Below are 56,110 nucleotides of genomic sequence, written 5' to 3'. Positions count from 1 at the left end.
GGTGGTCGGGCAGCACCATCCAGCCCAGTCGCAGCGCCGGACTCAGGCTCTTGCTCACCGAGCCCAGGTGGACCACCCGCTGCGGATCCAACCCCTGGAGCGCTCCCACCGGCCGCCGGTCGTAACGGAACTCCCCGTCGTAATCGTCCTCCAGCACCAGGGCGTCCCGGGTCCGCGCCCACTCGATCACCGCCGCCCGCCGCTCGGCGGCCAGCGCTCCGCCGAGTGGGAACTGGTGCGCCGGGGTCAGCAGCACCGTTCGCACCTCCCGGCCGACCGGCGGGCCACCCGGGGCGCCCGTCAGGACCTCGACCCGGGCGCCGTCGGCGTCCACCGGCAGGGGAACCGGTCGCAGCCCGGCCTTCTCCAGGACGCGGTACTGGAAGACCGGTCCGTACTCCTCCACCCCGACGGCGCCCTCGCGCAACGCGCCGATCAGCCGCAGCGCGTGGGAGACCCCGGCGCAGACCACCAACCGCTCGGGGTCCACCAGCACGCCGCGGGCCCGGGCCAGATGAACGGCCAACTCCCGGCGCAGAAAGGGGTGTCCGCGTGGATCCCCGGGGCCGAAGGCGTCGTCCGGCGCGGACATCAGGGCCCGTCGGGTGGAGGCCGACCACGCGCCGCGCGGAAAGGAGCCGGCGGCCGGCGAGCCCTGCCGCAGGTCGTGCCGAAAGGGCCGGTGGGGTCGGTGGGGTCCAGGGGATGGGGGGGACGGGGAGAGGGAACCCGCCCGCCGCGCTCCAACTCCCGCCCCGGCTGGAACACCCCGGGACGCCACCGTGGTGCCCGACCCCCGGCGGGCCACCAACCAGCCCTCGGCGGTCAGTTCCCCGTAGGCCCGCACCACGGTGTTGCGGGCCACCCCCAGATCCGCGGCCAGGGCGCGGGAGGAGGGCAGCCGGGTGCCGGGGGGCAGCCGGCCGTCGGCGATGGCCTCCCGTAGTCCGCGCATCACCCCCTCGCCCCTCCCCTCACCCGCGACCGGTTCGAGGTGGAGTTCGGGCCCGAAGCCGGGGGAGCGTGGGAAAGTGGACCCATGGATCGTCACGGGAATGGACCATACCCGTGCGCCACTTCGCCCCTACGGTCGATGTCGTGACCGATACCCAGAGCGCCCCGGGCGCTTCGCAGACCCCGCGGACCCCGCGGACCCGACGACTGGACCTCCCCGAACTCGTCCCCGACGTGTACCGGGCGATGCTCCGCCTCCACGAGGCGGCGCGCCGGGAGTTGGACCCCGTCCTGGTGGAGCTGGTCCTGATCCGCGCCTCACAGATCAACCGCTGCGCCTTCTGCGTCGACATGCACGTCCGGGACGCCCGGCGGGCGGGTGAGCGCGAGGAGCGGATTCACCTCCTCACCGCGTGGGAGGAGGCCGGCGACCTGTACACCGCGCGGGAACGGGCCGCCCTGGCGCTCACCGAGGCGGTGACCGTCCTCACCGACGGCTTCGTGCCGGACGCGGTGTACCGGCGGGTGGCCGAACGGTTCGAGGAGGGGGAACTGGCCCGACTCGTCGCCCTGATCGCCACGATCAACACCTGGAACCGGCTCAACGTCACCGCCCGCACGCCCCCGGCCGGGGAGTGAGCGGCGCGGGGACCACCGGGGTCGCCCCACCCCCCGGCACGGCCGGGCCGCCCGGCGAACCGGGGGGCGGGGCCGGCCGGGTGGGGGCGGTACGGGGTTGGGCCGCCGTGGTCTCCGTGGCGGTGGGCATCTTCGCCCTGATGACCTCGGAGTTGCTTCCGGTGGGCCTGCTCACGCCCGTCGGCTCGGACCTCGGGGTCTCCACCGGCACGGCCGGCCTCATGGTGACGGTGCCGGGAATCGTGGCCGCCCTCTCCGCCCCGCTGATCACCGTGCTCGCGGGGCGGATCGACCGACGGATCGTGCTCTGCGGGCTCATCGGTGTGATGGGGGCGGCCAACCTGGTCTCCTCCTTCGCCGACCACTTCGCGCTCGTCCTGGCCGCCCGTTTCCTGGTCGGCGTGGCGGTGGGCGGCTTCTGGTCCATCGCCGGCGGCATCGCGCTGCGGCTGGTCCCCGAACACCACGTCGGCCGGGCGATGGCGGTGATCTTCGGCGGGGTGGAGACGGCCACCGTGCTCGGAGTCCCGGCCGGTACCCACCTCGGGGACCTCGCCGGGTGGCGGACGGCCTTCGCCGCCGTCGGAGTGCTCGGCCTGTTCGCCCTGGTCTGCATGGTCTTCCTGCTGCCGTCCCTGCCCGCGGTGCGGGTGGTGGGCCCGCTCTCGCTGCCACGCCTGCTGCGGGACGTCCCGGCGGTGCGTCGGGGGCTCGCTCTCACCCTGCTCCTGGTGACGGGCCATTTCCTGGCCTGGACCTACCTGCGGCCGATCCTGGAGGAGCGCACCGGCGCGGACGGTGGGACGGTCGGCGGGCTGCTCCTGGCGTTCGGTGTCGCCGGGCTGGTCGGCAACGTCGTGGCCGGCGTCGGGGCGGTTCGGCACGTGCGGGGCGTGGTGGTCGCCATCGGCACGACGACGGCTCTCGCGGTCTGTCTGCTCCCGGCCGTCGGTACCCCGGCGGGAGCGCTACCGGTGGTCCTGCTGTGGGGTCTGGCGTACGGTGCGGTGCCGGTGACCCTGCAGACCTGGATCCTGCGGGCCGCACCCCGGGAGACCGAGGCGGCGACCTCGCTGCACGTGTGCGCGTTCAACCTCTCGATCGCGTTGGGGGCGTGGGGTGGCGGGCTGCTCGTGGACCGACTGCCGGCCGTCGCGGTCGTGGCGCCGGCGGCGCTCCTCGCGCTGATCGCGGTGCCCGTGGCGATGGCCGGCGGGCGGTTCGTCGCGGACGGGGAGAGCACCTCGTGACGCCGCCGCCCCGCACACCCGGGTGTGCGGGGCGGCGGGCCTGTGACGGGTTGGGTCAGGATCGGGGTTCGCCGACCGGGGCGGGGGAGCGCCGGTCCGTCCCCCCGGTGGGCGCCGCGGCGGCTCCCGGCGCGTCGGGCACCGGCGGGGGAACGACCGTGATCGCGTCCCCGACGGCTGCCTCCCCCGGTTGGCCGGCACGCCCGCGGTCCATCTCCCGCCACTCGGGCCGCAGGCCGGCCAACAGGGTCGCGGCGAGGTAGATCCCCCCGGCGACCGCCAGCGCCGGCGCCCATCCGAACGCGGTGACGGCCGCCCCGGCCAGCAGGCCGCCGAAGGGGATGCCGATCCAGGCCAGGGCGTCGAGCAGGCCGCCGACCCGCCCCAGCAGGTGCGGCGGGATGCGTTCGAAGATCACCGCGGTCAGTACCGGGTTGAGGAAGCCCGACCCGAAGCCGGCCACCGCGAACACCGCCAGCGCGACCCCGAAGTGGGCGTCCAGGGCGAGCACCAGGAAGCGCGGCGCCCCCACCGTCAGCAGGCCGGCGAAGAAGACCAACCGACGGCCCAGCCGGTGGCCCACGGCCGTGATGACCAGGCTGCCGACGATCGCCCCGGCCCCCATGACGGCCACCAGCAGTCCCAGGGCGGCGGGACCGTTGCCGCTCTCCCGCGCCCAGACCGGCATCAGGACGGCGGCCATGGCGCTGTCCAGGAGGTTGATCACCGCGATCAACGCCGCGATCACCAGCAGCAGGGGGTCCCGGCGCAGGAAGGCGTACCCCTCGGCCAACCGGCGCCGGTACCCGCCACCGGCCGTCGGTGGGTCGGTCGCCGGGTCCTTCCCCGTCCCGTCACCGGGCTCGCGCGGCGGGCCGGAGCCCGCCCCGGCCCCGGGGTCGGCGGCGGGGGCGCCCATGTCCCGGGGAACCACGACGGTGACCACCAGCCAGCCCAGGGCGAAGCAGGCGGCGTTGAGGACGAGGGCCGGCAGCGGGCCGATCCACGCCACCAGGACACCGCCGGCGGCCGGGCCGATGGTCAGGGCCAGCCGCTCGGTCACCCCGGCCAGGCCGGTGGCCCGTTCCAGCGGCAGCCGGCTGCGTCGGGCGGCCTCCGGGATCATCACCCGCTTGGCCAGGTCGCCGGGGCCGCGGGTCAGACCGATCAGCGCCACCAGGACGAGCAGCCCCCACAGCGGGAGGGCGTCGAGCACGTGCAGCAGGGGGACCAGTGCGACGGTGACGGCGCTGAGCACGTCGCCGATCCGGGAGACCCGCCGGGGGCCGAACCGGTCCACCAGGGGACCGCTGAACGCCTTGGCCGCCACGTAGGGGGCCATCTCGCAGAACGCCACCACGCCGGTCCAGCCGGCGCTGCCGGTGGTGACCAGGACGTACCAGGGCAGAGCGATGGAGGAGACGAAGGTGCCGGTCAGCGCGACGGAGAGAGCCGCGAGGACCCCGGAGACCGGGCGCCAGCGGGCTATTCGGCCGAGCACGTCGTCCGGTCCGGCGGATCCGGTCGGGCCGGGGACCCCGGCGGACCTCGCGGGCCCGGTCGCGCCGGCGGGAGCGGTGTCGGCGCCGTCGGGGGAGGGGCTCACGGGTTCCCCTCCCCGTGGGCCGTCGGGTCACCCGCCGCGCCGGTCCCGGGGTCGGCCGGCGGGGCGGGCTCGTCCGGCAGGGGAAGCACGTGCACGACGACGGAGACCGCCTCGGTGTCGTCCGGCGCCTCGACACCGGGATCGTCCAGTGGATACCGGGAGAGCACCTCCCGGATCTCCTCACCCAGCCGGCCCGCCTCGTCCGCGGTGAGCCGCAGCCGCACGTCGCCCAGGCTCAGGGCGTTCCGCCAGGGGGCGGACGCGGTGGGCAGGTGCGCGAACGCCTGTTGTGCCTGCGAGGCGTGCGCGGCGGCCACCGACTGGAGGTAGGCCAGGGCGGAGGCCGGTTCGCGCTCGATGAGTTCCCGGTCGTCGAAGCGGGTGAAACGGTGGACCGCGCGCCACCAGCGCTCGCGTCCGCCCGGTCGGGCGGGGTCCTCCTCGACGAAGCCGGCGGCGGCCAGTTGACGCAGGTGGTAGCTGGTGGCCCCGGAGTTGAGGCCGAGGCGGTCGGCGAGCCGGGTGGCGGTGGAGGGGCCGGCGGTGCGCAGCAGGCCGAGCAGTCGCACCCGCACGGGGTGGGTCAGGGCGCGCAGTCCCGGGGCGTCGAGGACGACGGTGTCGGGATCCGGCGTGCCGGGCCCCGCCGGGGGCGGGGACTCGTCGGAGGTCATGCCGCCACCCTAGACCGCAAAGAACTCTTTGCAAAGATTCCTTTGTGGTCGTGGTTCCGGCGCCCACCACCGGTCGGACCGGGCCGGCCCCCCATCCTCCCCCGACCCGCCGCCCGCTCCGTCGTCGGGTCGGCCGTTCGGCGGGGCGGCCCCGGGACCCCACCGGCCCCACCGTCGCCGTCCCCGATCGCCCGGGGGCGACGACGTTCCCCGCACTCCCGGCGGACGCCTTTCCGAATGCGGGGAACGCTTTTCGTCCGGCCCCGCCCGGGAATTCCCGATGGTGTTACCGAACCGGGAAGCCGACGGGGAAGCGGAAAAGGAAATCACCCCGGCCCCGGGGGTCGGGATCGGCGCGCCGGCCGTGCCCGGAACCGGGCTCCGCCCGCCGGGACGGCCCGGTCGTCCGGGGTGCCGGAGCCCGGTTCCGGGCCCCGCTCGCCCGGCGGATATCCGACACGACCGGCGGCCGTCGGGCGATACCCTGGTGGCGTCCTGTCGTCGCTCACCATCCGAAGCTGGGAACCTCCACCACCATGGCTGCTGCATCGTTCATCTCCACCACCATCCCGTACGTCAACGCCAGGCCCCATGTCGGTCACGCCCTGGAGTTCGTGCAGAGCGATGCGTTCGCGCGGTACGGCGCCATGTCCGGTCGGGACGTGTACTTCCTCAGCGGGTCGGACGAGAACAGCCTGAAGAATGTGCTGGCGGCGGACAAGGAGGGGATTTCCGCCCGTGAGCTGGTCGACCGCAATGTGGTCTTCTTCGAGAAAATGGTCGGCGACCTCGAGATCGACCTGACGCGCTTCATCCGCACCAGTGTCGACGCCGACCACCTCGAGGGCGCGGCCGAGATCTGGCGCCGGATCGCCGCCGCCGGCGACCTCTACACCAAGGACTACGAGGGCCTGTACTGCGTGGGCTGCGAGCAGTTCTACTCCCCGGCCGAGTTGGTGGACGGCAAGTGCCCCGAGCACCTGGTCGAGCCCGAGACGATCTCCGAGCGCAACTACTTCTTCCGGCTCTCCCGTTACCAGGAGCGGCTGCTGGAGCTGCTGGACTCCGGCGAACTGCGCGTCGTCCCCGAGACCCGCCTCAACGAGGTCACCAGCTTCGTGCGCGCCGGCCTCGCCGACATCAGCATCTCCCGCTCCATGGAGCGGGCCAGGGGCTGGGGCATCCGGGTGCCGGAGGACCCCGAGCAGGTGATGTACGTCTGGATCGACGCGCTCACCAACTACATCAACGCCCTCGGCTGGACCCGCGGTGACGAGCACTACGAGCGCTTCTGGGAGAACGCCGAGCACCGCGTCCACGTCGTGGGCAAGGGCGTCACCCGCTTCCACGCCGTCTACTGGCCCGCGATGCTGCTCTCCGCCGGACTGCCCCTGCCCACCGAGATCGTCGTCCACGGCTACATCACCGCCTCCGGCCAGAAGCTCAGCAAGTCGCTGGGCAACGTCGTGGACCCGACCGACCTGATCAACCGCTTCGGCACCGACGCCGTCCGCTGGTTCCTGCTCGCCGACGTCTCCCCGTTCGGTGACGCGGACTTCAGCGAGGAGCGCCTGGTCCAGCGGTACAACACCGACCTCGCCAACGGCCTGGGCAACCTCCTCAGCCGCGTCACCAGCATGATCGTCCGGTACCGCGACGGTGCCGTGCCCGCCCCCGGCCCGGTGGAGCGCCCCGAGGAGGAACTGGCCGCACAGCTGCTGGAGAGCGACCGCGGGATGCACGCGGCGATGGAGGGGTACGACCACCGCGAGGCGCTGGCGAAGGTGTGGGACCTGGTCCGGCGCACCAACGCCTACGTGGACGAGCGCGCCCCCTGGCACCTGGCCAAGGCGGGCGACGAGGTCTCGAACGCCGTCCTGGACACCACCCTGCACCACCTCGCGGGGTCGGTGCGGCAGATCGGCCGGCTGCTCCAGCCGTTCCTGCCCCGTCCGGCCGCCGCCGTGCTGGAGGCGCTGGGCAGCGACCCGGTCAAGGTGCCGGGCGCCGACCGCTGGTTGGACGACCTGACCGGCACCCCGGTGAGCAAGGCGAAGGCGCTCTTCCCCCGGATCGAGGTGCCCGCGGAGGACTGAGTTGCCACTCCGCCGGTATCCCCGTCCGTGACCGCCCCGGTGCCCCTCCCACGTGGGAGGGGCACCGGGGCGGTGGTGCGTCGGGGGCGGGGGCCTCAGGGGTGCATCCGGGTGCCCTTCAGCGCCCGGTCCACGGAGTTGCGTGGACCGTGGACCGCCATCCCCACCGGGTCCAACCGATCGAGCGGCACCGCTCGCACGGCGGCCCGGTTGTCCCGGTCGTTGCCGGTGGCGAAGAGGTCGGCGGTGAAGACCGCCACCGACAGTCCCCGGCCAACGGCCCGCCGATGCGCGGTGCGCAGCGTTTCCCCGTCGGCCTCCAGGACCACCACGGGCTGTCGGAACATCGGGAGGTACCGGGTGCCGTCGGCGTCCTCGTACGGTTCGCCGATGATCTCGGTGTGCGCGGCGGCCACACCGCCGGAGAGGAAGGCGGTGACGTTCAGGCGCTGCCAGACGGGCAGGTCCCCGCGCAGCACCACCGCGATGCGGGTGTCGAAGCGAACCGGCGTGCCCGCCGGTGCGGCGGGGGCGACGGCGGGGGCGGCGGTACCGGCGGAACCGGTGGACGGGGTGTTCATGACCTCGAGCCTCCCCCGCCCCCGACCACCGGGTCTTGTACGATCCTGACGTGCCGAGCAGGTCCGTCGGGGACCGTCGTTCCCGGACCCTGACCCGCGACCCCGGCCTCGCGGGTGTGCGGGAGGTTCTCCGCGCCCACCTCGTGGACCACGCCTATCCCCTCCACGTCCACGACACCTGGACGGTGTTGTTGATCGACGACGGGGTGGTCCGTTACGAACTGGATCGGCGAACCCACGCCGCGCCCACCCCGTTGGTGACCCTGCTGCCCCCGCACGTCCCGCACAACGGGGCGCCCACCGGTCCCACCGGCCTGCGCAAACGGGTTCTGTACCTGGAGGAGCCGCTCCTCGGGGCCGATCTCATCGGCCCGGCGGTGGACCGGCCGGGCATCGCGGACCCGCTCCTGCGCTCACGCCTGCACCGCCTCCACCTGGCCCTGGACCGGCCCGGCGAGGACCTGGAGGCCGAGACCCGCCTGGCCTTCGTCGTCGAGCGGTTGCGCGCCCGGTGGTTGCGGCCGTCCGCCGACCGGCTGCGGGCGCTGCTGCACGCCCGGGTCCGCGAGGGGGTGACCCTGACGGAGGCCGCCGAGCTCCTCGGTGCCCATCCCACCCATCTGGTGCGGGCTTTCACGCGCCGGGTGGGGATGCCCCCGCACGCCTATCTCGTCACGCTGCGGGTGGACCTGGCCCGACGCCTCCTGCTGGAGGGGTGCCCGCCGGCGGAGGTCGCGGTGCTCGCCGGCTTCCACGACCAACCCCATCTCACCAGGCACTTCCGTCGGATTCTCGGTCTGCCACCGGGGCGTTGGCTGCGCGGGGGCGGTTGACGGCCCGTCCGGTCCGGGGCCGGGGACCCGGTCCGCCGGCTCGATCGCGTACCCGTCGCCCCCGACCGGTGTGGCAGCATGACGGGACCGGTTCCGTCCGCGCGGCGGGCCGTCCCGTGCCCGGTGGCACCCGGCGGGCCATGACGGGGCGACGCGGAACGGCATGCGGGGCCGGGACGAGCGCGGCATCCGAGCGGAGGGGCGGGCCCTTGACGAGTGAGCGCAGCACGCCACGACCGACCCGCGAGGACATCGCCCTGCGGGCGCGGGCCCTCATCGAGGAGGAGGACCCCCGGCCGACGCGGGTGGAGCAGCACCTCGCCCCCTATCTGCCCAAGGGCTCCTCCCCGGATCAGGCGCACTGGGCCGCGGCGGTCGCCGTGGCGGCCCTGGACGCCCACCCCGAACTCGCTCGCCGGCGTCGCCGACCGCAGCGGGTCGGCAGCCGGACGGGGCGCCCCATCGGTCGGGTGGAATGGGCGATCGCGCTCGGGGTGATGATGACGATGCTGCTGATCTTCCTCGGTGTCGCCGGTGCAGCCCTGGTGTGGCTCTGGACGCTGGTGCTCTGAGACCCGGGTCCGGGCGTGCGCCCCGGGCGGGTCGGCGCCACCTCGTGGTGCCGGGGTCCGGCGCCGGGTCGGGTGGACCACCGGCCGGTGGCCCGGGCCCGGCGTGTCGGGTCACCGCCGGGTCAGTAGGGCTGCGGGATGTTGCGCGGCATGAAGAGGCCGAGCGAGATCATCCCCACGGCCAGACCGAAGTGGAGCCAGTCCACGGCGGTGTTGAGCGGCACGAAGTTGGCGGCGCTGTCGTGGTCGATGACCAGACCGTAGATCCACAGCACGGCGTAGATCAGTCCTCCGCCGATCAGGTACAGCCGGGAGAGCGCCACCGTGCGGGCCATGATCAGGCCGGCGACGCCGAAGGCGAGGTGCACCAGGTTGTGCAGGATGGACACCTGGAAGATGCCGAACAGCATCGCCTCGGATTGGTGTCCGGCGAACTCGATGTCCTCGAAGTTCGTGGTGATGCCGGGGACGAAGCCCAGGACACCGACGAGGAGGAACACCACGCCCACCAACAGGGCGGCGAGACTCACCGGTGCCCGACGGGTCTTCGTGGAGCGGTCCTGGGATGACATGTGTCGTATTCCACCTCTCGGGTCGACCGTGTACCGATCCGCCACGGGTACCCCCGCACCCTGAACGAAACATCGGCCCCTCCGCCCGGGGCGGGTTCGGCCGTGCGCCGACGGGCCCGCCGCCCTCCTTGAACGGGGGGTCGACGGGCCCGTCGGCGGGAGTGGTGGGTCAGATCCGGGCGGGCTCCCCCGGCTCGACGGCCCTGCCGGAAGCGGTGGCGGCCGGGGTCCCGTCGGACGGCTTCGTCGTCGCGTCGTGGCGGGTCAGCTTCTCGCCCTCGACGTCGACATTGGGCACGATCCGGTCCAGCCAGGCCGGCAGCCACCAGGCGGAGCGGCCGATCAGGGCCAGTACGGCGGGCACGATCGTCATCCGGACCACGAAGGCGTCCAGGAGCACCGCCACCGCGAGGCCGAAGCCGATCGTCTTGATCATGGCCTCGGAGGAACCGATGAAGCCGGCGAAGACCGAGATCATGATCACGGCGGCGGCGGCGACCACCCGCGCCCCGTAGCGGAAGCCGGTGACCACGGCCTCGCGCGGGGACTCGCCGTGGACGTAGGCCTCCCGCATCCGGGTGACCAGGAAGACCTCGTAGTCCATGGCCAGGCCGAAGACCACACCGATCAGGAAGATCGGCATCATGCTCATGATCGGGCCGGTGACCTCCACGCCGAGCAGGTCGGCGCCCCAACCCCACTGGAAGACCGCGACCACGGCTCCCAGCGCGGCCAGCACCGAGAGCAGGAAGCCCGCGGCGGCCTTCAGCGGCACCAGCAGGGAACGGAAGACCAGCACCAGCAGCAGGAACGCCAGGCCCACCACGAGTGCCAGGTACGGCACCATGGCGTCGCTCAGCTTCCGCGACATGTCTATGCCCATCGCGGTCAGACCGGTGACCAGCACGTTGTCCGCGGTCTCCGCGCGGATGGCGGTGACCAGGTCCTCGGTCTCGGCGCTGCTCGGCCGGAAGGCGGGGATGACGGTCATCATCGCGGTGTCGCCGGCCTCGTTGAACATCGGCGGCACCGCGGCCACCACGCCCTCGGTCGCCGACACCGTGGCGAACACGGCGTCCGCGTCGGCCTGCGGATCGGCGCTGTCGCCGGCGTCCACAACCACCAGCAGGGGGCCGTTGAAGCCGGGGCCGAAGCCCTCGGCCAGCAGGTCGTACGCCTTGCGCTGGGTGCTCTCCGGGGCGTGCGAGCCCTCGTCCGGCATGCCCAGTTCCAGGCTCGCGGCCGGCACCGCCAGCACGCCCAGGCCCACCACGGCGGTGATCAGGACGATCACCGGCCGGCGCAGCACCAGCCGGGCCCAGCGGGTGCCGTGGTTCGGCTTCCCGGCCGCTTCGGCGCCCGCCCCGGCGCCCGCCCCGGAGGTTCCCTCGGGGGTCCCGGCGCCGGCGCGCAGCCGGCGGGGCAGCACCCGCTCACCGACGAAGCCGAACAGCGCGGGCGCCATGGTGACGGCGATCAGCACCGCCACGACCACCGCGCCGGCGGCCGCCAGACCCATCTTGGTGAGCAGCGGGATGTTGACGACGACCAGACCGGCGAGCGCGATGACCACGGTCAGGCCGGCGAAGACCACGGCCGAACCCGCCGTGCCGACCGCCCGTCCGGCGGCTTCCTCGCGGTCGGGGGTGTCGGCCAGTTCGGCGCGGTACCGGGAGACGATGAACAGGGCGTAGTCGATGCCCACCGCCAGGCCCAGCATCACGGCCAGCACCGGGGTGGTGCTGTCGAACTCCAGCGGCGTGGCGAGGACGGCGATCACCGAGACGGCGATCCCGACCCCGATCAGGGCGGTCAGCAGCGGCAGCCCGGCGGCGATCAGCGAGCCGAGCGTGACGACCAGGACCATCGCGGCGAGCAGCACGCCGATGATCTCGGCGGTGAAGCCACCGATCTCCTGGAACAGGGCGTCACCGCCGACCTCGACGGTCAGCCCGGCCTCCCGACCCGTGTCGGCCGCGGCCAGCAGGGCGTCACGGTCGACGTCCTGCAACTCGATGCCCTTGACCGTGTAGGAGACCTGGACGTAGGCGATGTCGCCGTTGGGGCCGATCGCCCCGGTCTCGAACGGGTTGGCGACATTCGCCACCCGATCGGAACCGGCGGACAGTTCGGTGACCACATCGGTGACGGCCGCCGCGTTGCCGGGGTCGTCCATTCGTTCGCCGTCGGGCGCCTTGAGGACCACCCGTGCCGTGGCGCCGTCGGCGGCCATGCCGGGGAACCGCTCCTCCAGCAGGTCGAAGGCCTCCTGGGCCTCGGTGCCCGGCATGGTGATCGAGGAGGAGGTCGAGGAGGGGGTGAGGAACGCGCCGGTGCCGGCGGCACCCAGCAGCGCCACCCAGAACAGGGCGACCAGGCGTCGTCGCCGGAAGGCGAGCCTTCCCAGTCGGTAGAGGAGTTGAGCCACGACGGAATCCGCTTCTGTGAATCGGTTGACCTGGACGGATCCGATGAACCGGGGGTTCGGCGCACCGGGGTGTCCCCGTGAACCGGAACCGGTGGTGGGGGGACGGGGGAATGATGGAAAGGGACGGCGGGGAGGGACCCGTCGGCGGATCGCGGGGCCCGGGACGCGACATCCCGTTCCGGTGGGCGGCGACACCGGCGCCCGCCGGAGGGGGATCGGGGTTGTCGGGAAGGTGGGGGCGCCCCGAGGCGGCCGCCGGGCGCGGGGAGGGGCGGTGGGGCCTCTCCGGGCGGGGAGGTCTACGGCCGGGGCGGGCCCCCCAGCGCGGGCAGGACCATGGTGTCGGTGCAGCGGACGAGGAACTCCGCGTCGGCCTCCCGCCCCTCCAGGAGCGGGCGTCCGACGATGGCGCCGAACAGCATGTAGCTGATCTCCTCGGGGGAGGGGCCGGTGGCGGCGATCTCGCCCCGGGCGGTGCCGCGTTCGAGGATGTCCCGCAGGAGCTCGATCTCCGGGAACAGGATCACCTCCCGGAAGGTCTCCAGGAGTTCGGTGTTGCGGTGGAGTTCGCGGGCCAGGGCCTGGAGGAGTTCGGCGTTCTCCACCACGTGGTCACCGGCCCGTCGCATCAGTTCGCGCAGATCGCCGGCGACCGAACCGGTGTCGATGTCCTCGTTGCCCCCCGGCGGGGTGCCGGCCCGGCGCAGGGCGACGAGGATCAGCCTCGCCTTGCTCTCCCACTGCCGGTAGAGGGTGGCCTTGCTGGAGCGGGTTCGGGAGGCGACGAGATCCATCGTCAACGTCTCGTACCCGTGCTCGCGCAACAGGTCCAGCACGGCGCGCAGGATCTCCTCCTCGCGCTCCGTCGACAGCCGGGATCGCACCCGAGCGGTCATCGTCCCCCCCCACTCGAACGGGCTACCTTCCGCTGCGCGGAAAGGTAGCCCGTTCGAATCGAAACCGCAAAGTTTCGATGAGCCCGGGGCGGCCACCGCCTTCCGCGGTGTCCGCCGCGTTCCATCGGGATGCCCCCCCGAACGGGCCGTCCGGGGACCCGCGTTATGATCGCGCGCCGAGCCGGGCGGCCCGCTGACCACGAAGAACGGAATCCTTGGTGCTCACCATCATCCTGCTGATCCTCGCGATACCCACGGTGGCCGCACTCCTGTGGCTCGGCGGGGTGTTCGTCCGGGAGTACATCCGCGAGACGCGCTCCGGGGACGGGTCCGGTCCGGAGGGCGAGGAGGCGGAGGAGTCGCCCGGCCCGTCGCGACGGGCCGCCGACCTCGGCATGTTGCCCCCCGAACGCCAGGACACCCGGACCGCCTTCCCGCTGCCCGAGGAGGTCACCGACGCCCTCCGGGCGGCCCGGGGCGGGGTGTGGAGGCCGGCCGCCGCGCTGTTGGGAACCATCGGCGCCGACTGGGAGCGCCGGTCCCACGTGTCGTACCTGCTCGGCGAGATCGCCGCGGTGGACGACGGTTGGCTGCGGGACTGGGAGGCGGAGCTGCCCGGCTGCGCGGACGCGGCCGTCGTCAGGGCACAGGCCACCGTGGTGCTGGCCTGGAAACTGCGCGGCTCCCGCCGGGCGACCCACACCTCGGCGGAGGAGTTCGAGGACTTCCACCTGGTGCTGAAGCGCTCGCGTCTCGACATCGCGCGCGCCGCCGGGCTCAACCCCACCGACCCCACCCCCCATGTCATCGAGATCTGGACGGCCCTGGGACTCGGCTACGGCCACGAGGAGATGGAACGGCTGTGGTCCGAGATCACCGCCCGCGCCCCGCACCACTACGAGGCGCACTTCTCGGCCCTCCAGTACTGGTGCGCCAAGTGGCGGGGCTCCCACGAGAAGGCGATGGAGTTCGCCGTCCGGGCCGCCGCCTCGGCGCCCCTCGGCAGCCTGCTGACGGCCATGCCCCTCCTCGCCCACTACGAGCGGGCCGTCCACGAGGGTGACACCTCCGTGGAGCCCGACCGCACACCGGAGATGATCGCCCGGGTGGACAAGGCCCTGATGGACGTGGCGGCGGCCGACCCGAACCACCTCCGGCTGGCGGAGGTGCGTCACCTGTTGGCCTACTACCTCACCTGGCAGGACCGGCACGAGGCGGCGGTGGAACAGTTCCGGCTGGTCGACGGGCATGTCGGTGCCCTGCCGTGGCGCTACGAGGGGGACAACGCGGCGGTGGAGTTCTGCCGGGTGCGGGACATGGCCGTGGAGGCCGCCGCCGAACGCGTCTGATCGGCCACCGACCCCGGACGGCGGGCTTCCGGTGCCGTCCGAGCGGGACCGGATCACCCGGGGTCGCCGCCGACGGTGCCGGGGGAGGCCATCACGGTGATGGGCGCCCGGCTCTCGTCGTCCGGTTGGCTCGGCGAGGTGTGCGGGCCGGGGCGCTCGTACATGGTGAGATGGTGCTATGAACGGAGAGCGACGGATCCATGACGGAGTGCGTGCGCGGCGGCGGTTTCTGGCCGCGGCGATGCTGGCACCGGTAGCGGCGGGCCTGAGCGGCTGCGCCGGCCCGGCCGGGACCATCACCACCCACGGCGAAGGTCGGAACGCTCCCCCGGGCGGTGGGCACGGACACGGCGGTGAGTTGATCGAGCCGGTGCCGGCCGTCGGGGAGGACTGGAGCGCGGTGGCCGACGCGCTGGGTCGGCCGGGGGAGGTGAAGCGGGAGATGCTCTACTACACGGGTTTCCCCCGCACCGATCTGACCGTGGTCTCCGAGGGCGTCACCATCTCCCCGGCCCTCGCACTCGGCTCCCACACCGCCTTCGTCCGCTACGCCGACGGCAGCACCCTCCTGATGGGCGATCTGGTGGTCGCCGAGGACGAACTCCAGGTCGTGAGCGACGCCCTGCACACCCATGGGCTGATGCAGACCGCCATCCACAAGCATCTGCTCGCCCAACGGCCCGAGGTGTGGTGGACCCACATCCACGGCCACGGATCGGACCCGGCGGAGCTGGCCCGCGGGGTGCGGGCGGCGCTCGATCGTACGGCCACCCCGCCGCACGACCCGTCCGCGACGGAGGCCGGCGGGCCACTGGACCTGGACACCGACGGCATCGACCGGGCTTTCGGGGTGCCCGGGGCGGAGGTGGGCGGGATCTACAAGTCCCTCTTCGCCCGGGCGGAAACGGTCAACGACGGCGCACGGATCCTCCCGTCCGGCGTGGGCGCCATCTCGGCCTTCAACTTCCAGCCGCTGGGGAAGGGGCGGGCCGCGCTCAACGGCGACTTCGCCATGATCGCCGAGGAGGTGCCGGAGGTGCTGCCCCGGCTTCGGAGCGGCGGCATCGATCTGGTCACCCTGCACCACCACGGCCTGACCGACGACCCGCGGCTGTTCTTCCTGCACATCTGGGCGGTGGACGACGCGGTCCGGATCGCCGAGGCGCTGCGCCCCGCGCTCGAGCTGACCAATGTGGTCCCGCTCGTGCAGTGACCGCGGCTTTCCGGAGGGGCTTCCGCACGGCGTCCGCGGACGCCACCGCGAGGCCGGACTCCACCCGCCGCCGGCCCGGCCCACCCCGGGGGCGGGTCGAGCCGACGGCGGGTGGAGACGCGGGTCGGCGAGGACGCCGGGGTGGGGCGGGTGGGACTCGAACCCATTCAAGTGATGCCTCTCACCTGCGGTTTTTTCAAAGCGTCCGATTCATACCCCTGTTTCGATCCGGTTGTGCCCTACTCGATCCGGCTCGAACGAGGGCCGGTTGGTACGCCAGTTGTGGATTGTGATCTTGCTGGTCGGTGTCCTGTGCCAGTGTTGAGCGTTGTCACCGAAGAATGACGGCCGGTAGGTTCGTGCTGCCGAGGTTTGAGTGACTGGGGATGGTTAGGCGTCAGGGGTTGCGGTGTGACTGAGACTGATCTGGAGCTGAGCGATGGTCGCAGGCTGCATGTCTACGACACCGGCGCGGATGACTCGGACGGCCGCCGCGCTGTCTTCTGGCACCACGGCACGCCGAACATCGGCGCGCCGCCCGAGCCTCTTTCCCCGGCCGCCGCCCGGCTCGGCATCCGCTGGGTGTCGTACGACCGTCCCGGATACGGTGGATCAACCCCTCGCCCGGACCGGAACGTGGCATCGGTGGCCGCCGACGTCTCCGCCATCGCCGATGCGCTGGACATCGATCAGTTCGCAGTCATGGGTCATTCCGGTGGTGGTCCGCACGCCTTGGCATGTGGTGCGCTGCTGCCAGAACGTGTCCTCGGCGTGGTCAGCGTGGCAGGGCTGGCCCCGTTCGGCGCCGAAGGGCTTGACTGGTTCGCGGGCATGACGGACTCCGGTGTGGGGTCCCTGCGTGCGGCCGCCGAGGGGCGAGCAGCGAAGGAGAGCTACGAGGCGGGTGCCGAGTACGACCCGGACATGTTCACCCCGGCCGATCACGCCGCACTCTCTGGTGAGTGGTCCTGGTTCGGCGACGTCGTCGGTCCCGCCGTGGAGGCCGGTCCGGGCGGGCTGATAGACGACGACCTGGCCTACGTCGCCCCTTGGGGATTCGACCCGGGGCAGGTCATCGCGCCGGTCCTCTTCCTGCACGGCGGCCAGGACCGGGTCGTGCCCAGCTCGCACAGCCAGTGGCTCGCGAGCCACTGCCCCGCGGCAGAACTGCGACTGAGCCCGTACGACGGACACATCTCCGTCCTCAACGCAGGCGGGTCCGCCATGGACTGGCTCGCAGACCACTCCGACCGCTGATGATCTCGGCGTGATGCCGCGCGGTACGCGCACGCTCTCGAAGTTCGCCGGCACGGGACCGTCGGGGCCGGTCCGGGAACGGGTACGGCCACCGGTGATCATCGGTGTGTGAAGACAGAAGATCAGTCGGTGGCCGCAGGTCACAGCATAGATCCTGCCCGCTGGCAGGACATGTTCGAGGTTCTGATGGACCGTATCGCGGGACGGTTTGCCCGGGTGGAACCACGGCGGCGGGCACGGGAGTTCGTGTCCGCATTGCTGTCGGACCTGCCGCGCAAGAACTGCTGGACGCCGGCCGAGCATGCCGGGGACGCGACCCCGTACGGCCTGCAGCACCTGCTGTTGAGGTCCAGCGGGTTGACGCCGGCCGCGTGGATCTTGACCAGGACGTCGTCGGCACCTGCCCGGAGGGCGGGCATTTCGGCGGCGCGCATGCCGGCCTGGCCGCCGTACTTCTCGACCATGAAAGTCTCATCGTCGTCTCCGTTCTGTTTCCCGTCCGTGCGAGGGCGGGGTATCCGTTCCCCCCCCGGCTTCTCGCGGTACGAGATGGTTTGTGTTGTTTTCTCCTGGCTGCGGTGCGGGCGCACTGTGTCCGCACCGCGTTCCCCCATCAGGCGACCGGCACGACGGGGCGGTGACCCGGTCGGCGGCACCTCCCCGGAGGCGGTCCAGGGAGGCGGCGATCCCCTCGTGGGGCACGCCGAGCGGCACCGCGCTGACCTCGGCCAGGCGGGGGTACTGCGCGTCGGTCAGCTGCACCTCGAGGGCGCCGAGGTAGCTGTCGAGCTGGGAGAGGTTGCGCGGGCCGATGATCGGAACGAGTGTGGCCACGGACCGGGCCGCGCGCTCGCGCACCCGGGCCACCGCCACCTGGGCGGGCGTCACACCGGTCTCCCTCGCCGATCGCCAGGACGGTGTCGACGACGGCGGTCTTCCGGCCGGTGCTCTCGGTGTGGATGACCGCGCCCAGGTCGCTCAGGCGCCCTTCGGTGGAGCTGCGGTATTTGCCGGTGAGTAGTTCGCCGCCGAGCGGAGACCACCGGGCGGCGCCCGGGCCCAGGCTCCCGGCCATGGGCAGGAGCTCATGGTCGGCGGTGCGTTCGACGAGGCTGTACTCGTGCTGGATGCCCACGATCGGGGCCCAGTTCCTCAGGTCCGCGAGGGTTACCGCGCGCGAGACGCGCCAGGCGGGGAAGTTGGACCGCGCGGCATGGTGGATCTTGCCGGCGCTCACCAGGTCGTCGAGTCCGCGCAGGAGTTCCTCTTCGCCCCGCGCTCGACGAGCTGAGCCGCCAAGTGCCGTCCGAAGCCCCGGTTGGCGCCGGTGACGACCGCGACCGCGTTGTTGAGTTCCATGTCTGCTCCTGATCGTGGCGGGCGACGGCGGCCACCCGCACCAAATTAGATTATGCATTCAATCTAAACGCGGGGCTAAGATAGATGTCAGTCGACATCCAATCGGGAGGTGGCCATGGGCCGCGTATCGCAGGCGCAGGCGCAGGAGAATCGCAGGCGGGTGGTGGACACCGCGTCCCGGCTGTTCCGGGAGCAGGGCACGCAGGTCAGCGTCGCCGACCTGATGAGGGCGGCCGGCCTGACTCACGGCGCCTTCTACAAGCAGTTCACCTCCAAGGAGACCCTCGTCGGCGAGGCCACCGTCCACGCCTTCGCCGAGCTCGCCGAACGCCACACCGCCGGGCTCGCGCAGCACGACGGGCGGCGCGAAGCCGCCCAGCAGGCACTGATCGACACCTACCTCTCCGTGGAGCACCGCGACGACGCGGCGAAAGGCTGTCCGGTCGCGGCCCTCGCCGTTGACGTGGCGCGCGAGGGCGAGGGCCGCGAGGCCCGCCGCGCCTACACCGAGGGGGTGGCCGACTTCGCCGATTTCCTCGCCACCGAAGACCAGGACGGCATTGTCCGCCTCTGCGCCCTGTTCGGTGCACTGGTCCTGTCCCGGGCCACCAAAGGCTCCCCGCTCTCCGAGGAGATCCTCGCCACCGCACACGCAGCCTTGACGGAGGCAGGCTGATCAAGGGCACGGTGCGGGTGCGCGTCGACCGCACTCGTGGGTGACGAGGCGTCCGCGATCGGACGGAGGCGGCGGGAGAAGGCCGCCGGCGTCTGGCATATCGGCTCCACCGCGTGCCGGACATCGGCCGGTCCCCGGCCACATGCCCGCGAGGTGGGGGTTGCGCAATCGTCGTCAATGTTTCAGCAGGACTGCGATCTGCTCCCGGATGTCGCGCACGATCTCGTCGACGCTCGCGGCGATGTTCACGCTTGCCGCCATCGCCAGGAATCAGGCGCGTACGTCTCGTCGCTGCACTTCCTTCAGGGCCGCCCCCACCGTGGCGAAGTCGTTGTCCACGTGAAGCACCGTGTGGCCGTGGTGGACCGCCGTCGCACACACCAGGAGGTCGATGGCTCCGGCGGCACGGTGCTGTCCTCGCTGGGTGAGCTTGTACTGGGCGGTGTCGACCCAGCGCCACGCACTCTTGGGAACCGGGGCGAGATGGCAGAGGTCATCCACCTCCTCGGCCAACTCGTCCCGATGGGCCGGGCTTGTGGCCGAGTAGAGGAATTCCGCCCTCGTGGGCTCGCAGATGTGGAACACACCGGCGGCGATGTGCCCCTCCCAGGGCCGCAATGCCCCCGGTGTACGGAAGAGGTGCCAGAGGGCGGACGTGTCGAGGAGGTATGTGATCACTCGAAGGCTGCCCGCCGGGCCTGCTTGGCCGCTGCATGCGCCGCAGCCGCAGCCTCGAACTCGCCCCGCTCACCCCTCACGGCCAGCTTCTCGGCGGCCTCCAGCCGCTTGATGCGCGCCACATAGTCCCGTAGGGCCCCGTTGACCGTCTCCTTCTTCGTCGAGGCGCCCATGAGCCGCATCGCCTCAGCCAGCGCCTCGTCATCGAGATCGACCTGGGTCACAGACATATCAGCCACCCCTCACCCCGAGTCCATGATGTATGTAACTACGATACATCACCAACATTCGCGGCGGCGGATCATCGAGCACGAGACGGAGAGGATCCGACCCGGCCGCCGAGCCGGCGGCCACAAGCCACATACCGAGTGGATGATGTCGATGCGGTGAGGCAGGGCCGCTGCCCCAGCAGCCGTGGGAGCCTCCCACCACGCACCCCACCGAAGACTCGAACAAAACCCCGGGGCACAGGCCTCTTGACCCTCACGGGGGGCACAAAACGCCGCACGTTCGCCACACCCAATCCCGCGAAAACCACGTTTCCGCAGGTCAAGACGTTTCCTCGGGGTGACTGCTGGTGGGGCGGGTGGGGCTCGAACCCACGGCCGACGGATTATGAGTCCGTTGCTCTAACCAGCTGAGCTACCGCCCCGTCACCGGCGCGTCGCGCACGTGTGCGCGCCGTCTGCCGCAGCATAGCTGCTCATACGATCTGCCGCCCGGGCCGGGGCGGTTCACACATCGTCCCGGACGTCCGCCCCCCTCGGATCGGTTCCGCGGGATTCCCCGAACCACCCGCACGGGGTCCTCGAACGCGGGCCCCGGGGGCGGGTGGGGGGCGGACCGGTGCGGCGGACGACGGGGTGCCCGCGACCGGCGCCGAAAAGCACGTGAGCCGGAGGGCCATCGGCCCTCCGGCTCACGCGTGGTGATGCTCCCCCGACTGGACTCGAACCAGTAACCTGCCGGTTAACAGCCGGCTGCTCTGCCAATTGAGCTACGGAGGAATGCTCCGCTCGGGTCCGCCGTCCCTTCCCGGAAGGCGGCCCCTCGCTGCGAGCAATACATTAGCGCATGGACGGGGATGCTCCGAAACCCGTATTCGGGGTACGCGCTACCGCGTCGCTCGGAGTCGAGCAGCCGCCCCGCCCGGGGCGGGGTGAATCGAGCCAGGGAAGGAACGCAGTCGATGCGGAAGCTCACGTTCATCACCGGAGCCGTCGTGGGGTACGTCCTCGGGGCGAGGGCCGGCCGGCAGCGCTATGAGCAGCTCGCCGAAGCCGCCCGGAAGGCGCGGCGGAACCCGACGGTCCGAAACGGCCTGGACAGCGCCGCGCAGGCCGGTCGCCAGGCCGCCTCGCGGACCGCCGGGGTCATCGCGGACCGGGCCGGTGACCGGCTCCCGGAGTCGGTCTCGGACCGGCTGCGCTCGATGCGGAGCCGGGAGGTCCCGCTGGACGACGACTGGGGCAGCAGCCACTGAGTCCCCCGGCGTTGCCGGCGCCGGCGCACCCCGGATAGCGTGTGTTCGACATCCCGGTGTCCGATCGGGATGTCGAACACCGGAATCCGGTGCCCCGGCGCCGGCGGGGAGGCGGAGTCGATGGGACGACGGGTGCCGGCGGTCAGCCGCGCGCTGGACATCCTCGAGCTGTTCCTGGAGGGCGACGGCACGCTCTCCGCGCCCGAGATCACCCGACGCCTCCAGCTCCCCAGGACCACGGTCCACGAACTGGTCACCACCCTCGCCGCCCGCGGCTACCTCGCCCCGCTGCCCGAGCAGCCGGGCCGCTACCGCCCCGGCGTGCGGCTCTACCAACTCGGCAGCCGCTACGCGGAACAGTTGGACCTCGCCGCCGAGGGCGATCGCGTGGCACGCGAGGTGGCCGAGCGCTGCGGGGAGACGGTGCACGTCGCGATCCTGGAGGAGACCGACGTCATCTACATCGCCAAGGTGGACAGCAGCCACGCGGTGCGCATGGTCTCGGCCGCCGGTCGCCGGCTGCCCGCCCACTGCACGGCGGTGGGCAAGATGCTGCTCGCCTCGCTGCCGGCCGCCGAGCTGGAGACCCGGCTGCCGACCGACGCCCCGCTGGCGGCCATGACGCGGGACTCGATCACCTCCGTCCCGGCGCTGCGCGCCGAACTGGAACGGATTCGCGAGCGCGGCACGGCGGCCGAGCACCGCGAATCCAACCCCGACGTCTCCTGTGTGGCGGCCCCCGTGCGGGACCGTTCGGGGCGGGTGGTCGCGGCGCTGAGCGTCTCGGTGCCGATGATCCGCTGGAGCGCGGAGCGGGAGACCGAGTTGGCCGAGCTGGCGGCCCGCGGGGCAGCCGAGCTGTCGGCCCGGTTGGGATACCGCCCCCGGCGCTGAGGGGAGCCCCGGGCGTGTCTCCCGCGAGGACCTCCGGCCACCCCCGGGCGTCGGGAGCCGGGGGCGGGGGAGACGACGGGGAACCGAAGAGACATCACGGAACACCAGAGGATCGGGAGGCGGAGACGTGCGGGTCGAACCGGCGGTACGGGCGAGGGCGGAACTGGGGGAGGGGCCCACCTGGGACCCCACCGGCGAGCGACTGATCTGGGTGGACATCCTCGGTGGCCGGGTGCACGACTTCCACCCCGGGGACGGCCGGCGGTCGGTGCGGGTGGTGGAGCAGCACGTCGGCGCCGCGAAGCCGAGGGCGGGCGGCGGGCTGGTGCTCAACCTGCGCGACGGCGTCTTCGTACTCGACGCCCCCGACGGCTCGGACGCCCCGGACGGGATGTCCGGCCACGGGTTCGTCGGCGCCGACCTGCGCCCCCTGCACCACGACCCGGTGCCCGGCCGGCGCGGCAACGACGCGGCGGTGGCGCCGGACGGATCGCTGTGGGTCGGCACGATGCGCTACGACGAGGGGGAGGGCGGCGGCAACCTGGTCCGGGTGGCCCCCGACGGTTCCTCCCGCACCGTCCTGTCCGGGGTCACGGTCAGCAACGGACTCGGCTGGAGCCCGGAGGGCGACCGCCTGTACTACATCGACACTCCCACCCGCCGGGTGGACGTCTTCACCTTCACCCCGGAGGGCGAGGCGATCGACCGCCGCCCCCTGGTGGAGACGGCGGAGTCCGACGGTTTCCCCGACGGCATGACGGTGGACGCCGACGGCTGCCTCTGGGTCGCCTTCTGGGAGGGCGGGGCCGTGCGCCGCTACACCCCGGACGGGCGACTCGACCGCACCCTGCGGATGCCGGTCTCCAGGCCCACCGCCTGCGCCTTCGGCGGTCCCGGGCTGCGCGACCTCTACGTCACCTCCGCCCGGGTCGGGCTGGGGCCGAACGAGGAGCCGCTCGCCGGTTCCCTGCTGGTGCTCCCGGACGCCGGGCGGGGGCTGCCGCAGCCGGCCTTCGCCGGCTGAGCGGAATCGCGGTCCCGCCGCTCGTCCGTCCGAGCCGGCGGCCGGCCGGGCGGCGGTCGGCCGGGCGGTGGTCGGCCGGGCGGTGGTCGGGGCCGACCCCGGCGGGGCGGCCGGCCGGGCTCAGGGCGCCTCGGGGCGCGGCGGCACCATGCGCCGCAGCAGGTCCCGCAGCACGGCCCGCTCGGGCCGGCTGAGCGAGGCCAGCGGGGCGGCGGCGAAGCCCATGGAGGCCCGCAGGTTCTCGTTGACCCGCAGGCCCTCCTCGGTGGCGGCGGCGATCTTCACCCGACGGTCCGAGGGGTCCGCCCGTCGTTCCACCAGCCCTCGGTTCTCCAACCGGTCGACGATGCCGGTCACGTTGGACGGCTCGCAGCCCAGCCGGTGGGCCAGCCGGCGCATCGGTGTGGGGGAGACCGCCAGGAGCGCCAACAGGCGGGCCTGCGCCCCGGTGAGGCCGTGCCGGCCGGCCGCCTCCTCGTACTCCTCGTGGAAGCGGACGACGACCTGCCCGATCAGTTCGATGACCTCCAGGGTCACCGTGTCGTGGGGAGCGGCACCTGAAGTCACCCGTTCAGGCTACCCGGCGGTCGGCCCGTCCCGTCGCCGGCACCGGGCGCGTCCGACGCCGGGGTGTCGCTCGCGCCGTCGGACCCGTCGGACCCGTTGTCGCGGACCGGGTCGGGGTGGGGACCCAACTCGTCGGGGTCGGTGCCCGCCACCCGGGGCACCCCCGAGCGATGGGCGGCCCGCCCGGCGGCGTAACCGGCCAACGGCGCGGTGAACAGTTGCAGCACCACCGCCAGCAGCAGTGTGGCGACGGTCAGCGGCCGCGGGTTCCAGAACATCACCCCCAGCAGCACGCAGACCACCCCCAGGGTGGCCGCCTTGGAGACGGCGTTGATCCGCAGGTAGGCGTCGCGCAGCCGGATCAGTCCGATGGTGCCCACGGCGATCAGGAAGACCCCCAGACCCACCAGGATCCGGGCGATGATGTCGAAGGCGTCCCACGCCCCGGGGCCGGTCACCTGGCCCCCCGTTCCACCCGGCGGGCCAGGGCCACCGTGCTGAGGAACCCGACGAGGGTGGCGACCAGCACCAGATCCAGCATCGAGGGGGCCTCCGCCCGCACCGCCAGCAGTGCCACGGCGGCGACGAAGACCACGAAGCCGAAGTCCACCGCGATCACCCGGTCGGCGTCGGTGGGCCCGAGAACGATGCGCACGATGGCCACGATCAGGGACAGCCCGAGCACCAGCAGGGCGGCGTCCAGCACGGTCATCGGTGTCCCCCTTCACCGGGGCGGTGCGCGGAGGGGGGAGCGGACGGCCCCGCCCCGCCGTCCCGCCGGGGCGGCGGGGGCGGCGGTGGGACCGGGTCCCCCGCGGGGCGCCATGCGGTCAGCATCCGGGTCTCCAACTCCCACAGGTCGTCGCGGAACTCCTCCGCCGAATGGGTGTGGGTGCCGTGCACCCACAGGGTCGGTGGATCCCGCCGGACCTCCAGGGTGAGGGTGCCGGGGGTGAGGTTGATGAGGCTGGAGAAGGTCGCGATCTCCGCCCGGCTGCGGCAGCGCAGCGGCAACTCCACGATCCCGGGGGAGGTGCGGTCGCGGGGGGTCAGGATCTCCACCGTGATCGCCACGTTGGACTGCACGAAACGCAGCGTGAACAACCACACGAAGGAGATCGCGCGGCCGATCCGGATGAGGAGCCGACGCGGGGCCGGGGAGTCCGAACCGGAAGATGTACCGGGATTCGTGACGTGGTCGGGGGTCATGGTGTGCGCACCGCCTCCACCCAGGTCGAGATGTCCACGAGGCCGGCCGCCGCCGTCTGCGAGAGCACCAGCAGCGGCTCGGCTCCGAGGCCCAGCAGCACGGAGAAGGAGGCCAGCGCCACCGCCGGCCAGATCAGCCCGGGTCCGGCCCGCCGCTCGGGCCGGCCGGAGCCGCAGTCCGCCGGGACCGGCGGGGCCCCGCTGCCGGCGAAGACACCGGTCCAGATCTTCAGCATGGACAGCAGCGTCAGCAGGCTGACCGCCACCGCCAGGGCCACCGCGAGCCAGGCGCCGTCCAGCGCCGCCGCCCGCAGCAGCGTCAACTTCGCGACGAAACCGGAGAACGGTGGCAGGCCGGCGAGGGAGAAGGCCGCGACGACGAAGGCCAGGGCCAACAGCGGTTCGCGCCGGGCCAGTCGGGCGCCGTCCAACCGGCCGTCCCCGCGCACCGCCTCCACGCTCCCCGCGCACACCAGCAGCGCGGCCTTCACCAGCACGTACTGCACGAGGTAGAAGACGGCGGCGGCCACCCCCGCCTCGGTGAACAGGGCCAGGCCCAGCAGGATGTAGCCGATCTGACTGACCATGTGGAAGGTGAGGATCGACCGCATGGTGTGCTCGCCCACCGCGCCCAGGACCCCGACCACCATGGTCAGCAGGGCGGCGGTCATCACCAGCCACAGCCACTGGGGATCGCCGTCGTACAGCACGGAGTACAGCCGGATGATGACGTATACCCCGACCTTGGTGAGCAACCCGGAGAACAGGGCGGTCACCGCCGGACCGGCGGCCGGGTAGGTGCGCGGCAGCCAGCCGTGCAGCGGCACCACGGCCGCCTTGGTCGCCATCGCGAGCATCAGCACACCGCCCGCGACCGCGATCTCCGGGACCTCACGGGCGCTGCCCGCGAGGTCGGCGAGGTTCAGGGTGCCCGCGACGCCGTAGAGCACCGCCAGGCCGCCCAGGAAGAGCGTGGAAGCCAGCAGGTTGACGACCAGATAGAGCCGGCCGGCGGCGACCCTGGTCCGACCCCCGGTGAGGGTGAGCAGCGCGTAGGACGGCGCGAGCATCACCTCGATGAGGACGAACAGGTTGAACAGGTCGGCCGTCAGCAGGGCGCCGTAGACACCGGCGACCAGCAGCAGTGTCAGCGGCGCGAACAGCGGGTGGCGGTCGTCACCGGTACCGGCGGCGAAGATCAGGCACACCACCACCAACAGGGAGGTGGTGCACAGCATCAACGCGCCGAAGGTGTCCACCGCGAAGACGATGGCCACGCCGGGCAACCAGCCGCCCATCTCCTTGGTGAGCACCGAGCCGTCGGCGGTGCGGTGCAGCAGGAGCGCGCCGAGCGCCAGGACTGCCAGGTTGGCGGCGAGGACGGTGACGCGGGTGAGGGTACGCCGCCGGCCGGTGAGGATCGCCGACCCGGCGGCCAGCAGGGGGAGTGCGACGGGCAGGGCGAGGGAGCCGGCGATCATCGGTGTTCCCCCTCGTCGTCGGTGACCCGGTCGGTGTCGTCGTGCCCGGTGTGCCCGTCGGTGTCGTCGGGTCCCGGTTCCGGGCGGTGCCCGGCGGTGCCGTCGGGGGGCCCGGCCGGACCCGCCGTCGGCGCCGGGCGTTCCGTCCCCCCGGTGACCGGGGGTTCCTCACCGAGCACCCGGGCCCGGGCGTCGGCCTCCGCCTCCGCCAGGGACTCCGGGTCGCTCTCGGAGGCCGGCGGGGTGCCCGGCGCCGCCTCCCGGGTGTCCGGGCGGGTGGCGGGCGGCGTGATCGGGGAACCGGCGTCGGCGGCCTCGTCCGGCTCCACCGGTGGGGAGGGTGCGCCGTCGGCCCGCAGGAGCGCGAGCAGGTAGACGGTGATGCCGAAGGTGATGACGATCGCGGTGAGCACGAACGCCTGCGGCAGGGGGTCGGCGGCCTCCTCGGGGACGGTCTGGCCGATCAGCGGCACGCCGCGCCGGTGCATGCCGCCGGCGGCCACGAAGAGGATGTTCACGGCGTGGCCCAGCAGCACGAAGCCGAGGACCACGCGCAGCAGTTCGCGTTGCAGGATCAGGTAGACGCCGCCGGTCACCAGGATCCCGACGGCCAGGGCCGCGGTCATCGGTGGGCCTCCCCGGGGGTGTCGGGGGCCCCGATGGTCGTGGTGGCGCCCGGACCGGTGTCGTCGGCGCGGCCCGCGCCATCGGGGCGGTCGGGTCCGTCGCCCGCGCTCGCCGGGACGGCCCGGGTCGCCGGGGCGGGGGAGCCCGTTCCGCCGGACCCGCCGGAGGAGTCGAACCCGCCCGGCAGGCCGTCACCGAGCCGGTCCACGGCCGCCACCACCAACCCGAGGACGAAGAGGTAGATGCCCAGGTCGAACACGAGCGAGGAGGTGAGCGGCAGGTAACCGAGGACCGGCAGGTCCAGGGACCCGCGCAGCGGAGTGAAGAACGACGCCCCCGTGAGGGTCGCGGTCAGCGCGGTGCCGATGCTCAGGATGAGGCCGCCGGCCGTCAGCGGGCCGGGCCGCAGCAGCCGTGACCTCCGGCCGGGCACCCGTCCCGAGGCCAGGTAGCCGAAGGCGATGGCGGTACCCGCCACCAGGGCGGCGATGAAACCGCCGCCCGGCTGGTAGTGGCCGCGCAGGAACAGGTAGGCGGAGAGCAGCAGCATCACGGGGGCGAGTATCCGGAAGGCCACCCGCATCACCAGGGTGTCGCCCGGCGGGGCCGTCCGCCCGGCGTCCGGCACGCTGCGTGAGCCCAGCAGTATCAACAGGCCCAGCGTCACCGCGCCCAGGACCGCGGCCTCGCCGAGGGTGTCCAGGCCGCGGAAGTCCACCAGGATGGTGTTGACGACGTTCCGTCCACCGGTCTCGGGTTCGGCCCGACGCAGGAAGTAGTTCCCCAACGGGGAGATCTCCCGGCTGCCGGTGAAGGCCAGGGTGGCGCCGGCGGCGATGAGGCCGGCCACGACCGCCACCAGCGCCGAGCCCACCGCGCGTCGGGGGCGCGGGCGCCGGAACCGGGCGGGCAGGCGGGTGAGCACCAGTACCGCCACCACCGCGGTGAGGACCTCGACCAACAGCAGTGTCATCGCCACGTCCGGGGCCCCGGCCAGCAGGAACCACAGTGAGACGACGAGACCGGCGGTGCCCAGCAGGGCGAGCGCGGTCAGCGCGGAGCCGGTCATCACGCAGCCGATCACCACGATCGCCAGCAGCGCCAGGATCGGCCAGTCGGGGGCCGCGGAGTGGTCGCCGTCCAGACCCGGCATCGGACCGTCGTTGAGGGCCAGGACGGCTCCCGCGCCGAGCGCGATCAGACCCAGCACCGGACGGACCAGCATCGAGGCGGGGGAGCCGGTCCGGTCCGGGCGCCCGACCAGCGCGCCGAAGCGCAGCAACGCGTCGTAGCCGCGGTCGAAGAGATCGCCGGCGACGGGGATGCGCAGCAGCACGCGCTCCACCCGGTCCCGGCCGAGGAACAGCACCATGCCGATCGCGATGGTGATCGCCGACATCGCCAACTCGGGCGACAGGCCGTGCCAGAACGAGAAGGAGACCCCACCGGCGCCGGGGTACACGTCGATCAGGGAGCGGCCGACGATGGTGTCCAACAGCCCCACGCCGGGTCCCAGCACCAGTCCGAGCAGGGCGGCGACGGCGGCCGGGGCGAGGAAGGCGCGGGCCGGTTCGTAGAGTTCGGTCTGCACGGTCGGGCCGCCGAAGGCACCGTAGAAGATGCGCAGGCCGTAGGCGAAGGTCAGGGCGGAGGCGCCGACCGCGATCGCGCCGGCCACCGGTCCGGCCCAGGGGGTGACGTCGGCGTCGAGGAAGCCCTGGAAGAGGTACTCCTTGCTGACGAAGCCCAGCATCGGGGGCACGCCGGCCATGGACAGGCCGGCGAGGCCGGTCATGGCCGCGGTCACCGGCATCACCCGGCGCAGCCCGGAGAGTTCGCGGATGTCGCGGCTGCCGGCCTCGTGGTCGATGATGCCCACCAGCATGAAGAGGGTGGCCTTGAACAGCGCGTGGGCCAGGGTGTGGAGTATGGCCGCGGAGAGGGCGGTGGGTGTGCCCACCCCGATGGCGGCGGTGAGCAGACCGAGTTGACTGATCGTCGAGTAGGCCAGCAGTCGCTTGAGGTCGTGCTGGCGCAGGGCCCAGGCGGCGCCGAAGACCGCCGAGGTCAGGCCGAGGATCAGCAACGCGGCGGACCAGGCGGCCTCCCCGGAGAAGAGCGCGGAGAAGCGCATCAACAGGTAGATGCCCGCCTTGACCATCGTGGCGGCGTGCAGGTACGCGCTGACCGGGGTGATCGCGGCCATGGCGCCGGGAAGCCAGCTGTGCGCGGGCACCAGCGCCGATTTGGTGACGGCCGCGACGATGATCAGCGCCCCGATGGCCGGGGCCAGGGGGGAGGCCAGGACGAGGTCGGGGTTGGAGAGGATCAGGGCCAGGTCGGTGGTGCCGGCCGCGACGGCCAGCAGCACCATACCCGCGAGCAGGGCCAGACCGCCCGACGCGGTGACGAGGAACGCCTTGCGGGCGGCGCGTACCGCGTGCGGCCCGGCGTCACCGATGAGGAAGTACGAACAGATGGTCGTCAGTTCCCAGAAGACGACCAGCACGATGACGTCGGAGGCCATCACCAGGCCGAGCATGGCGCCGGCGAAGAGCGTCAGGAGCGTGTAGACGGCCCGGTGGTTGCCGTGCTCGGAGAGGTAGCGCGCGCAGTAGGCCATGATCAGCGCGCCCACCCCGAGGATGAGCAGGCAGAACATGGCGGCCAGGCCGTCCAGGCGCAGTTCCGCGGTGACGCCCAGGGCCGGCAGCCAGGGCAGTTCGGAGGTCACCACCCGCTCGTCCGCCCCCCAGGGCGCCCTGCCCAGCAGCAGGGCGCCCACGGCCAGGAAGCCGGCGGCGAGCACGTATCCGGTGTCGCGGCCCAGCCTGCGGTCCAGCAGGGGGACCAGGCAGGCCAGGCCGATCATCGCGACCGGAGCGAGGAACAGGGGCATGGAGGAGGATCAGACCCCCTTGTCACCGGCGGGGTCGCTCCCCGCCGTCCCGGGCGCCCCGTCGCCCCCGCCGTCGCGCACCGTGTTCGGCGCGGTGGCGAGCAGGACGGGCAGGGGGGAGCGGCGCACCATCTCGTCGGCCACGCTGCCCAGCAGGCGGCGGGAGAGTCCCTTGCCGCGACGGCCGATGACGATGATGTCGGCGTTCTCGTCCGCGGCCATCTGGAGCAACACCGCGGAGGGCTTGCCGGAGCCGATCTCGGTGACCACGGCGGGGCCGCCGTTGCCGCCGAGATCCCCGGCGCACTCGGTCAGCAGCGCGCGGGCGCGGTCGGTGTCGCCCTTGGCCTTTCCGCTCTCGGCGTCGACCACGGTCGCCAGCACGATGCGGGACTCGGCGGAGCCCAGCAGACGGGAGGCGTCCGCGATGGCCTGGCGGGACTCGGCGGAGCCGTCCACGGCGACCAGCGCGGTGCGGACGCCCGTCAGGTCGCCCTCCGGGGTGTGGGCGGTCCGCTCGAGGGTGCGGGGGCGGGTCCGGGGACGCTCGGCCGCGATCGGGACGAACATCGGGCCGAGCAGGGCGCCGAGCACGTACCAGTGCCAATCGCGATAACCCTGCCGGCCGAGCAGGACGACGGCCGCGATCACTCCGGAGAGGACCCAGACCGCGATGACCAAGGCCACGAACAGGGCGGTTGTCATGAAGAGGAGCCTCCTCGTCTACTGCCGCCGACCACGGTGGGCCGCCGGGAAGGGGTGGCGCAGCCGAACCCGGGATCCCGTGGCGGGATCCAGCAAACACCATTCATCGGGTGTTCACGGACTTTCCGGGTGCGACATGCGGGTGGGAGCGGTCGGATGGTGGTCCGAGCATATGAGCGAGGTCGAGGAGGCGAATGTTTGACAGTCTGAAATATTTACGGGCATGGTTGTTTCCGATGGTGAACTATCGGCTTCGGTGATCACTCGCGCACTCCCGTACCCGCACCCGGAGGAACCCATGCACCTGCCCACCGTCGGCCGCGCCTGGCATCTCGTCTCCCGTCCCTCCGGACGTCCCCGCGCGGAGGACTTCGCGCTGCGGGAGGTCCCGGTGGCCGAGCCCGCCGAGGGGGAGATCCTGGTCCGCAACCTCCACCTCTCGGTGGACCCCTACATGCGCGGTCGGATGAACGACGTCAAGTCCTACGTGGCCCCCTACGCGTTGGACGAGCCCATGGACGGTGGCGCGGTGGGGGAGGTGGTCGCCTCCCGGGACCCCGACCTCACCGTCGGCACCCTCGTCGTGCACCACCTGGGCTGGCGCGAGTACGCGACCCTCCCCGCCCGTCGCGCCACGGTGATCCCCGGCGACGCCGGCGGGGACCCCTCGGGGAAGGGCGACATCTCCCCGAGCGCCCACCTCGGCGTGCTCGGGATGCCCGGACTCACGGCCTGGGCGGGACTGTTGGAGGTGGGCGGCTTCCGGCCCGGCGACGCGGTCTTCGTCTCCGGGGCCGCCGGCGCGGTCGGGGGCCTGGTCGGTCGCATCGCCCGACTCAAGGGCGCCTCCCGGGTGGTCGGCAGCGCCGGCACCCCGGAGAAGATCCGGCTGCTCACCGGGGAGTACGGCTTCGACGCGGCCTTCGACTACCACGACGGCCCGGTGCGCGACCGACTGCGGGAGGCCGCCCCCGAGGGCATCGACCTGTACTTCGACAACGTCGGCGGCGAGCATCTGGAGGCCGCGATCGGTGCCCTGCGGGTCCATGGCCGGGCCGTGATCTGCGGCATGATCTCGCAGTACAACGCGGCCGAACCGCCGGCCGGCCCGCGCAACCTCGCGCAGGTCATCGGGAAGCGGCTGCGGTTGGAGGGGATGCTCGTCAACGATCACGCCGCCTCCCGCCCCCGTTTCCTGGAGGAGATGACGGGCTGGCTGCGCTCCGGGGAGATCGACAACCGGGAGACGGTCGTGCACGGCATCGACCACGCGGCCCGGGCCTTCCTCGACCTCCTCGACGGCGGCAACACCGGGAAGATGATCGTCACCCTCGACGGTTGACCCCGCCGCGCGACCCCGGACCACGGGCCCCGGCTTTTCCGGCCCCCGCGAACCCGGCGGCCACACGGTCGCCGCATCCACCCGGAGCCCGTACGGGCTCCGCCACGAGGAGGACGATTCCCGTGTCCCGACCCACCCCCGTCACGCCGCTGTACACCGCCACCGCCACCGCGGGCGGTGGTCGCGACGGCCGGGCCCGCACCGCGACCGGCTCCCTCGACCTGGAACTGCGCACCCCCGCCGAACTCGGCGGTCCCGGCGGTGGCACCAACCCCGAGGAGCTGTTCGCGGCGGGCTACGCGGCCTGCTTCTCCAGCGCACTGGGCCTGGTCGCCCGCCGCGCCCGGGCGGACGTTTCCGGCGCCGAGGTCACCGCTGACGTCTCGCTGGGGAAGATCGCCGACTCCGAGGGCTTCGGGCTCGCCGTGCGGCTGACGGTGCGGATCCCGGGCGCGGCCGAGCCCACCGCCCGGGCCCTGGTCGAGGCGGCCCACGGCGTGTGTCCGTACTCCAACGCGGTCGGCGGCAACGTCGTGGTGGACCTGCGGGTGGAGACGGGCGGCGCGGTCGGCGCCTGATCGGGATCCGGAACCCCGCGATCGCCGTCGGCCCGGGGGCCGGGACACCTCGGTGTCCCGATCACCGGGCCGGCTCCCGGTTCCCGGTTCCCGTCCGACTCGCGGCGGGCGCCGCGCAGCAGGTCGACGAAGTCGCGGAAGGCCCGCCCCGTTCCCACGCAGTCGCCCTCGTTCGTACCCCCGGGGTCGTCGTCCCGTCACAGCCATCGGATGACGGCGCACGCCCCGATCCCGGCCAGACCGAGGACGAGGACGACCGTCGCGAAACACCCCCAGCCGGCCAGGGTGTCCCTGATCCCGCCCGGGCTCTCCTCCTCGGCCGATGGGTTCGTGGCGCCCCACTCCAGGGGCCGGTCCGCAGCCCGGGACGCCTCCCGGCGCAGCTCCGCCAATCGCTCCCGGGCGAAGGCGGTCGCGGCCTCCTCCTCCGGCCCGCGCCAGGCCACCACGTGCATCCGCTCCACCGGGTCCGGGTACCGGGCCACGAAGGCCGCCACCTCCTCCGGGCGGCGGTCGGGGTCCAGCAGACTCCATCGTCCGGCCTGCGCCGGCTCCCCGTACAGGCGGTACACCTCGGCGAGCCGGACCCGGACCCCGAGGTCCCGGGGGAAAGAGCCCACCAACCCGCGCAGCCGCTGCCGGGCCACGGGGACGCGCCCCGCCGCCAGATCCGCCTCCACCCTCGCCAGGGTCCGCTCGATGCCCATGGCCGTCCATGCTCCCGGTTCGCCCGGGCGCTCCGCCACGGGTTTTCGGTGGGAACCGGATTCCGCGCGACGGCGGACCGCCCGGGTGTTGACACCGGGGTGGGGGAGGAGGTTGGGTTTGTTCGGAAAGTCGATCAGCGTTCGATATATCGAACCATTGGTCACGGGAACCCCGACGGGGACCGTCGAGCCAGGCGAGGAGCCGCATGAGCGCACCGCACACCGCCCGTTTCACCCTCGATCCCGCGTTCGCCGTCGGCACGGTGGACCCCCGACTGTTCGGGTCCTTCGTGGAACACCTGGGTCGTTGCGTGTACACCGGCGTCTTCGAACCGGACCACCCCACCGCCGACGAGGACGGCCTGCGTGCCGACGTGCTGGAGCTGATCCGCGAGCTGGGTGTGACCGCGATCCGCTACCCCGGCGGGAACTTCGTCTCCAATTACCGCTGGGAGGACGGCGTCGGCCCGGTGGAGGAGCGACCGCGGCGACTCGACCTCGCCTGGAAGTCCACCGAGACCAACCGCTTCGGCCTCGGTGAGTTCATGTCCTTCGTCCGCAAGGTCGACGGGGAGCCGATGATGGCGGTCAACCTCGGCACCCGGGGCGTCGCCGAGGCGCTGGAACTCCAGGAGTACGCCAACCATCCGGGCGGCAGCGAGCTGTCCGACCGGCGCGCGGCCCACGGGGACGAGGAGCCCTACGGCATCCGCCTGTGGTGCCTGGGCAACGAGATGGACGGCCCCTGGCAGACCGGCCACAAGACCGCCGAGGAATACGGCCGACTGGCCGCCGAGACCGCCCGCGCCATGCGGCAGATGGACAAGGACGTGGAACTGGTCGCCTGCGGCAGCTCCTCCAGCACGATGGAGACCTTCGCCTCCTGGGAGGCGACCGTCCTGGAGCACTGCTACGACCTGGTCGATCACATCTCGCTGCACTCCTACTACTACGAGCAGGAGGACGACCGCGACTCCTTCCTGGCCTCCGCCGTGGACACCGAGGCATTCATCGAGAAGGTGGTCGCCACCTGCGACCATGTCGGAGCCCGGCTGAAGTCGAAGAAGCGGATCAACCTCTCCTTCGACGAGTGGAACATCTGGTACATGGGCGGGCCGAGGGCGGCCGCGGTCCCGGAGCGGGAGTGGGGGGAGGCACCCCGGCTGCTGGAGGACGTCTACACCGTCACCGACGCCGTGGTCTTCGGTTCTCTGCTCATCGCCCTGCTGCGTCACGCCGACCGGGTGCGGATGGCCTGCCTGGCGCAGTTGGTGAACGTCATCGCGCCGATCATGACCGAGCCGGGCGGCCCCGCCTGGCGGCAGACCACCTTCTTCCCCTTCGCCGCCGCCTCCCGGCACGGGCGGGGCACGGTCCTGGACGTGCGCGTGGACAGCCCCCGCCACACCACCGCCCGGTACGGCGAGGTGGACCTGCTGCACGCCACCGCCGTGCGGGACGAGGAGAGCGGCGCGGTGACCGTCTTCGCGGTCAACCGTGACCGGGGTGCCGCGCTGCCGCTGGAGGTCGCGCTCCGCGGCACGGGCGTGAACCGGGTGGTGGAGCACGAGGTGCTCTCCGACGCCGATCCGGACGCGAGCAACACCCTCGCCGAGCCGGAGCGGGTCGTCCCGCACGCCGGGGAGGGGGCCGAGGTCGCGGACGGCGTGCTGCGGGTGAGTCTGGAGCCGATGTCCTGGAACGTCATCCGCCTCGCCTGACGGCCATCGGGGCCGTGCCCACCCGCCGGTGACCTCTCACCGGCGGGTGGGCACAACCCTTGCCGGAGCCCGGAGCCCGGAGCCCGGAGCCCGGAGCCCGGAGCCCGGAGCCCGGAGCCCGGAGCCCGGAGCCCGGAGCCCGGAGCCCGGAGCCCGGAGCCCGGACTCCGGCGGAACGCCGGCCGGGACGGTGGGCCGAGCGGCCGGATGGCCGGTGGCACAGCCGTTCGGCGATTCGGCGGGCTGTTCCATCCCGCGCCGGGAACCGCCGGTTCGGCGGGTCGTTCCCGCCGGAACCGCCGGAACCGCCGGAACCGCCGGAACCGCCGGAACCGCCGGAACCGCCGGAACCGCCGGAACCGCCGGAACCGCCGGAACCGCCGGAACCGCCGGAACCGCCGGTGGGCCGGGGGCCGTTCCGTCCGGGACCGGAGGGCCGACGGTTCCCCGGCCCCGGAAGCGGCACCGCCCCCGGAGGGGAGGGGCGGTGCCGGGTCACGCGCGCGAGTCCGGCGCGGGCTCGCGCCGGTCCCGGTCCGGCACGGACAGCAGCAGCGCCCGCACCCGCCGGGTGATCTCCCGTCGTCCGGCCACCAGCACCGGATCGGTGTACCGATCGGATTCCGGGTCGGCGTGCTCCGACGCGAAGTCGGGGGCCGGTATGTGCAGGTGCCCGCCGGGAATGTCCGCCTTCAGCCGGTCGCGCAGCAGGCAGGCGCGATGGGCCACCTCGTTGGAGAGGTAGTCGCCGCCGCTCCCGGCCACGGCGGTGGAGCCCTCGCCGGGCCCGTCCTCCCGGCTGATCGGTTCGCCGTCCGCCGGAGCTCCAGCCGGGAGCTCGACGACCCCGGTCCGGGCCCGGACCGGGGCGGCTCCCGGGCCCTCCGCCTCCCGGCCGTCGGTCGCCGTGGCCGCCGTGGCCTCGATCATGCGCCCCATCGGCAGGGTGCTCCGGGTCCACTGCGGGCCCTCCGTGCCGTCCGGGCCGGGGAGCACCGGTACGGGCCCGGGGGCTCGCACCCCGGCGTTGTCGGGGGTGTCGCCACGTCGCGCGCCGTTGAACCCCTCGAGGTCGAAGAAGCCGGGTCGTCCCCGGCTGAGGGTCATGAAGAGGTCCACCCGGCGGGGTCCCTCCTCCAGGTAGGGGGTCAGCGCCTCCTCCACGATCCCGTCGGTGAAGTCCCGCCAGCGCACCGGCAGGATCACGCCCTCCACGTGGGCGCTGCGGCCGTCCGCCGTTCGCAGGGTGGTGCCGTGCAGGGCCAGGACGGCGGCGCCCGAGGGGTTACCGTTCCGGATGTCGCGGTCGAGCCCGAAGGGGTCGAAGCCGGTGATCACGACGCGCAGTCGGTCCCCGCCGGCCGGTAGCCGGTTGCCCTCGATGCCGCGCGAGGAGCGTTCGAGGGCGGCGGTCAGTTCGGCGCGGAGGGGCTCGTCGGCGGGGTGTCGTTCGCGCAGTGCCCGGAGCATGGCCAACCGGGTCCAGTACAGGGGGCGGTCGTCACCGTCGCCCTCCCGTGCGCGGCGTGCGGCGTTGCGCCACAGCCGGCGGCCGTGATCCCGTACGGCGCGCAGGGCCGCCTCCCCGTCCTCCGCGGTGTCCAGGGCCTTGGTGAACGCGGTGACGGCGTCGCCGTGGCCGCCGTGGCGCAGCACGCGGCCGGGAATCTCCCGGTCGAGCCGGGCCTCCTCGGCGAACTCTTCCGCTGCGGTCCCGTTGTCGGTGCTCAACGCCTCTCCCGAGGGGTGTTCCGTGATGGTGATGTGAAGGTCGGATGGACTCGAATGGCTCATCCGTATCAGGAAAGTGGGGAAACGGTCCCCATCCTGCGCGAACCCGTTGTGGTGGTGTGGCCCCCTCGTGTCCCGGTCGATCCGGGGGGCGTTCCCGGGTGTGGACCGCGTGGAGCCGGGCACGTGTCGATCCGGTCGCCCTGCCGGGCCGACCGGCGTGTGATGGTGCGCGGCGCACCGTCTCCCCGAGCAGTCCGCCGCAAACCCTCGCATAATCGGACATACAGGCCCGATGGCGGTGACCGGTGGCCCCTCTGGTGCACTCAGCCCTCCGAGGCAAGGCGAAAATCGGCCAATTGCCTTCGGGAGGAGTGCGGAAGAGGAATCGGGGCAACCGACAAGACGACCGGTACACGTCATAACGAGAGGACAACTGTCATGGGCATCATCGCGTGGATCATCCTCGGTCTCATCGCCGGCCTCATCGCCAAGAAGGTGATGCCGGGCGACGGCCCCGGTGGCATCATCGTCACCATCCTGCTGGGTATCGCGGGCGCCCTGCTCGGCGGTTTCCTCGGTAGCGCGCTGTTCGGGGTGGACGCCGTCGACGGCTTCTTCGAGATCTCCACCTGGGTGGCCGCCATCATCGGTGCGGTCATCCTTCTCTTCCTGTACCAGCTGCTGACCGGTCGACGCTCGCGCGTCTGACCGACGGCCGGCGGCGACCCGTTCCCCACCTCCGGTTCATCCGCTCCCTCCGGGGTTCTGCGGTGGCACGGGTTCACCTGTGGACTGAAGAGGGAGAAGTGAGAACGGGCCACGGTCGCCCACATGGTCACCACCACGGTCATGACCACGCACACGGGCACGGTCACGACCACCACGACGAAGGCCGGCCGCTGCCCGTCGCGATGGGCTCCCCATCCCGGACAGCGAACCGAGCCCCGAGCAGCTCTCCCGCCGCGGCGTCCCCCGCCGTGCCGGGCTGTTGGGGGCGGGGCTCGCCGGCGCGGGCGTTGTCGCCGGCGCCGGCGAGGCCTTCGCGGCCGCGGGCAACGGGGGTGCCGTCACGGCCGGCACCCCCGCGGCCGCCGCGCAGCCCGCCGCACCCGGGAAGAGGAGGCTGTGGCCAGCGGGAGACACCCACACCCGGTACGGTTCCGACGCCCGGTCCCGGGTCATCGACCGGGTCCGCAACGGCGCCCGCCACGGACTCGACCGGCTGGTCATCACCGACCACGGCGGCGCCACCCACGCCCGCATCGGTGTCGACAGGCCCCCCCGACATCCGCGCGGCCCGCGAGGAGATCCCCGACGCCCCGGTCCTCCGGGGCCCGGAGTGGGACATCCCCGCCGCCGAGCACGCCACCGTCTTCGTGCACCCGGGGAAGACACGAGGTCGAGGTCCTCAGGCGGGTCGAGAGCGACCACGACGGCGGTGTGCGGGGCGCCACGGCCGACACCCCGCAGAACGAGCGCCGGTCACCGCAGGCCTCGACTTCCCGGCCGGACGGGTGCGGCGCAATCGCGTGCGGGACGCCCCGACGCTCGCCACCCACCCGGCCCGCCGGGGCGTGGAATCCCCCACGGGACCCGCAACCGGCGCGATGCCCAGCGGTCCATCGCGAGCGGCGTGGAAGGGCGCCCCTCGGCCACCAGGCCGCCGGGGTCTGCCCGCCCCCTCCCGACCCGGCAGCGCCCCCGGCCACCACAGCTCCAACCCGGGCGGCGACTCCTTCCCCGGCTACCCCGCGGAGAGATACCGTTCCCGGGGCGGCTTCGACCGGATGACCGCCACCGTCGGTGGCCTGGGGGACGGCCTCCTCGCCGAGGGCAGGGCGTGGTGGGTCACCGCGAACCCCGACTCCCACCGCGACTACGCTGATACCTCCCCTCGCCCCTCCGGCGGGAAGTTCGACACCGACGGTCCTTACGGCGGCCCCGGCCACTCCGGCGCGCCGAATCTCGACTGGGGCGGCTACCGGCCCGGCCGGTACCGCCGCACCCACGTGGGCGCCGACTCCTTCTCCTGCGCGGCCGTCATGAAGGGGCTGCGCGAGGGCCGGGTCGGGGTGGACCACGGCGGCCCGATCTCCGGCTTCGACGCCCGGCTGCGAGCCGGCGGCAACGGCAGGGGCGCCGGCAAGGCGGTCGGCGCGCGGGGGACCACCTTCGGCGGCACCCCGCACGTCAAGCGCGGCGGCCGGGCCGAGCCGGTTATGGGGATCGCCCCGGCCATCGACCCCAACCGGTCGCGGTTCGAGCCCCCGCCCGGGTGGACGTCATTCGGGGCGCGGTCATCGGATCCGTCTCCGACCGGGAGGTCTTCTCCACCCCCGGGATCCGGATGGTGAAGTCCTTCGACGTCAACCGCTCGCGCGGCTCGGTCACCCTGACGTATGACCCGGGGCGGTGACGGAACCGCTGTACCGTCCGGATGCGCGGCACCTCCGGCAACCGCCCCCAACCGGGTCTCCACGGTGTCGACATCGACCCCCACGGGCCCGCCCCGGAGGTGGTGGGCGACGCCGACCCCCGGCGTGGCCTGTGGTTCCACGGCAACCCCATGTGGGTGTGGCCGGCATGACCGACACCGACACCGCCGCCCGGATGATCGGGCCCGCCCCCGGGACCACCGACCCCCGGTCGGCGGACCGCCTGCCGCACCGGCCGTCGGCCCGGCTCCCGCCGCCGGCCGGCGGACGACCCCGTGGGCGCCGCGCGGAACGCGATCCGTTCCGCGCGGCGTCCCTTCCCGGTTCGGGGGACGGGCGGCTCAGTCGCCCGACCGGGCCCCGGGCACTCCGAACCGTTCCAACGGCCCCGGAAGCCGGGAACCGGGCGGGGACATCCCCGTCCCCGCCGGGGTCTTCTCCCCGGTCACCCGGGCCAGCAGGTCCAGTGCCAGTCGGCCGCGTCGCACCCGCTCGCGGGCCCCGGCCAGGGCGGCCTCGCGCAACTGCCGCCCGTAGGGGTAGATACCCGGCGCCCGGCTGAGCCCGAACTTGAGGTAGATCGGCGCGCCGCGTCGGATCAGCTCGGCGATCTCGTGCATCCGCACATAGCCGCCGAGGTCGTCCGGCGCCTCCAGGTAGAAGTCCAGCGGCACCCGGCTGACCCGCCGGATCTCGGTCAGGTGCTGGAGGGTGAGGTCGGAGGGAACGTTCACCGAGTCCCCGCCCAGCCGCTCGTGCACGGCCACCGACGCGGGGTTGACCGGCCCGATGAGGGCGGAGACCTTGAAGGTGGTGTCGGCGGGCAGCGTGCCCTCCGCCCGCATCCGGTGCAGCAGCCACAGCACCCCCTCGTCCGCCACCAACAGGCAGCGCACGCCCAGAGCGGTGGCGCGCAGCGCGTCCTCCACGCAGCCCGCCACGGCGTCGTGCCCCCGGGCGCGCGGCCCGGCCCCGCCGGAGTCGGTCCGGGTCCCGGCACCGATGTCCCAGGTGCCCCGGGGGCCGGTGAACAGGCACAGCTCCACGTCGGCGGCTGCGCAGGCGTCCACCATCGCGGTGATCTCGTCGTCGGTGAGCATCCAGACACCGCTGCCCTGGCTGACGCGGTGTACCGGCACCTCCAGGGCGGCGGCCTCGTCCAGGACGACGCGCAGCGCCTCCGGGCCCTCGACGGAGGGTATCTCGGTGCGCCACCGCCCCCCGTCGGGGAAGGCGTGCGGGGAGGAGTCGGCGGGGTCGGCGACCGGCACGGGGTGGCCGATCGCGGCGAGCGCGGTGTCGGCCGGTCGTGGCGGGGGAGGGGGGAGGGTCTGTTCGGACACGGCGCTCCTGTTCGTGGGCCGGGCGGGATCGAGGGGCGATACGGCGGTGGGGCGGGGACGCCCGGGGAATACCGGCCGGCGCGGGGGTCGGTCGGGTGGAGGTACGGGCGCGGGGGTACGGGCGGGTCGCCCGGGCCCGCCGGGGGCCGAACGGGAGCCGCCGGCCGGTCCGGCTCAGGGCACCAGGAGGACCTTCCCCGCGTCGGGGTCCCCGCCGCCCACCAGCTCCACCGCCTCGGCGAAGGCCGTCAGCGGCAGGCGGTGGGTGATCAGCTCGCCGGGACGCAGGGCCCCCTCCGCGAAGGCCCGCACGGCGTGCCGCCAGGCCGCCGAGGGGGCCCCGAAGATCCCGGAGACGGTGAGCTGGGCGGTGGCCAGCAGTACCGGGTCCACGCCGCGCGCGCCCGGTGCGGGGATGCCGGTGAGCACCACACGACCGCCCCGCCGGGCCAGCCGACAGGCGGCGTCGGCGCTGCCGGGCGCACCGGCCGTCTCCACCACCAGGTCGTAGCCGCCGGGGTCGTGGCCGCCGGGGTCGGGGGCGGGGCGGCGGATGTGGTGGGCCCCCGCCTTCCGGGCCCGCTCCCCGGCCCGGGGTCGCGGATCCACCGCCATCAGCTCGGCCGGGTCCCCGGCGGCGAGCAGGTGCAGGGCGAGCAGGCCCAGCGTTCCCGCTCCCACCACGGCGATCCGTTCCCCGGCGCGTGGGGCGGCGGTCAACACGGCCGCCGCGGCCACCGCGGCGGGCTCCAGGAGGGCGGCGGCGTCCGGGTCCGCGTCCTCCGGCAGCGGGTGCAGCAGCCGCGCCGGCAGCACCAGGTGGTCGGCGAAGGCCCCCGGCAGGGTGAAGCCGGTCTCGGCGTACCCGGCCGAGCACAGGCTCGTCTCCCCGGCCCGGCACCGCGCGCAGGAACGGCAGTTGCGGAATCCCTCGCCCACCGTGCGGCGGCCGACCAGGGACCGTTCCACGTCCCGGCCGACCGCCTCGACGGTGCCGGACCACTCGTGGCCGGGGACGATCGGGTAGCGGACGTACCCTTCCGCCCGGGTCCCCTCGTACAGTTCGCGGTCGCTGCCGCACAGTCCGGCGGCGTGCACCCGGACCAGCGCCTCCTCGGGGCCGGGCACCGGGGTCGGGGTTTCGATCAGTCGGTGCCGACGCGGACCCTCCACCAGCACCGCCCGTCCCGGGGTACTCACGGGCGGGCCCCGCGCGGCGCGCCGTCGCGCTTGTGCCAGTCCTCGGCCCACAGGTCGAAGCGGGCCTGCTGCTGGGGGAACTCGGCGGCCGCGTCGATGTCGAACTCCACGCCCAGCCCGGGGGCCTCGGGGAGCGTGAAGTAACCGTCCACCACCTCGGGCGCGCCCTTCACCACCTTCTTGATCTCCGCGTCGGCGAAGTCGTTGAAGTGCTCCAGGATCTTGAAGTTGGGGGTGCACCCGGCCAGTTGCAGGTTCGCGGCGGTCAGCACCGAGCCCCCCACGTTGTGCGGGGCGACCAGCACGTAGTGGGTCTCGGCGGTGGCCGCGAGCTTGCGGGTCTCCGAAATGCCGCCCAGGTGCCCCACATCGGGCTGGATGATGTCCACGGCCTGCGACTCGAACAGCTCGCGGAACTCGATCCGGTCGTGGACGCGCTCGCCGGTGGCGACCGGCATGTTCACCCGGCCCGCGACCTTGGCGAGCGCCTTGAGGTTCTCCGGCGGTACGGGCTCCTCCAGCCAGGAGGGTCGGAAGGGCTCCATCTGCCGGGCGAGCCGGATCGCGGTGGCGGGGCTGAACCGGCCGTGCATCTCCAGCAGCAGTTCGTTCTCCTCGCCGATCGCGTCGCGGACCGCCTCCACCAGGGAGAGCGAGCGCATCGTCTCGGTGTGGTCCAGCTCGAGGCTGCCGGTGCCGAAGGGGTCGAGCTTCAGCGCCCGGTACCCCCGTTCGACCACCCGTAGGGCGGCGGCGTGGAACGCCTCGGGGGTGCGCTCGACGGTGTACCAGCCGTTGGCGTAGGCCTTGATCCGGGGGTCGGCGACGTTCGCCCGTCCGCCCAGCAGCTGCCAGACCGGCACCCCCAGGGCCTTGCCCTTGATGTCCCAACAGGCCATCTCGACACAGGCGATGCCGGACATGACGATCTCCCCGGCCCGGCCGTAGTCGCCGTACTTCATCCGGCGGACCAGGTCCTCGACGGCGAAGGGGTCGGAGCCGGCGATGTGGTTGACCTCGGCCTCCCGCAGATACCCCAGGAGGGCGTCGGTGTGGCCGAGCATCCTGGTCTCCCCGACACCGGTCAGTCCCTCGTCGGTGTGGACCAGGACGTGGGTGAGGTTGCGCCAGGGGGTGCCGACGACGTGGGTGCTGATACCGGTGATGCGCACAGGGGGCCTTCCGTCCGATCCGGCTCGCGGTGTTCGATATATCGAGCAGCGTTCGAAATTCTGTCGTGACGGTAGTGAGGGACCCCGACGCTGTCAACACCGCCGCTCGTCGGTCGCGTCCCCGGCCCCCGGCGCCGCCACCGCGGGCCCCTCCCGCCGGACGCGCCGACGGGCGGCGGATCACCCGGGAACCACCGCCCGTCCATCGGACGCCCCGACCCGGGGCGCCCCGCTCACTCCTCGCCGAGCCGCTCGTACGCCAGTTCCGCCAGGGCCCGCTGGCCCTCCCGGCTGGGATGGAACCAGTCCCACTCGCTCAGGTCGTCCGCGGTGAAGGTGTACCCGAAGACCGCCCCGTCGTCGTACCGGCAGTTCACGTCCTCGGCGCACACCTCGGCCAGCGCCGCGTTGTACTCCACCACCCGCTCGTGGACCTCCGTGCGCCGCTCCTCCGCCTGCGGGGTCAGGGCCTCCGGCTCGGCCAACATCGAGGGGCAGATCCCGAAGCGCCACACCTGGAGGGCCTCGGGATACTGCCGGCCCTCCTCCCACAGTCGCTGGAGGTCGGGGACGCTGGCCACGAACAGGCGCGCGTCCGGCGCCCCCTCACGGATGATCCCCACCGCCTCCTCGAAGTCGGCGCGGAAGTCCGCCACCTCGGTCATGGCACCCGGTGTGGGGGCGCAGGCGTCGTTCGCCCCGATCAACACGGTGACCAGGTCCGGCTCCCGCGCGGCGGCACGCCGCGCCTGGGCCGGCAGGTCGGCCATCCGGGAACCGGAGACCGCCTCGTTCCAGGTGCGGGTGATGCCCAGCCGGTCCGCCAGGCTCTCCACGTCCGGTTCGGTGCCCGTGCTCCACGACACCTCCGGGCAGTCCACGAGGATCCCGCAGGAGTCGAAGCCGGTGGTGATGGAGTCCCCGAGGGCGACCATGCCGGGTGAGCCGTCGTCGGGGACGGCTTCGGTGTCGGGCTCGGTGTCGGGCTCGGGGGCCGCGTCGGTCGGCCCGTCCCCCTCGGACCCCTCCCCGTGCCCGTCCCCGGGGGTTTCCTCCACGAGGGTGTCGTCGGCGCCCCCACCCTCCCCGGGCTCGGATCCGGACCCGCAGCCGGTCAGCAGGCCGAGGCCGAGCAGACAGGCGAGGGCACCGCCGGCGGCGGTGGTGAGGGTGTGCGGGGTGGAGCGGAGCGACATGCGACTCCCCGGTGAGGAAAGGGCGGATCCGACGGGCGGGCGGCCGCGGAACCGGGGGTGCGGGTGGTCCGGTCCCGTGGTGTCGTCCGCGCGGCGGACAAACCCGCAGGGCAAGCGTAAAAGACTACCCGTCGTCACGCGGTTTCATCGACTTTCGGTCGCCTTCACCCGATATCGCCCGCCTTCAGTTGTTCCGTCCCGGGGATCCTGGCCTTCCGGTCGGGTTCCCGGGGGGTGGCACGGCGCACCCCGATCGTCCCCTCGGGTCCGGCGCGTCGTCCCGCGCCCCGGACCGCCATCCCTTTCCCGGTGGCCCCGGCCGCGATCGATGGCGCCGGCGGGCCGGACGGCGAGCCCGGTTCCCACGCGCTCGCCCGGGCCGGGCACCGGGATCGGCCGGTCCCGGGCCGGAACAGCGGGACGTGCCGCGCCGGGACGTGCCGGCGCCCGGGGGCGTCACACGGTCCCGGGGGAAACCTCCGCGATACCTCCGGGCCGGCCCCCGGGGGGGGGCGGGGGCCCCCCCCGGCGACCGGCCGGGGCGCGGAACAGGCGATCCGCCGGTTCCGCGCCCCGGGAAGGTCGGGTCCTCGCTCAGAGCGTGCGCAGCGCCAGGACGACGTTGTGGCCGCCGAAGCCGAAGGAGTTGTTCAGCGCGGCGATGGTGCCCGAGGAGGGCAGGGGACGGGGCTCCCCGCGCACGATGTCGACGTCCACCTCCGGGTCCAACTCGTCCACGTTGATCGTGGGCGGAGCCGTGCGGTGGTGCAGTGCCTGCACCGTGGCCACCGTCTCGATACCACCGGCACCGCCGAGCAGGTGGCCGGTCATCGACTTGGTGGCCGATACGGCCATCCCGTCCACGGCGTCCCCGAGCACCTTCCTCAGGGCCTTGATCTCGGCGATGTCACCCTGCGGGGTGGAGGTCGCGTGCGCGTTGACGTGGACCACCTGCGAGACGTCCAGATCGGCGGCGTCCAGGAGGTTCTGGATCGCGGCGGCCACACCGCGCCCGGCGGGCTCCGGCTGGGCGATGTGGTGACTGTCGGCCGACAGTCCCTGACCCACCACCTCGCAGTAGACACGGGCGCCGCGCCGCTCGGCGTGCTCGGCGGACTCCAGTACCACCACGCCCGAACCCTCGCCCAGCACGAACCCGTTCCGGGCCGTGTCGTAGGGGCGGGAGGCCCGCTCGGGGTCGTCGTTGTTCTTCGACATCGCCATCATGCTGGCGAAGGCCGCGATGGGCAGCGGGTGGATGGCCGCCTCGGTGCCGCCCGCGATCACCACCTCGGCGCGTCCGGCGCGGATCATCTCGACCGCGTACCCGATCGCCTCGGCGCCGGAGGCACAGGCGCTCACCGGGGTGTGCACGCCGGCGCGCGCGCCCACCTCCAGGCCGACGTTGGCGGCCGGGCTGTTGGGCATGAGCATCGGCACGGTGTGCGGGGAGACCCGGCGGGCCCCGCGCTCCCGCAGCACGTCGTACTGGTCGAGCAGGGTGATGACCCCGCCGATGCCGGAGGCGATGACGGCCCCCAGCCGGTCCGGGTCCACCAGGTTGTCCTCACCGGCCGGGCCGGTGAAGCCGGCGTCCGCCCACGCCTCGCGGGCGGCGATCACGGCGAACTGGGCCGAGCGGTCCAGCCGTCGGGCCAGCGGGCGCGCCAGCACCTCGGCCGGCTCCACGGCGATCGTCGCCGCGATCCGCACCGGCAGTTCGGCGGCCCACTCCCGCTCGAGCGGGCGGGCGCCGGAACGGCCGGCCAACATGGCCTCCCAGGTCCCGGTGCTGTCGCCGGCCAGGGGGGTGGTCGCTCCGATGCCGGTGACGAGCACCTTACGAGGGGTCGCGTTCACGGGAATGATTCTCCGCCGGTCGTGGGGTGGGGATCTGCGGGACACCGCCGGCACACGGGTGGTGCCGGCCGCGTCGGGTGCGGCCCGGGAGACCCCGGGCCGCACCCGATGACTCAGCTCTGGTGGCTGGTGATGTAGGAGACGGCGTCACCCACGGTCTTCAGGTTCTTGACGTCGTCGTCCGGGATCTTGACGTCGAAGCGCTCCTCGGCCGCCACGACCACCTCGACCATGGACAGCGAGTCCACGTCCAGGTCATCGGTGAAGGACTTCTCCTCGGTGACCTCCTCGGCCGGGATACCGGCGATCTCGTTCACGATCTCGGCGAGACCCTCGATGATCTCTTCCTTGGTGGCAGCCATTGCGGCGCTCCTTCGGTGTGCTGCGGCGGGTGCCGCATCGGTGTGGACGGCGACCGGCGGGGCCGGACGCGCGAGTGGTGCTGCTAGGGGAGGGTAACGACCGCCGCGGCGTAGACGAGACCCGCCCCGAAGCCGATGACCAGAGCGGTGTCGCCGCTGCGTGCCTGACCGGTCTCCAGCATCCGCTCCATCGCCAACGGGATGGAGGCGGCGGAGGTGTTCCCCGATGTCTCGATGTCCCGGGCCACCGCCACGTGCTCCGGCAGCCCCAGGGTCTTCACCAGGGAGTCGATGATCCGCATGTTCGCCTGGTGCGGGATGAAGGCGTCCAGGTCGTCCGCCGTGATCCCGGCCGCCTCCAGTGCCTGCCGGGCGACCTTGGCCATCTCGTACACGGCCCAGCGGAAGACGGTCTGGCCGTCCTGACGCAGCGCCGGGAACCGTTCCACGGGCCCCTCGCGGTAGGCGTCCCACGGAACGGTCTGTCCGATGGTGCCCGCCTTGTCGCCCTCCGAACCCCACACGGTCGGCCCGATGCCCGGCCGCTCGGCCGGGGCCGGACCGACCACCACCGCGCCCGCGCCGTCGGCGAACAGGAAGGAGGTGGTGCGGTCGGTCAGGTCGGTCAGGTCGGAGAGCCGCTCCACGCCGATCACCACGACGTACTCGGCGCTGCCCTCGACGACCATGCCCTTGGCCAGGGTCAGGCCGTAGCCGAAGCCGGCGCAGGCGGCGGAGATGTCGAAGGCGGCCGGCTTGTGGGTGCCCAGGCGGTGCGCGACGCGGGTGGCGATCGCCGGGGTCTGCTCGAAGTGGGAGACCGTGGAGACCACCACGGCGCCGACCCGTTCGGGGGAGATGCCCGCGTTGGCCAGCGCCTTCCCGGCGGCGCCCACCGACATCTCCTCCACCGTCTCGTGGTCGTCCGCCCAGTGGCGGGTCACGATGCCGGACCGCGAGCGGATCCATTCGTCGGAGGAGTCGATGTGTTCCAGGATGGTCTCGTTGGGAACGACCCGGCTCGGCCGGTACCCGCCCACGCCGAGGATCCGCGCGGCGGGCGCGCCCCGGCCCGCCCTGATGGTGACGCTCATGGTGTCGCGGCTCCTCCTCGGCGGTCGCCCACCGCTCGCTGCTGGACGGGCCGGCGGCCCGACTGACGTGCCGGACCCCGACGGCTCGGGAAGGGGGACGAGGGGGCCGTGTCCCGCGGCGCGTACCCGATTCGGGCGGCGCTCACCGGTCACCGGCGCCGGAGTGCTCCGCGAGCAGCTCGCGGGCGGCGGTCAGGTCCGCGGGGGTCTTCACGGCGACGGTTCGCACGCCCTTCATGGCGCGCTTGGCCAGGCCGGTCAGGGTTCCGCCGGGGCACAGCTCGATCAGGGCGTCGGCGCCCCTGCTCAGGAAGGTCTCCGTGCACAGGTCCCATCGCACCGGGTTGGAGACCTGGGAGACCAGGCGGTCCAGCACCTCCTTGCCGGAGCCGACCACCGTGCCGTCGGCGTTGGAGACCCAGGGCAGCACCGGGTCCGAGGGCTGCAGCTCACCGGCCGCGGCGGCCATCGCCTCGACGGCCGGCGCCATGTGCGCGGTGTGGAAGGCGCCCGCGACCTTCAGCGGGATGACCCGGGCCCGCTCGGGGCGGTCCTCGGAGAGCGCCGCCAGCTGCTCCAGGGTGCCGGCGGCGACCACCTGGCCGGCGCCGTTGGTGTTGGCGGCGGTCAGGCCCAGCCGCTCGAGGTGGGCGGCCACCAGGTCCGGGTCGCCGCCGAGCACGGCGGACATGCCGGTGGCGGTCACCGCGGCGGCCTCGGCCATCGCCAGGCCGCGCCGGCGCACCAGCAGCAGCGCGGCCTCGGGGGAGAGGACCCCCGCCACGGCGGCGGCGGCGAGTTCACCCACGCTGTGACCGGCCACGGCGTCCGGGCGGATCGGCCCGGAGGGCGCGAGGGGGGGTGGTGCGGTGCCGGTGTCGGTGGGACCGTCCGCGAGCAGGTACTCGGCGGACAGCAGGGCGGAGGCCACCAGCAGCGGCTGTGCCACGGCGGTGTCGCGGATCTCCTCGGCGTCGGCCTCGGTGCCGAAGCGCAGCAGGTCCAGGCCGACCACCTCCGACCAACCGCGCAGACGGTCGGCGGCACCGGGAAGGTCCAACCACGGGGTCAGGAAGCCGGGCGTCTGGGAGCCCTGGCCGGGGGCGACGAGTACGAGCACTCTCACACTCTCTCTCGTGACGGGCGGTCCCCACCGGTGGGGACCGGGACGAAGAACGGACGGGGGAATTGTCGCGGCCCCACAAAAAGGGACGTCATGCCTGGGTCCCCGGGACACCCTTGTCGAGTCGTCCCAGCATGAGGGCTATCCGCAGGGTGAAGGCCGAGCGGACCTCCGAGGGGGACCAGCCGGTGACGTCCGTCACACGTCGCAGCCGGTATCGCACGGTGTTGGGGTGAACGAACAGGATCCGCGCCGCGCCCTCCAGGCTGCTGGCCTGCTCCAGATAGACGCTCAGCGTCTCCAGCAGGGCCGAACCGGCCTGCTCCAGCGGTCTGTAGATCTCCTCCACCAACAACTCCCGCGCCATCGGGTCACCGGCCATCGCCCGCTCGGGCAACAGATCGTCGGAGAGCACCGGTCGGGGGGCGTCCGGCCAGGCGACGCAGGCCCGCAGGCCGGCGGCGGCGGCCCGCGCCGAGCGGGTGGCCGCCGGCAGGTCCGCCACCGGCGGACCGACCACGACCGGCCCCGGTGCGAACGGCCCGATCAGGGACCTGGCGGCGCGCAACGGGTCCTCGGCACCGCCCGCGATGACCACGAGCCGTTTGCCCAACACGCCGGTCAGCACCTGCAGTCGGGCATACCGCGCGGCCCGACGGATGGCCTCCACGGTCAGTTCGCTGTCGCCGTTGGGCGCGTTGCCCAGCACCACCGTCACGTGGTCGGGGGACTTCCACCCCAGCGCGGCGGCGCGGGAGATGTCACCCTCGTCTATCTCGCCGGAGACCACGGCGTTGACCACCAGGGACTCCAGTCGGGCGTCCCAGGCGCCGCGGGCCTCGGCGGCCTGCGCGTAGACCTGGGCGGTGGCGAAGGCGATCTCCCGGGCGTAGACCAACAGGGCGTTGCGCAGCGCGTCCTCACCGCCGGGGGCCGCGATCTCGTCCACGGCCGTCTCGACCACCTCGATGGTGGTGCGGACCATCTCGACGGTCTGCCGCAGGGTGATGGCCCGGGTGAGTTCGCGGGGAGCGGTGCCGAAGACGTCGGTGCTGATCGCCTGCGGCGTCTCCGGGTGGCGGAACCACTCGGTGAAGGCGGCGATGCCGGCCTGGGCGACCAGGCCGATCCAGGATCGGTTCTCCGGCGGCATGGCGCGGTACCAGGAGAGGTTCCGGTCCATCCGTGCGATGGCGGCGGCGGCGAGCTTCCCCGCGGACTGCTCCAGGCGCCGGACGGTCGCGGCGTGGGGATGGGTGTCATCGGCTTCGGGCACGGTCACAGCCTGCCTCATGCGGTGCTCCCCGTGGTCGGGGGGTGTCGGGGCTCACTCGGCGGGCGCCCGTCCCGGTGCGCGCCGGTCGGTCGTGCCCCGCGCCGGCCCGGAGTGCCACGCGCCGGCCCGGAGTGGTCCGCTTCCGGACGGCGGGCCGGCACCGGAGGCCCCGTGATCCCCGGCGTCGACCGGCGCCGGGTGGCGTCCCCACGGGGCGCTAGGTTGGACCCGTGATGCGCGTGTGGCGGGGCGGGGAGCGGTACCCGAGCGGTGACCCGGCGGTCGGGATCGAGTCGTGGCACGCGTTCTCCTTCGGGGCCCGGTTCGATCCGGGGAACCTGCGGTTCGGGCGGCTGATCGCGGCCAACGAGGAACGACTCGCCCCCGGTGCAGGCTTCGACGAGCATCCGCACAGCGGTGTGGAGATCGTCAGTTGGGTGCTGGAGGGGGAGTTGACGCACGAGAGTCCCGACGGCCCCCCGGTGGTCGTGCGCCCCGGTGATCTCCAGATCCTCGGCGCGGGCACCGGCGTGCGGCACGTGGAGCGCAACGCCGGAGCGGCGCCGACACGGTTCCTGCAGTTCTGGCTGACGCCGGTGGACGATCCCGGACCGCCGGAGCACCGGGTGGTGCGGGCGCTGCCGACGGGGGAGCCGTACCCGCTGCGCCGGGCGGGCGCGGTGCTGACGGTCCACCGGATGGCCGCCGGCGAGCGGCGCGGGGTGCCGGCGGGGGAGTGGTGTTACGCGCATGTGGCGGCGGGGGTCGCGGAGTTCGACGCGGAGGGGACGGCGGTCGACCGGGCGGGGCGCGCGGCGGCCGGCGACGCGGTACGGATCGAGGGCGCGGGGCCGGTGACGGTGACCGCCTCGGCGGAGGGCGCGGAACTCCTGTTCTGGTCACCCCCGCGGTAGGGGCCCGCGGGGGCGGTGGGTGGTACCGGGGCGTCGTGCAACCGATTGCCGGATCCGCTCCGCCGAAGCCTCCCCGGCCCCTCCCCGCCCGCCGTCCCGGGAGGTCAGCCGGCGTCGGCCGCCGGCACCGACTCCCGCTCCGCGGCCGGCCCGCCGCGCCACTCCCGCAGGATCGCGTCGGTGAACCGGGGCCACACCACACCGGCCCACGGTCCGAAGTCCCGGTCCGTCACCGCCACCGCGGCCACCCCGGCATCCGGGTCCACCCACAGGAAGGTCCCGGACTGCCCGAAGTGACCGAAGGTCCGCGGGGAGGAGAGGGAGCCGGTCCAGTGCGGCGACTTGGTGCCCCGGATCTCGAAACCCAGGCCCCAATCGTTCGGCTTGTGCTGCCCGAATCCCGGCAGCACCCCGTTCAGACCGGGGAACACCGGCCGGGTCGCCTCCGCCACGGTGGTGGAGTCCAACAGTCGCGGGGACTGGAGCTCGGCGGCGAAGCGGGTCAGGTCCTCCACGGTGGAGACCGCGTCCTTGGCGGGTGAGCCCCGCAGTTCCGTCGAGGTCATCCCCAGCGGCTCGAGGACCGCCTGTCGCAGGTATTCGGGGAAGGACATCCCGGTCGCTTCGTCGATGTGCTCCGCCAGCACCTCGAAACCGGCGTTGGAGTACAGCCGGCGGGTGCCCGGCTCCGCCATCTCGCGCCGTTCGTCGAAGGCGAGCCCCGAGGTATGGGCGAGCAGGTGCCGAACGGTGGAGCCCTTCGGTCCGGCGGGCTCGTCCAACTCGATGGCGCCCTCCTCGATGGCGATCAGCATCGCCCAGGCCGCCAACGGCTTGGTCACCGAGGCGAGGGGGAACCGCTCCGTCACCGGGCCGTGGAACGCGACCGGCCCGCCGTCCGCCGGGATCACGGCCGCCGCCGCCCGGGGCACCGGCCACTGCTCGATCATCGCCAGAGACTCCATGGGCCGAGCCTAACCCGCCGTCCCCCGCGTCCCGGCGGGCACGCCGGGACGCGGGGGACGGGCCGTTTCCCCGGGGCACATCGGGGACCCGGCCGGGGCTCCCGGGGACGCGGTCGCCGGCGGCGTCGCGCCTCCCACCCGGGGGCGCCGCCCGGCGCGGGCGCAGGTCACGCCGGGCGAGCCGGTTGGTCGGTACATCCTGATCGAAGGCATTGGGAAGCCCTTCCGTGCTGGCCGGAGGGGTGCCGGCCGGCATACCATCCGGCAAGCCGGGGGAACGGGTGTCCGGCGCTGCCGGGGAGCGGGTGGGAACGATGAGATGCTCGCAGTGTCAGGTGGGACGTGCCTGGGACGCGTACGGGCGGTGCGAACCCTGTTCGCGGGCGAACGTGAACCTCGGACCGGCCGGCTCGCAACTGGTCGCCACCGGGGCGGAGCCCCCGGGACCGGACGCGGCCGAGCCGCGCCCGGAAGCCGGCGCGGTGCCGCCGCGTCCCTTCCCGTCCGCCGCGCAGCCCCCGGCGCCGCCTCCGCCCGCCCCCCGGGGCGCGTGCACGCAGTGTTTCGCGGGAACCGCCTGGGACGACGAGGGGCGCTGCCGCCCCTGCTCCGAGGCGGGGGTGCGGCTGACCGCGGCCCCGCCCCGCACAGCCCCCGCGATCGAGACCGCCGAACCGCTTTCCGAGCTCACGGACGGGTCCGCCCCCCGGCGCCGGCTGTCCTTCCTCTCCCGCCGCTCCTGACCCGGCACCGCTTCGCTCCGACGGGGTTCGAGCCCCCGCCGGGACCGGGGTCGGAACGGCGGTCTCACAACTCGGCGAGCAGATCCTGCTTCTTCGCGGAGAACTCCTCGTCGGTGAGCAGCCCCGCCGAGTGCAGGTCACCCAGATGCCGGATGCGGTCGGCGATGTCCGCCGGGTCCCGGCGGGGATCCCTCGGGTTGGGCAGCGCGCTCACCGGCCCCCCGGTCCGCTCCACCTCCTGCACGGCGGCCAGCACGCTCGCGGCGAGCGGCAACGACTCGTGCACCAGTCCGTAGCCCAGGCCGAAGACCACCGCGGTGGGGTCCTGGTCCGCCGACACCGGCGCGGTGGTGACCGGTTTGCCGTCCGGCCCACGCCGCAGCAGACGCAGGTACCCGCCGTCCACCTCCGGGGAACGCCATTCCACCCCGGCCAGCTCGGCGACGGCGAAGGTCTGGTCACCGGCTTTCCACTTGGCGGAGGAGGCGCCGGTACGGAACCAGCGGAAATCCACGGTGGCGCCGTCGAAGGCGACCCGGCCGTCGTACGCCTTGAAGCGCAGCGGCGCCGGCGGGGGATCGACCATGAACTCGTCGGCCTCCTCCAGGGCCCGGGGGCCGAGCCGGGCCAACAACTCCGCCGCGTAGTAGCCGGCCGGTGTCTCCCGTTCGGCCGGCAGCACCAGGCGATAGGGGTCCGCGGTGTCCCGGAGTTGGCCCGCGGCGGCCTCCAGCAACGGGTCGGCCCCGGGTCTGGGAAGGATCCGCAGGACGACGGTGCCCTTCCTGGCACCGGGCCCCAGTTCCACCGAACTCAACGCTTCATGGGGAATGCGACGCTCGCCCAACACGTGGAAGAGCTTCGGCGTGCGAATCCCCCGTTCGAAGCGGATGAGCACGGAATCGGTGTCGAACTCCCAGGAGGAGTGGATTCCGGCCAGCACATCACCCATGCGGGTCATCGTATGCGCCCGGGCTGACGGATGGGCCACCCTCCGCGCACCTCACGGGGGGAACGCGCTCGGGGGCGTGCGCTCCCGTCCCCGGGGACGACGCGCGTCACCGATGTCACGCGTCCGGAATCCGTCCTTCCCCGGACGGGGGTCACGGGGCCGTCCGGGGAGGGAGGGAACCGGTGGTGGCGGGCCGGGTGGGGCGCCCGACGGACGACTGCGGCGTACGTCACGGGGTCCTTCCCGTTCAGGTGACGGACGTGATCAGACCGGTGCCGATGCGCGCGAAGTTGCGCAGGCTGTCGGAGCCCGGTTCGAAGTAGCCCGTGTGGCCCCGGGCGGTCCCCGAGGCCACGGGCAGCGCCCCGAAGGAGGGGTGCACCGGATCGGTGCCGTGCCCGATAGGGCCGACGGACAGGTGTGGCACGTCGCGGATCCAGTCGCCGGTCGCCCGGGTGGCCCAGACCCTGGCGTCGGTGCCCAGCCGATCGGCCCGGGAGACCCGCATGCCGGGGCTGCCGGCGACCACGATGTCGGTCACCCGATCGGACAGTCGTTCGGCGGCCAGACCGCACACCACCGACCCGTAGGAGTGGCAGAAGAGCGCGACGGGCGCGTCGCCGGGCAACCCCTCCACCGCCCGCACCAGCCGCTCGGCGCCCTCGGCCGCCAATTCCCCGGTGGCGGCGGAGACGCCCACCCCGCGAGGGGTGGTGTAGTCCGCCCAGGCGATCACGGCGGATGCCCCGTCGGGATCGGTGGCGCTTTGTTCGGCGTGGAGGGCCTCGGCCATCCCGACGGGGGAGCGGTACCGCATCCGGGTGCGTTCGAAGGTCAGCAGGTCGGTGTCCACCCCCGGCACGACCACGGAGATCCGCCGCGCCGTGTCCAGATCACCGAACACCTCGGCCGCCCGGCCGCCGCCGGAGGGATCGAAGGAGAGGATCCGGCGGTCCTCGCGCAGCAGCGAGCCGTAGCGGTTGGCCAGTCGACCGGCGTGGTGGCGGCCGGCCACCGACAGGCGGTCGTCGTCGACGCGCTCGCGTTCGAGCTCCCGGGCCCGGGCCAGCGCGTGCCGATTGGCGGCGTACCGCACCTCCGCCGGGGCGCCGTCGAGGTTGCCGACCACCTCGGGGTGGCGTTCGGCCAACAGCATCCACTTGCGGTGCCCCATGGAGGCGAAGAAGACGGCGATCCGCTCGGGAGGGGAGGCGACGGAGGGTAGATCGGCACCGCCGATGGAATCGCGGTTCCAGGCCGTCAGGCGCTCGGTCCGGACGTCCGGCGCGCCGGGCTCGCCGCTGGTGATCCACCCGGAGGCCGCCAGCACGGTGAAGACGACCGCCAGCGGCAGCAGGACGCGCCGCAGGAGGCCGGGGAACCGGGCGACGCGGTGTCCGGATGGCGCGGGGGAGGGGTTGATGTTCGACACTGCTCCCGCATCCTACGATCGTTTCGTCTGAATTAAACCCTTCGGAGTGCGGAGTCCGCTTCGATGTGGTGTGGGTCATTCCCCGGGGTGACCGCCGATCGGAGCAAGGGGTGTTCCCGTCCCGCGGGGTGACGGGAAGCGTACGTCGAGGGCAACGAAAAGACAACGGAAGGGCAACGGACCGGCAACGGCGAGGTGGTCCGGGAGCCCGGCGCGCCGTCGCCCGGTCGTGCGCCGCCCCGCCGCTTCGTGCTCGTCAGCCCATGGGCCCGCCGTCCCGCGATGGGTCGTCCCGCCATCCCGTGAACGGCCGTCCCGCGACCCGGCCACGGGAGGGTCGGCCGGTGCCCGCCCTCGCGCCGGGGCGCGCGTCCCCCTCGGGATCCGCCGGGCCGGTCGCCGCGTCCCGGGAGCCGCGCGTCGGGGCGGCCCCGGTGTCGAGCGGCCCGCCGATGCCGCCGGCGGCCCCTCGGTCGGGCACGCCGGGCGCCCCCGCCCCCGTCGCGCCCCGGTACGCGGCCAGTTCCGCGCGCAGCGCCCGCACCTCGGCCATCAGTTCCGCCAGGGCCGCGTCCCGCCGCCGGGAGTCCTCGTCCGTCTCGTCGAAGCGGGAGATGAACCAGGCGGCGATGTTGGCCGTCACCACACCCAGCAGGGCGATCCCCGAGAGCATCAGCGCGATCGCCGGCAACCTGCCCACACCGGTGGTCGGCGCGGTATCCCCGTAGCCGACCGTGGTCATGGTGGTAAACGCCCACCACACGGCGTCACCCGGAGAATGAATATTCGACTCCGGGGAGTCCTGTTCCACCTCCAGGACGGCCAGCGAGCCGAACATCACCAGCCCCGCGCAGCACCCCGCCACGTACACCGTCAGCTGGATCCGGGAGGCCATCCGGGCCCGCTCCCCGGCGAGCACCAGCGTGGAGACCAACCGCAGCAGCCGGAGCTGTCGCAGCAGCGGCAGGGCCACGGCGGCCAGGTCCAGCGGGTGCCGGCGCACGAACCGCCACCGCCGCCGGGAGAGCAGCAGCCGGGTCAGATAGTCCGCCGCGAACGTCCCCCAGATCGCCCACTCGGTGATCCGGCACACCCGGTGCACCGCGGACGGGGCCTCCGGGGCGACGATCGGCACCGCGTACACCACCCCGAACAGCACCGCCAGGCCCAGCAGCGGCATCTCGGTGCGCCGCTCCCACCGTCGCCTGCCGGGCTCGAGCGCCTCCTCGGGGTGCGGGGCGGGCGGTCGGGGCGCGAGGTCCCCGGGCGGGGGTGCCGTCCCGGCCACCCCGAGCGGGTCCCGATCGGGGGCGGGGTGCGGTGCGTCCATGTCGGGACATGCTGGGACGCCGGGTCCGGGCCCCCGGAGGGCGGGCGGGGCACATCGGGCGGGACACGGGAGAGGAGACGCACGCGGCGGGGGCCCCCCCCCCCCCCCC

Annotated in this window: 53 protein-coding genes, 2 tRNA genes and 3 pseudogenes (1 of these 58 cut by a window edge); 21 read left to right on the top strand and 37 right to left on the bottom strand. The window is 73.4% G+C overall.

The features are described 5' to 3' along the window. Positions 1–1,051 carry the 5' portion of a PLP-dependent aminotransferase family protein gene (locus LZF96_RS21765; RefSeq protein ID WP_233875635.1) on the bottom strand. It extends 473 nt beyond the left edge of the window, so only the first 1,051 of its 1,524 coding nucleotides appear in the window; it begins with the start codon at positions 1,049–1,051; its stop codon lies off the left edge, out of view. A 47-nt stretch (positions 1,052–1,098) separates the two neighbouring features. Here LZF96_RS21765 and LZF96_RS21760 point away from each other — a divergent pair, with 47 nt between their 5' ends. Together LZF96_RS21760 and LZF96_RS21755 are read left to right on the top strand one after the other, a co-directional pair. Beyond that, positions 1,099–1,593, top strand: coding sequence for a carboxymuconolactone decarboxylase family protein (locus LZF96_RS21760; RefSeq protein ID WP_374203302.1), 495 nt, complete (start codon positions 1,099–1,101; stop codon positions 1,591–1,593). Between the two features lie 107 nt (positions 1,594–1,700). Then, positions 1,701–2,843: an MFS transporter gene (locus LZF96_RS21755; RefSeq protein ID WP_308294258.1), complete on the top strand. Its 1,143-nt coding sequence runs from the start codon at positions 1,701–1,703 to the stop codon at positions 2,841–2,843. Positions 2,844–2,898: 55 nt separating this feature from the next. Here LZF96_RS21755 and LZF96_RS21750 read toward each other — a convergent pair whose 3' ends face one another. Together LZF96_RS21750 and LZF96_RS21745 are read right to left on the bottom strand one after the other, a co-directional pair. After that, positions 2,899–4,344 (bottom strand): MFS transporter, encoded by a 1,446-nt coding sequence (locus LZF96_RS21750; RefSeq protein ID WP_233875653.1) that lies wholly within the window; start codon positions 4,342–4,344, stop codon positions 2,899–2,901. A gap of 101 nt (positions 4,345–4,445) precedes the next feature. Beyond that, a complete protein-coding gene (locus LZF96_RS21745; protein ID WP_233875631.1) occupies positions 4,446–5,123 on the bottom strand; it encodes a transcriptional regulator in 678 nt (225 codons plus the stop codon). Between the two features lie 44 nt (positions 5,124–5,167). Between LZF96_RS21745 and LZF96_RS27165 the strand changes: the two genes are divergently transcribed. Beyond that, positions 5,168–7,219 (top strand): class I tRNA ligase family protein, encoded by a 2,052-nt coding sequence (locus tag LZF96_RS27165; RefSeq protein ID WP_308294257.1) that lies wholly within the window; start codon positions 5,168–5,170, stop codon positions 7,217–7,219. Between the two features lie 95 nt (positions 7,220–7,314). Here LZF96_RS27165 and LZF96_RS21735 read toward each other — a convergent pair whose 3' ends face one another. After that, complete coding sequence (locus tag LZF96_RS21735; protein ID WP_233875627.1) at positions 7,315–7,800, bottom strand: DUF2000 domain-containing protein; 486 nt, start codon at positions 7,798–7,800, stop codon at positions 7,315–7,317. 50 nt (positions 7,801–7,850) lie between these two features. Between LZF96_RS21735 and LZF96_RS21730 the strand changes: the two genes are divergently transcribed. Next, positions 7,851–8,633: a helix-turn-helix domain-containing protein gene (locus tag LZF96_RS21730; protein ID WP_374203301.1), complete on the top strand. Its 783-nt coding sequence runs from the start codon at positions 7,851–7,853 to the stop codon at positions 8,631–8,633. A 209-nt stretch (positions 8,634–8,842) separates the two neighbouring features. Beyond that, positions 8,843–9,205 carry a hypothetical protein gene (locus tag LZF96_RS21725; RefSeq protein WP_233875625.1) on the top strand — a complete coding sequence of 121 codons (363 nt, stop codon included), beginning with the start codon at positions 8,843–8,845 and terminating at the stop codon, positions 9,203–9,205. 122 nt (positions 9,206–9,327) lie between these two features. On the opposite strand, the gene LZF96_RS21720 is transcribed toward LZF96_RS21725, so the two are convergent. From LZF96_RS21720 to LZF96_RS21710, 3 genes are all read right to left on the bottom strand, one after another. Further along, on the bottom strand, positions 9,328–9,777 hold the full coding sequence (locus LZF96_RS21720) for a DUF4383 domain-containing protein (protein WP_233875623.1): 450 nt from the start codon (positions 9,775–9,777) through the stop codon (positions 9,328–9,330). A gap of 169 nt (positions 9,778–9,946) precedes the next feature. Next, on the bottom strand, positions 9,947–12,205 hold the full coding sequence (locus tag LZF96_RS21715; RefSeq protein ID WP_233875621.1) for an MMPL family transporter: 2,259 nt from the start codon (positions 12,203–12,205) through the stop codon (positions 9,947–9,949). 299 nt (positions 12,206–12,504) lie between these two features. Then, complete coding sequence (locus tag LZF96_RS21710; protein ID WP_233875619.1) at positions 12,505–13,101, bottom strand: TetR/AcrR family transcriptional regulator; 597 nt, start codon at positions 13,099–13,101, stop codon at positions 12,505–12,507. 215 nt (positions 13,102–13,316) lie between these two features. Here LZF96_RS21710 and LZF96_RS21705 point away from each other — a divergent pair, with 215 nt between their 5' ends. The 4 genes and pseudogenes from LZF96_RS21705 to LZF96_RS21690 form a co-directional block, all read left to right on the top strand. Further along, positions 13,317–14,450: a hypothetical protein gene (locus LZF96_RS21705; protein ID WP_233875617.1), complete on the top strand. Its 1,134-nt coding sequence runs from the start codon at positions 13,317–13,319 to the stop codon at positions 14,448–14,450. A 241-nt stretch (positions 14,451–14,691) separates the two neighbouring features. After that, positions 14,692–15,663 carry a DUF1259 domain-containing protein gene (locus LZF96_RS21700; protein WP_233875615.1) on the top strand — a complete coding sequence of 324 codons (972 nt, stop codon included), beginning with the start codon at positions 14,692–14,694 and terminating at the stop codon, positions 15,661–15,663. A gap of 411 nt (positions 15,664–16,074) precedes the next feature. Beyond that, entirely contained in the window at positions 16,075–16,920 is an 846-nt protein-coding gene (locus tag LZF96_RS21695; protein WP_233875613.1) for an alpha/beta fold hydrolase, read from the top strand. A gap of 147 nt (positions 16,921–17,067) precedes the next feature. After that, positions 17,068–17,271: pseudogene (locus tag LZF96_RS21690) on the top strand (IS701 family transposase); the annotation flags it as partial. A 120-nt stretch (positions 17,272–17,391) separates the two neighbouring features. On the opposite strand, the gene LZF96_RS26740 reads toward LZF96_RS21690, so the two are convergent. From LZF96_RS26740 to LZF96_RS21680, 3 genes and pseudogenes are all read right to left on the bottom strand, one after another. Next, positions 17,392–17,808, bottom strand: coding sequence for a hypothetical protein (locus LZF96_RS26740; protein ID WP_308294259.1), 417 nt, complete (start codon positions 17,806–17,808; stop codon positions 17,392–17,394). Positions 17,809–17,971: 163 nt separating this feature from the next. Further along, a pseudogene (locus tag LZF96_RS26735) lies at positions 17,972–18,157 on the bottom strand (aldo/keto reductase); the annotation flags it as partial. A 29-nt stretch (positions 18,158–18,186) separates the two neighbouring features. Beyond that, positions 18,187–18,279, bottom strand: a pseudogene (locus LZF96_RS21680) (short-chain dehydrogenase); the annotation flags it as partial. 115 nt (positions 18,280–18,394) lie between these two features. Between LZF96_RS21680 and LZF96_RS21675 the strand changes: the two are divergent. Further along, the gene (locus tag LZF96_RS21675; protein WP_233875611.1) at positions 18,395–18,955 is read left to right on the top strand and encodes a TetR/AcrR family transcriptional regulator; all 561 of its coding nucleotides are present in this window, start codon (positions 18,395–18,397) and stop codon (positions 18,953–18,955) included. Between the two features lie 270 nt (positions 18,956–19,225). On the opposite strand, the gene LZF96_RS21670 is transcribed toward LZF96_RS21675, so the two are convergent. The 4 genes from LZF96_RS21670 to LZF96_RS21655 form a co-directional block, all read right to left on the bottom strand. Further along, positions 19,226–19,633 (bottom strand): PIN domain nuclease, encoded by a 408-nt coding sequence (locus LZF96_RS21670; protein WP_233875609.1) that lies wholly within the window; start codon positions 19,631–19,633, stop codon positions 19,226–19,228. Continuing rightward, on the bottom strand, positions 19,630–19,863 hold the full coding sequence (locus LZF96_RS21665) for a type II toxin-antitoxin system VapB family antitoxin (RefSeq protein WP_233875606.1): 234 nt from the start codon (positions 19,861–19,863) through the stop codon (positions 19,630–19,632). Before LZF96_RS21665 ends, LZF96_RS21670 begins: the two co-directional genes overlap by 4 nt. A 345-nt stretch (positions 19,864–20,208) precedes the next feature. After that, positions 20,209–20,285 (bottom strand) — tRNA-Ile (locus LZF96_RS21660). A 282-nt stretch (positions 20,286–20,567) separates the two neighbouring features. Beyond that, positions 20,568–20,640: transfer RNA gene (locus LZF96_RS21655), tRNA-Asn, on the bottom strand. A gap of 182 nt (positions 20,641–20,822) precedes the next feature. On the opposite strand from LZF96_RS21655, the gene LZF96_RS21650 reads away from it, so the two are divergent. The 3 genes from LZF96_RS21650 (at position 20,823) to LZF96_RS21640 (ending at position 23,034) form a co-directional block, all read left to right on the top strand. Then, on the top strand, positions 20,823–21,116 hold the full coding sequence (locus LZF96_RS21650) for a hypothetical protein (RefSeq protein WP_233875604.1): 294 nt from the start codon (positions 20,823–20,825) through the stop codon (positions 21,114–21,116). A 120-nt stretch (positions 21,117–21,236) separates the two neighbouring features. Then, positions 21,237–22,010, top strand: coding sequence for an IclR family transcriptional regulator (locus tag LZF96_RS21645; RefSeq protein ID WP_233875601.1), 774 nt, complete (start codon positions 21,237–21,239; stop codon positions 22,008–22,010). A 127-nt stretch (positions 22,011–22,137) separates the two neighbouring features. Then, positions 22,138–23,034 carry an SMP-30/gluconolactonase/LRE family protein gene (locus LZF96_RS21640; RefSeq protein WP_233875599.1) on the top strand — a complete coding sequence of 299 codons (897 nt, stop codon included), beginning with the start codon at positions 22,138–22,140 and terminating at the stop codon, positions 23,032–23,034. Positions 23,035–23,154: 120 nt separating this feature from the next. Here LZF96_RS21640 and LZF96_RS21635 read toward each other — a convergent pair whose 3' ends face one another. The 8 genes from LZF96_RS21635 to LZF96_RS21600 are packed head-to-tail and all read right to left on the bottom strand — an operon-like array spanning position 23,155 to position 30,522. Then, the gene (locus LZF96_RS21635) at positions 23,155–23,601 is read right to left on the bottom strand and encodes a MarR family winged helix-turn-helix transcriptional regulator (RefSeq protein ID WP_233875597.1); all 447 of its coding nucleotides are present in this window, start codon (positions 23,599–23,601) and stop codon (positions 23,155–23,157) included. Next, a complete protein-coding gene (mnhG, locus tag LZF96_RS21630; RefSeq protein WP_233875595.1) occupies positions 23,598–24,059 on the bottom strand; it encodes a monovalent cation/H(+) antiporter subunit G in 462 nt (153 codons plus the stop codon). Before mnhG ends, LZF96_RS21635 begins: the two co-directional genes overlap by 4 nt. Beyond that, entirely contained in the window at positions 24,056–24,313 is a 258-nt protein-coding gene (locus tag LZF96_RS21625) for a monovalent cation/H+ antiporter complex subunit F (RefSeq protein WP_233875592.1), read from the bottom strand. Before LZF96_RS21625 ends, mnhG begins: the two co-directional genes overlap by 4 nt. After that, positions 24,310–24,810 (bottom strand): Na+/H+ antiporter subunit E, encoded by a 501-nt coding sequence (locus LZF96_RS21620; protein WP_233875590.1) that lies wholly within the window; start codon positions 24,808–24,810, stop codon positions 24,310–24,312. The genes LZF96_RS21625 and LZF96_RS21620 overlap by 4 nt, the downstream gene beginning before the upstream one ends. Next, a complete protein-coding gene (locus tag LZF96_RS21615; protein WP_233875588.1) occupies positions 24,807–26,291 on the bottom strand; it encodes a monovalent cation/H+ antiporter subunit D family protein in 1,485 nt (494 codons plus the stop codon). The genes LZF96_RS21620 and LZF96_RS21615 overlap by 4 nt, the downstream gene beginning before the upstream one ends. Next, a complete protein-coding gene (locus tag LZF96_RS21610; RefSeq protein WP_233875585.1) occupies positions 26,288–26,917 on the bottom strand; it encodes a sodium:proton antiporter in 630 nt (209 codons plus the stop codon). The genes LZF96_RS21615 and LZF96_RS21610 overlap by 4 nt, the downstream gene beginning before the upstream one ends. After that, the gene (mbhE, locus tag LZF96_RS21605) at positions 26,914–29,817 is read right to left on the bottom strand and encodes a hydrogen gas-evolving membrane-bound hydrogenase subunit E (protein ID WP_233875582.1); all 2,904 of its coding nucleotides are present in this window, start codon (positions 29,815–29,817) and stop codon (positions 26,914–26,916) included. The genes LZF96_RS21610 and mbhE overlap by 4 nt, the downstream gene beginning before the upstream one ends. A 9-nt stretch (positions 29,818–29,826) precedes the next feature. Further along, positions 29,827–30,522 (bottom strand): universal stress protein, encoded by a 696-nt coding sequence (locus LZF96_RS21600; protein WP_233875579.1) that lies wholly within the window; start codon positions 30,520–30,522, stop codon positions 29,827–29,829. A 298-nt stretch (positions 30,523–30,820) separates the two neighbouring features. Between LZF96_RS21600 and LZF96_RS21595 the strand changes: the two genes are divergently transcribed. Continuing rightward, positions 30,821–31,864, top strand: a complete 1,044-nt coding sequence (locus LZF96_RS21595) for an NADP-dependent oxidoreductase (protein ID WP_233875576.1) — start codon at positions 30,821–30,823, stop codon at positions 31,862–31,864. Positions 31,865–31,986: 122 nt separating this feature from the next. After that, the gene (locus LZF96_RS21590; RefSeq protein ID WP_233875575.1) at positions 31,987–32,442 is read left to right on the top strand and encodes an organic hydroperoxide resistance protein; all 456 of its coding nucleotides are present in this window, start codon (positions 31,987–31,989) and stop codon (positions 32,440–32,442) included. Between the two features lie 197 nt (positions 32,443–32,639). Here LZF96_RS21590 and LZF96_RS21585 read toward each other — a convergent pair whose 3' ends face one another. Then, positions 32,640–33,149: a DUF6584 family protein gene (locus LZF96_RS21585; protein ID WP_233875574.1), complete on the bottom strand. Its 510-nt coding sequence runs from the start codon at positions 33,147–33,149 to the stop codon at positions 32,640–32,642. A gap of 206 nt (positions 33,150–33,355) precedes the next feature. On the opposite strand from LZF96_RS21585, the gene LZF96_RS21580 reads away from it, so the two are divergent. After that, a complete protein-coding gene (locus LZF96_RS21580) occupies positions 33,356–34,870 on the top strand; it encodes an alpha-N-arabinofuranosidase (protein ID WP_233875572.1) in 1,515 nt (504 codons plus the stop codon). A gap of 495 nt (positions 34,871–35,365) precedes the next feature. On the opposite strand, the gene LZF96_RS21575 is transcribed toward LZF96_RS21580, so the two are convergent. Next, positions 35,366–36,664: a pyroglutamyl peptidase gene (locus tag LZF96_RS21575; protein WP_233875570.1), complete on the bottom strand. Its 1,299-nt coding sequence runs from the start codon at positions 36,662–36,664 to the stop codon at positions 35,366–35,368. Between the two features lie 378 nt (positions 36,665–37,042). Between LZF96_RS21575 and LZF96_RS21570 the strand changes: the two genes are divergently transcribed. The 3 genes from LZF96_RS21570 (at position 37,043) to LZF96_RS21560 (ending at position 39,191) form a co-directional block, all read left to right on the top strand. Then, a complete protein-coding gene (locus LZF96_RS21570; RefSeq protein WP_233875568.1) occupies positions 37,043–37,312 on the top strand; it encodes a GlsB/YeaQ/YmgE family stress response membrane protein in 270 nt (89 codons plus the stop codon). Positions 37,313–38,391: 1,079 nt separating this feature from the next. Continuing rightward, a complete protein-coding gene (locus LZF96_RS21565) occupies positions 38,392–38,958 on the top strand; it encodes a hypothetical protein (protein WP_233875565.1) in 567 nt (188 codons plus the stop codon). A gap of 83 nt (positions 38,959–39,041) precedes the next feature. Then, on the top strand, positions 39,042–39,191 hold the full coding sequence (locus LZF96_RS21560) for a hypothetical protein (protein WP_233875562.1): 150 nt from the start codon (positions 39,042–39,044) through the stop codon (positions 39,189–39,191). Positions 39,192–39,380: 189 nt separating this feature from the next. Here the strand turns inward: LZF96_RS21560 and LZF96_RS21555 are convergent, their stop codons facing one another. From LZF96_RS21555 to LZF96_RS21515, 9 genes are all read right to left on the bottom strand, one after another. Further along, entirely contained in the window at positions 39,381–40,382 is a 1,002-nt protein-coding gene (locus LZF96_RS21555; protein ID WP_233875560.1) for a hypothetical protein, read from the bottom strand. A gap of 174 nt (positions 40,383–40,556) precedes the next feature. Beyond that, the gene (locus LZF96_RS21550; protein ID WP_233875558.1) at positions 40,557–41,582 is read right to left on the bottom strand and encodes an alcohol dehydrogenase catalytic domain-containing protein; all 1,026 of its coding nucleotides are present in this window, start codon (positions 41,580–41,582) and stop codon (positions 40,557–40,559) included. After that, positions 41,579–42,754 (bottom strand): mandelate racemase/muconate lactonizing enzyme family protein, encoded by a 1,176-nt coding sequence (locus LZF96_RS21545; RefSeq protein WP_233875555.1) that lies wholly within the window; start codon positions 42,752–42,754, stop codon positions 41,579–41,581. Before LZF96_RS21545 ends, LZF96_RS21550 begins: the two co-directional genes overlap by 4 nt. Before the next feature lie 233 nt (positions 42,755–42,987). Further along, positions 42,988–43,950: an SGNH/GDSL hydrolase family protein gene (locus LZF96_RS21540; protein WP_233875553.1), complete on the bottom strand. Its 963-nt coding sequence runs from the start codon at positions 43,948–43,950 to the stop codon at positions 42,988–42,990. 594 nt (positions 43,951–44,544) lie between these two features. Further along, positions 44,545–45,810 (bottom strand): beta-ketoacyl synthase, encoded by a 1,266-nt coding sequence (locus LZF96_RS21535; protein ID WP_233875551.1) that lies wholly within the window; start codon positions 45,808–45,810, stop codon positions 44,545–44,547. A 113-nt stretch (positions 45,811–45,923) separates the two neighbouring features. Continuing rightward, positions 45,924–46,172 (bottom strand): acyl carrier protein, encoded by a 249-nt coding sequence (locus LZF96_RS21530; protein WP_233875549.1) that lies wholly within the window; start codon positions 46,170–46,172, stop codon positions 45,924–45,926. Positions 46,173–46,255: 83 nt separating this feature from the next. Then, a complete protein-coding gene (locus LZF96_RS21525; protein WP_233875547.1) occupies positions 46,256–47,266 on the bottom strand; it encodes a ketoacyl-ACP synthase III in 1,011 nt (336 codons plus the stop codon). 142 nt (positions 47,267–47,408) lie between these two features. Further along, complete coding sequence (locus LZF96_RS21520) at positions 47,409–48,386, bottom strand: ACP S-malonyltransferase (protein WP_233875647.1); 978 nt, start codon at positions 48,384–48,386, stop codon at positions 47,409–47,411. Positions 48,387–48,480: 94 nt separating this feature from the next. Continuing rightward, positions 48,481–49,683: a CdaR family transcriptional regulator gene (locus LZF96_RS21515; RefSeq protein ID WP_233875545.1), complete on the bottom strand. Its 1,203-nt coding sequence runs from the start codon at positions 49,681–49,683 to the stop codon at positions 48,481–48,483. A 215-nt stretch (positions 49,684–49,898) separates the two neighbouring features. On the opposite strand from LZF96_RS21515, the gene LZF96_RS21510 reads away from it, so the two are divergent. Next, positions 49,899–50,579, top strand: a complete 681-nt coding sequence (locus LZF96_RS21510) for a pirin family protein (RefSeq protein WP_233875645.1) — start codon at positions 49,899–49,901, stop codon at positions 50,577–50,579. 104 nt (positions 50,580–50,683) lie between these two features. Here the strand turns inward: LZF96_RS21510 and LZF96_RS21505 are convergent, their stop codons facing one another. Next, positions 50,684–51,544, bottom strand: a complete 861-nt coding sequence (locus LZF96_RS21505) for a serine hydrolase (protein ID WP_233875543.1) — start codon at positions 51,542–51,544, stop codon at positions 50,684–50,686. Positions 51,545–51,858: 314 nt separating this feature from the next. Here LZF96_RS21505 and LZF96_RS21500 point away from each other — a divergent pair, with 314 nt between their 5' ends. Beyond that, complete coding sequence (locus LZF96_RS21500; protein ID WP_233875541.1) at positions 51,859–52,287, top strand: hypothetical protein; 429 nt, start codon at positions 51,859–51,861, stop codon at positions 52,285–52,287. A 64-nt stretch (positions 52,288–52,351) separates the two neighbouring features. On the opposite strand, the gene LZF96_RS21495 is transcribed toward LZF96_RS21500, so the two are convergent. From LZF96_RS21495 to LZF96_RS21485, 3 genes are all read right to left on the bottom strand, one after another. Further along, positions 52,352–53,239, bottom strand: a complete 888-nt coding sequence (locus LZF96_RS21495; protein WP_233875537.1) for a DUF4429 domain-containing protein — start codon at positions 53,237–53,239, stop codon at positions 52,352–52,354. A gap of 247 nt (positions 53,240–53,486) precedes the next feature. Further along, the gene (locus tag LZF96_RS21490) at positions 53,487–54,671 is read right to left on the bottom strand and encodes an alpha/beta hydrolase (protein ID WP_233875535.1); all 1,185 of its coding nucleotides are present in this window, start codon (positions 54,669–54,671) and stop codon (positions 53,487–53,489) included. Positions 54,672–54,927: 256 nt separating this feature from the next. Continuing rightward, positions 54,928–56,001 carry a potassium channel family protein gene (locus tag LZF96_RS21485; protein ID WP_374203300.1) on the bottom strand — a complete coding sequence of 358 codons (1,074 nt, stop codon included), beginning with the start codon at positions 55,999–56,001 and terminating at the stop codon, positions 54,928–54,930. Positions 56,002–56,110 lie beyond the last annotated feature (109 nt).

The organism is Streptomyces sp. ST2-7A (assembly GCF_021390475.1).
Classification (GTDB): Bacteria; Actinomycetota; Actinomycetes; order Streptomycetales; family Streptomycetaceae; genus Streptomyces.
This window is presented reverse-complemented; position numbering and strand designations above follow the sequence as displayed.

Excerpts from the sequence above, each read along its gene's own strand:
- LZF96_RS21580 (WP_233875572.1), top strand. The coding sequence starts at position 33,356 with ATGAGCGCACCGCACACCGCCCGTTTCACCCTCGATCCCGCGTTCGCC.
- LZF96_RS21650 (WP_233875604.1), top strand. The coding sequence starts at position 20,823 with ATGCGGAAGCTCACGTTCATCACCGGAGCCGTCGTGGGGTACGTCCTC.
- LZF96_RS21600 (WP_233875579.1), bottom strand. The coding sequence starts at position 30,522 with ATGACAACCGCCCTGTTCGTGGCCTTGGTCATCGCGGTCTGGGTCCTC.
- LZF96_RS21710 (WP_233875619.1), bottom strand. The coding sequence starts at position 13,101 with ATGACCGCTCGGGTGCGATCCCGGCTGTCGACGGAGCGCGAGGAGGAG.
- LZF96_RS21610 (WP_233875585.1), bottom strand. The coding sequence starts at position 26,917 with ATGACCGCGGCCCTGGCCGTCGGGATCCTGGTGACCGGCGGCGTCTAC.
- LZF96_RS21745 (WP_233875631.1), bottom strand. The coding sequence starts at position 5,123 with ATGACCTCCGACGAGTCCCCGCCCCCGGCGGGGCCCGGCACGCCGGAT.
- LZF96_RS21515 (WP_233875545.1), bottom strand. The coding sequence starts at position 49,683 with ATGAGGCAGGCTGTGACCGTGCCCGAAGCCGATGACACCCATCCCCAC.
- LZF96_RS21560 (WP_233875562.1), top strand. The coding sequence starts at position 39,042 with ATGCGCGGCACCTCCGGCAACCGCCCCCAACCGGGTCTCCACGGTGTC.
- LZF96_RS21575 (WP_233875570.1), bottom strand. The coding sequence starts at position 36,664 with ATGAGCCATTCGAGTCCATCCGACCTTCACATCACCATCACGGAACAC.
- LZF96_RS21585 (WP_233875574.1), bottom strand. The coding sequence starts at position 33,149 with ATGGGCATCGAGCGGACCCTGGCGAGGGTGGAGGCGGATCTGGCGGCG.
- LZF96_RS21735 (WP_233875627.1), bottom strand. The coding sequence starts at position 7,800 with ATGAACACCCCGTCCACCGGTTCCGCCGGTACCGCCGCCCCCGCCGTC.
- LZF96_RS21700 (WP_233875615.1), top strand. The coding sequence starts at position 14,692 with ATGCTGGCACCGGTAGCGGCGGGCCTGAGCGGCTGCGCCGGCCCGGCC.
- LZF96_RS21530 (WP_233875549.1), bottom strand. The coding sequence starts at position 46,172 with ATGGCTGCCACCAAGGAAGAGATCATCGAGGGTCTCGCCGAGATCGTG.
- LZF96_RS21595 (WP_233875576.1), top strand. The coding sequence starts at position 30,821 with ATGCACCTGCCCACCGTCGGCCGCGCCTGGCATCTCGTCTCCCGTCCC.
- LZF96_RS21570 (WP_233875568.1), top strand. The coding sequence starts at position 37,043 with ATGGGCATCATCGCGTGGATCATCCTCGGTCTCATCGCCGGCCTCATC.
- LZF96_RS21615 (WP_233875588.1), bottom strand. The coding sequence starts at position 26,291 with ATGATCGCCGGCTCCCTCGCCCTGCCCGTCGCACTCCCCCTGCTGGCC.
- LZF96_RS21620 (WP_233875590.1), bottom strand. The coding sequence starts at position 24,810 with ATGACCCCCGACCACGTCACGAATCCCGGTACATCTTCCGGTTCGGAC.
- LZF96_RS21645 (WP_233875601.1), top strand. The coding sequence starts at position 21,237 with ATGGGACGACGGGTGCCGGCGGTCAGCCGCGCGCTGGACATCCTCGAG.
- LZF96_RS21510 (WP_233875645.1), top strand. The coding sequence starts at position 49,899 with ATGCGCGTGTGGCGGGGCGGGGAGCGGTACCCGAGCGGTGACCCGGCG.
- LZF96_RS21625 (WP_233875592.1), bottom strand. The coding sequence starts at position 24,313 with ATGACCGTGCTGGACGCCGCCCTGCTGGTGCTCGGGCTGTCCCTGATC.
- LZF96_RS21505 (WP_233875543.1), bottom strand. The coding sequence starts at position 51,544 with ATGGAGTCTCTGGCGATGATCGAGCAGTGGCCGGTGCCCCGGGCGGCG.
- LZF96_RS21720 (WP_233875623.1), bottom strand. The coding sequence starts at position 9,777 with ATGTCATCCCAGGACCGCTCCACGAAGACCCGTCGGGCACCGGTGAGT.
- mbhE (WP_233875582.1), bottom strand. The coding sequence starts at position 29,817 with ATGCCCCTGTTCCTCGCTCCGGTCGCGATGATCGGCCTGGCCTGCCTG.
- LZF96_RS21675 (WP_233875611.1), top strand. The coding sequence starts at position 18,395 with ATGGGCCGCGTATCGCAGGCGCAGGCGCAGGAGAATCGCAGGCGGGTG.
- LZF96_RS21485 (WP_374203300.1), bottom strand. The coding sequence starts at position 56,001 with ATGGACGCACCGCACCCCGCCCCCGATCGGGACCCGCTCGGGGTGGCC.
- LZF96_RS21565 (WP_233875565.1), top strand. The coding sequence starts at position 38,392 with ATGACCGCCACCGTCGGTGGCCTGGGGGACGGCCTCCTCGCCGAGGGC.
- LZF96_RS21525 (WP_233875547.1), bottom strand. The coding sequence starts at position 47,266 with ATGAGCGTCACCATCAGGGCGGGCCGGGGCGCGCCCGCCGCGCGGATC.
- LZF96_RS21540 (WP_233875553.1), bottom strand. The coding sequence starts at position 43,950 with ATGTCGCTCCGCTCCACCCCGCACACCCTCACCACCGCCGCCGGCGGT.
- LZF96_RS21495 (WP_233875537.1), bottom strand. The coding sequence starts at position 53,239 with ATGGGTGATGTGCTGGCCGGAATCCACTCCTCCTGGGAGTTCGACACC.
- LZF96_RS21665 (WP_233875606.1), bottom strand. The coding sequence starts at position 19,863 with ATGTCTGTGACCCAGGTCGATCTCGATGACGAGGCGCTGGCTGAGGCG.
- LZF96_RS21500 (WP_233875541.1), top strand. The coding sequence starts at position 51,859 with ATGAGATGCTCGCAGTGTCAGGTGGGACGTGCCTGGGACGCGTACGGG.